This is a genomic window from Achromobacter sp. GbtcB20 (assembly GCF_019091095.1).
Classification (GTDB): Bacteria; Pseudomonadota; Gammaproteobacteria; order Burkholderiales; family Burkholderiaceae_B; genus Achromobacter; species Achromobacter mucicolens.
This window is the reverse complement of record NZ_JAGXJZ010000003.1, coordinates 434,052-488,229: the sequence shown is the minus strand read 5'-3', so window position 1 is coordinate 488,229 and position 54,178 is coordinate 434,052. Positions and strand designations below refer to the sequence as shown.

General features: G+C 66.1%; 46 protein-coding genes (1 of these 46 running past the window's edge). 22 read left to right on the top strand and 24 right to left on the bottom strand.

Features of this window, described 5'->3' with window-relative positions; translation table 11 throughout:
- The 6 genes from KVT32_RS07435 to flhD all read right to left on the bottom strand — a co-directional run.
- Positions 1-802: Hpt domain-containing protein (locus KVT32_RS07435; RefSeq protein WP_217617919.1), on the bottom strand; the 802-nt coding region annotated here is incomplete at its 3' end.
- A gap of 28 nt (positions 803-830) precedes the next feature.
- On the bottom strand, positions 831-1,211 hold the full coding sequence (locus KVT32_RS07430) for a response regulator (protein WP_056316568.1): 381 nt from the start codon (positions 1,209-1,211) through the stop codon (positions 831-833).
- Positions 1,208-2,203: a flagellar motor protein MotB gene (gene motB, locus KVT32_RS07425; protein WP_217617918.1), complete on the bottom strand. Its 996-nt coding sequence runs from the start codon at positions 2,201-2,203 to the stop codon at positions 1,208-1,210. Before motB ends, KVT32_RS07430 begins: the two co-directional genes overlap by 4 nt.
- 11 nt (positions 2,204-2,214) lie before the next feature.
- A complete protein-coding gene (gene motA, locus KVT32_RS07420) occupies positions 2,215-3,084 on the bottom strand; it encodes a flagellar motor stator protein MotA (protein WP_062840907.1) in 870 nt (289 codons plus the stop codon).
- Positions 3,085-3,200: 116 nt separating this feature from the next.
- Positions 3,201-3,779, bottom strand: a complete 579-nt coding sequence (flhC, locus tag KVT32_RS07415; RefSeq protein ID WP_056316560.1) for a flagellar transcriptional regulator FlhC — start codon at positions 3,777-3,779, stop codon at positions 3,201-3,203.
- A 32-nt stretch (positions 3,780-3,811) separates the two neighbouring features.
- Positions 3,812-4,135 carry a flagellar transcriptional regulator FlhD gene (flhD, locus tag KVT32_RS07410; protein ID WP_006219025.1) on the bottom strand — a complete coding sequence of 108 codons (324 nt, stop codon included), beginning with the start codon at positions 4,133-4,135 and terminating at the stop codon, positions 3,812-3,814.
- Between the two features lie 426 nt (positions 4,136-4,561).
- On the opposite strand from flhD, the gene KVT32_RS07405 reads away from it, so the two are divergent.
- The 13 genes from KVT32_RS07405 to KVT32_RS07345 all read left to right on the top strand — a co-directional run bounded on the left by KVT32_RS07405 (position 4,562) and on the right by KVT32_RS07345 (position 19,863).
- Positions 4,562-5,317, top strand: a complete 756-nt coding sequence (locus KVT32_RS07405; protein ID WP_056316558.1) for an RNA polymerase sigma factor FliA — start codon at positions 4,562-4,564, stop codon at positions 5,315-5,317.
- 180 nt (positions 5,318-5,497) lie between these two features.
- Positions 5,498-7,099, top strand: coding sequence for a methyltransferase regulatory domain-containing protein (locus KVT32_RS07400; protein ID WP_217617917.1), 1,602 nt, complete (start codon positions 5,498-5,500; stop codon positions 7,097-7,099).
- Between the two features lie 227 nt (positions 7,100-7,326).
- Entirely contained in the window at positions 7,327-9,015 is a 1,689-nt protein-coding gene (locus KVT32_RS07395; RefSeq protein ID WP_063953477.1) for a flagellin, read from the top strand.
- A 257-nt stretch (positions 9,016-9,272) separates the two neighbouring features.
- A complete protein-coding gene (locus KVT32_RS07390; protein WP_217617916.1) occupies positions 9,273-12,701 on the top strand; it encodes a methyltransferase domain-containing protein in 3,429 nt (1,142 codons plus the stop codon).
- On the top strand, positions 12,698-13,468 hold the full coding sequence (rfbF, locus tag KVT32_RS07385) for a glucose-1-phosphate cytidylyltransferase (protein ID WP_217617915.1): 771 nt from the start codon (positions 12,698-12,700) through the stop codon (positions 13,466-13,468). Before KVT32_RS07390 ends, rfbF begins: the two co-directional genes overlap by 4 nt.
- Positions 13,453-14,523: a CDP-glucose 4,6-dehydratase gene (gene rfbG, locus KVT32_RS07380; RefSeq protein WP_175157285.1), complete on the top strand. Its 1,071-nt coding sequence runs from the start codon at positions 13,453-13,455 to the stop codon at positions 14,521-14,523. The genes rfbF and rfbG overlap by 16 nt, the downstream gene beginning before the upstream one ends.
- Complete coding sequence (locus KVT32_RS07375) at positions 14,520-15,077, top strand: dTDP-4-dehydrorhamnose 3,5-epimerase family protein (RefSeq protein ID WP_152384164.1); 558 nt, start codon at positions 14,520-14,522, stop codon at positions 15,075-15,077. Before rfbG ends, KVT32_RS07375 begins: the two co-directional genes overlap by 4 nt.
- Positions 15,074-16,318: a class I SAM-dependent methyltransferase gene (locus tag KVT32_RS07370; RefSeq protein ID WP_217617914.1), complete on the top strand. Its 1,245-nt coding sequence runs from the start codon at positions 15,074-15,076 to the stop codon at positions 16,316-16,318. Before KVT32_RS07375 ends, KVT32_RS07370 begins: the two co-directional genes overlap by 4 nt.
- Positions 16,315-17,136 carry an NAD(P)-dependent oxidoreductase gene (locus KVT32_RS07365; RefSeq protein ID WP_152384162.1) on the top strand — a complete coding sequence of 274 codons (822 nt, stop codon included), beginning with the start codon at positions 16,315-16,317 and terminating at the stop codon, positions 17,134-17,136. Before KVT32_RS07370 ends, KVT32_RS07365 begins: the two co-directional genes overlap by 4 nt.
- Positions 17,137-17,892, top strand: coding sequence for a cephalosporin hydroxylase family protein (locus tag KVT32_RS07360; protein WP_152384161.1), 756 nt, complete (start codon positions 17,137-17,139; stop codon positions 17,890-17,892).
- Between the two features lie 20 nt (positions 17,893-17,912).
- A complete protein-coding gene (locus KVT32_RS07355; protein ID WP_062840896.1) occupies positions 17,913-18,413 on the top strand; it encodes a DapH/DapD/GlmU-related protein in 501 nt (166 codons plus the stop codon).
- Between the two features lie 127 nt (positions 18,414-18,540).
- Entirely contained in the window at positions 18,541-19,470 is a 930-nt protein-coding gene (locus tag KVT32_RS07350) for a hypothetical protein (protein ID WP_217617913.1), read from the top strand.
- 198 nt (positions 19,471-19,668) lie between these two features.
- Positions 19,669-19,863 carry a putative motility protein gene (locus KVT32_RS07345; RefSeq protein WP_056316520.1) on the top strand — a complete coding sequence of 65 codons (195 nt, stop codon included), beginning with the start codon at positions 19,669-19,671 and terminating at the stop codon, positions 19,861-19,863.
- A 163-nt stretch (positions 19,864-20,026) separates the two neighbouring features.
- Here the strand turns inward: KVT32_RS07345 and KVT32_RS07340 are convergent, their stop codons facing one another.
- Positions 20,027-20,530: a MarR family winged helix-turn-helix transcriptional regulator gene (locus KVT32_RS07340; protein ID WP_152384159.1), complete on the bottom strand. Its 504-nt coding sequence runs from the start codon at positions 20,528-20,530 to the stop codon at positions 20,027-20,029.
- A 109-nt stretch (positions 20,531-20,639) separates the two neighbouring features.
- On the opposite strand from KVT32_RS07340, the gene KVT32_RS07335 reads away from it, so the two are divergent.
- On the top strand, positions 20,640-21,830 hold the full coding sequence (locus KVT32_RS07335; protein WP_217617912.1) for an MFS transporter: 1,191 nt from the start codon (positions 20,640-20,642) through the stop codon (positions 21,828-21,830).
- Positions 21,831-21,941: 111 nt separating this feature from the next.
- Here KVT32_RS07335 and lpdA read toward each other — a convergent pair whose 3' ends face one another.
- The 3 genes from lpdA to aceE are packed head-to-tail and all read right to left on the bottom strand — an operon-like array spanning position 21,942 to position 28,163.
- Positions 21,942-23,747: a dihydrolipoyl dehydrogenase gene (lpdA, locus tag KVT32_RS07330; protein WP_217617911.1), complete on the bottom strand. Its 1,806-nt coding sequence runs from the start codon at positions 23,745-23,747 to the stop codon at positions 21,942-21,944.
- A gap of 12 nt (positions 23,748-23,759) precedes the next feature.
- Positions 23,760-25,442 (bottom strand): dihydrolipoyllysine-residue acetyltransferase, encoded by a 1,683-nt coding sequence (gene aceF / locus KVT32_RS07325; RefSeq protein ID WP_152384157.1) that lies wholly within the window; start codon positions 25,440-25,442, stop codon positions 23,760-23,762.
- Positions 25,443-25,454: 12 nt separating this feature from the next.
- Entirely contained in the window at positions 25,455-28,163 is a 2,709-nt protein-coding gene (gene aceE / locus KVT32_RS07320) for a pyruvate dehydrogenase (acetyl-transferring), homodimeric type (RefSeq protein ID WP_217617910.1), read from the bottom strand.
- Positions 28,164-28,515: 352 nt separating this feature from the next.
- Here aceE and KVT32_RS07315 point away from each other — a divergent pair, with 352 nt between their 5' ends.
- The 6 genes from KVT32_RS07315 (at position 28,516) to KVT32_RS07290 (ending at position 35,240) form a co-directional block, all read left to right on the top strand.
- Positions 28,516-30,270 carry a PAS domain S-box protein gene (locus tag KVT32_RS07315; RefSeq protein WP_056316505.1) on the top strand — a complete coding sequence of 585 codons (1,755 nt, stop codon included), beginning with the start codon at positions 28,516-28,518 and terminating at the stop codon, positions 30,268-30,270.
- A complete protein-coding gene (locus tag KVT32_RS07310; protein ID WP_006219003.1) occupies positions 30,267-30,893 on the top strand; it encodes a response regulator transcription factor in 627 nt (208 codons plus the stop codon). Before KVT32_RS07315 ends, KVT32_RS07310 begins: the two co-directional genes overlap by 4 nt.
- A complete protein-coding gene (gene folD / locus KVT32_RS07305; RefSeq protein ID WP_056316504.1) occupies positions 30,890-31,741 on the top strand; it encodes a bifunctional methylenetetrahydrofolate dehydrogenase/methenyltetrahydrofolate cyclohydrolase FolD in 852 nt (283 codons plus the stop codon). Before KVT32_RS07310 ends, folD begins: the two co-directional genes overlap by 4 nt.
- A gap of 219 nt (positions 31,742-31,960) precedes the next feature.
- Positions 31,961-34,027 carry a M3 family metallopeptidase gene (locus tag KVT32_RS07300; protein ID WP_217617909.1) on the top strand — a complete coding sequence of 689 codons (2,067 nt, stop codon included), beginning with the start codon at positions 31,961-31,963 and terminating at the stop codon, positions 34,025-34,027.
- 233 nt (positions 34,028-34,260) lie between these two features.
- The gene (locus KVT32_RS07295) at positions 34,261-34,875 is read left to right on the top strand and encodes an SCO family protein (RefSeq protein WP_056316499.1); all 615 of its coding nucleotides are present in this window, start codon (positions 34,261-34,263) and stop codon (positions 34,873-34,875) included.
- 113 nt (positions 34,876-34,988) lie between these two features.
- Entirely contained in the window at positions 34,989-35,240 is a 252-nt protein-coding gene (locus KVT32_RS07290) for a GlsB/YeaQ/YmgE family stress response membrane protein (RefSeq protein ID WP_056316497.1), read from the top strand.
- Between the two features lie 87 nt (positions 35,241-35,327).
- Here the strand turns inward: KVT32_RS07290 and adeC are convergent, their stop codons facing one another.
- From adeC to KVT32_RS07275, 3 genes are read right to left on the bottom strand one after another with little or no spacing between them, the layout of a single operon-like run.
- Positions 35,328-36,806: an AdeC/AdeK/OprM family multidrug efflux complex outer membrane factor gene (gene adeC, locus KVT32_RS07285; protein ID WP_056316494.1), complete on the bottom strand. Its 1,479-nt coding sequence runs from the start codon at positions 36,804-36,806 to the stop codon at positions 35,328-35,330.
- The gene (locus KVT32_RS07280; protein WP_217617908.1) at positions 36,806-39,985 is read right to left on the bottom strand and encodes an efflux RND transporter permease subunit; all 3,180 of its coding nucleotides are present in this window, start codon (positions 39,983-39,985) and stop codon (positions 36,806-36,808) included. Before KVT32_RS07280 ends, adeC begins: the two co-directional genes overlap by 1 nt.
- 14 nt (positions 39,986-39,999) lie before the next feature.
- Positions 40,000-41,202 (bottom strand): efflux RND transporter periplasmic adaptor subunit, encoded by a 1,203-nt coding sequence (locus KVT32_RS07275; protein ID WP_062840886.1) that lies wholly within the window; start codon positions 41,200-41,202, stop codon positions 40,000-40,002.
- Positions 41,203-41,534: 332 nt separating this feature from the next.
- On the opposite strand from KVT32_RS07275, the gene KVT32_RS07270 reads away from it, so the two are divergent.
- Positions 41,535-42,446, top strand: coding sequence for a LysR family transcriptional regulator (locus KVT32_RS07270; protein WP_152385477.1), 912 nt, complete (start codon positions 41,535-41,537; stop codon positions 42,444-42,446).
- A 75-nt stretch (positions 42,447-42,521) separates the two neighbouring features.
- Here KVT32_RS07270 and KVT32_RS07265 read toward each other — a convergent pair whose 3' ends face one another.
- Positions 42,522-43,253 (bottom strand): pseudouridine synthase, encoded by a 732-nt coding sequence (locus KVT32_RS07265; protein ID WP_217617907.1) that lies wholly within the window; start codon positions 43,251-43,253, stop codon positions 42,522-42,524.
- Positions 43,254-43,406: 153 nt separating this feature from the next.
- Here KVT32_RS07265 and KVT32_RS07260 point away from each other — a divergent pair, with 153 nt between their 5' ends.
- Positions 43,407-44,027 carry a chorismate lyase gene (locus KVT32_RS07260; RefSeq protein WP_152384153.1) on the top strand — a complete coding sequence of 207 codons (621 nt, stop codon included), beginning with the start codon at positions 43,407-43,409 and terminating at the stop codon, positions 44,025-44,027.
- Between the two features lie 69 nt (positions 44,028-44,096).
- Here KVT32_RS07260 and KVT32_RS07255 read toward each other — a convergent pair whose 3' ends face one another.
- The 10 genes in view from KVT32_RS07255 to KVT32_RS07210 are tightly spaced (at most 10 nt apart) and all read right to left on the bottom strand, a layout consistent with a single transcriptional unit that may run on beyond the window.
- A complete protein-coding gene (locus tag KVT32_RS07255; RefSeq protein WP_217617906.1) occupies positions 44,097-44,960 on the bottom strand; it encodes an oxaloacetate decarboxylase in 864 nt (287 codons plus the stop codon).
- 9 nt (positions 44,961-44,969) lie between these two features.
- A complete protein-coding gene (locus KVT32_RS07250) occupies positions 44,970-46,373 on the bottom strand; it encodes an FAD-dependent oxidoreductase (RefSeq protein WP_217617905.1) in 1,404 nt (467 codons plus the stop codon).
- Positions 46,370-46,978: a cysteine hydrolase family protein gene (locus tag KVT32_RS07245; protein ID WP_152384151.1), complete on the bottom strand. Its 609-nt coding sequence runs from the start codon at positions 46,976-46,978 to the stop codon at positions 46,370-46,372. Before KVT32_RS07245 ends, KVT32_RS07250 begins: the two co-directional genes overlap by 4 nt.
- Positions 46,979-46,987: 9 nt before the next feature.
- Positions 46,988-49,036, bottom strand: a complete 2,049-nt coding sequence (locus KVT32_RS07240) for a hydantoinase/oxoprolinase family protein (protein WP_217617904.1) — start codon at positions 49,034-49,036, stop codon at positions 46,988-46,990.
- The gene (locus tag KVT32_RS07235) at positions 49,033-50,703 is read right to left on the bottom strand and encodes a hydantoinase B/oxoprolinase family protein (RefSeq protein ID WP_217617903.1); all 1,671 of its coding nucleotides are present in this window, start codon (positions 50,701-50,703) and stop codon (positions 49,033-49,035) included. The genes KVT32_RS07240 and KVT32_RS07235 overlap by 4 nt, the downstream gene beginning before the upstream one ends.
- A 10-nt stretch (positions 50,704-50,713) precedes the next feature.
- On the bottom strand, positions 50,714-51,214 hold the full coding sequence (locus KVT32_RS07230; protein ID WP_152384148.1) for a 3-isopropylmalate dehydratase: 501 nt from the start codon (positions 51,212-51,214) through the stop codon (positions 50,714-50,716).
- Positions 51,211-52,479: a 3-isopropylmalate dehydratase large subunit gene (locus tag KVT32_RS07225; protein WP_062840876.1), complete on the bottom strand. Its 1,269-nt coding sequence runs from the start codon at positions 52,477-52,479 to the stop codon at positions 51,211-51,213. The genes KVT32_RS07230 and KVT32_RS07225 overlap by 4 nt, the downstream gene beginning before the upstream one ends.
- A 2-nt stretch (positions 52,480-52,481) precedes the next feature.
- On the bottom strand, positions 52,482-53,192 hold the full coding sequence (locus tag KVT32_RS07220) for an ABC transporter ATP-binding protein (RefSeq protein ID WP_152384147.1): 711 nt from the start codon (positions 53,190-53,192) through the stop codon (positions 52,482-52,484).
- Positions 53,189-53,944 carry an ABC transporter ATP-binding protein gene (locus KVT32_RS07215; protein WP_062840874.1) on the bottom strand — a complete coding sequence of 252 codons (756 nt, stop codon included), beginning with the start codon at positions 53,942-53,944 and terminating at the stop codon, positions 53,189-53,191. The genes KVT32_RS07220 and KVT32_RS07215 overlap by 4 nt, the downstream gene beginning before the upstream one ends.
- Positions 53,937-54,178, bottom strand: partial view of a branched-chain amino acid ABC transporter permease gene (locus tag KVT32_RS07210; RefSeq protein ID WP_056316460.1) — the end only. The gene runs 730 nt beyond the window's last position; the window shows 242 of its 972 coding nt (coding positions 731-972); the start codon falls outside the window, past its right edge; its stop codon occupies positions 53,937-53,939. Before KVT32_RS07210 ends, KVT32_RS07215 begins: the two co-directional genes overlap by 8 nt.

Here is a 54,178-nt window from a genome sequence, read left to right as displayed (position 1 = left end):
CGGCCGCCGGTGCGGCGTCGCCGCCTGCCGGCGCGGCTTCACGAGCGATGCTCAGCTGGTCGCCGTCGACGATGAAGCAGCACACGGCCTCGATGTCTTCCGGCGTGCAGGTGCTGTCCACCCACACCGTCAGCACGCCGTTGGCGCGTTCGCTTGCCTTGACGTTGCCCAGGTTGCCCATCTCTTCGAGCAGGGACGCGGCGTCCTTGTCCGACACCTTGGTGATGCGCACGCGCAGCGGCAGGCCGTCCTGCGAACCGGACGCCGCGGCCGGAGCCGCCGGCTCGGCGGGCGCGGCCGGCGCGGGCTGGGGCGCCTGCTGCACCGGGGCGGGCGCCGGCGCCGGCGCGGCGGCCGGCGCAGCGGGCGCGGGTGCAGCAGCGGCGGCCGCGGCGGGATCCTTATGCTCCAGCGCAAGCTGCCTCAATACGGCGCAAATACGCTCAAACACGGCGTCATCGGGCTCTTCGGAGGCCCGATAGGCGTCCAGTTGGCTTTTGAGCACGTCTTTCGTTTCCAAGAAAATATCAATCATGTCCGTGCGCAGCGCCATTTCGCCACGCCGGATCGCGTCCAGAAGGTTCTCAAGCAGATGGGTCGTGCCCGCCAGCTGGTTGAAACAGCCGAACGTCGCCGCACCACCCTTGATCGAATGCGCCGCGCGAAAGATGGCGTTGAGCTGCTCGATGTCGGGCGAGCCCACATCGAGCTCGAGCAACAGCTGCTCCATTTGCGCAAGCAGTTCGTCCGCCTCGTCGAAAAAGGTCTCGTAAAACTGACTGAGGTCCAAACCAGAACTCATGACCCGTACGCCTTTCTAAATGAACCTGCTACGCGCCGGCCTGCTCGTCGAGCAGCTCGGTCGCCAATTCCACCAGCACATCGGGATCCACCGGCTTGGAAAGCCAGCCGCAAACGCCCAGATCCCGGGCTGCCATCTTGCTGTCCACGTCGTCCTCGGTGGTCAGCACCAGCACCGGCACATCCATGTACCGGTCCTCTTCGCGCAACCCCTGGATCAACTCCAGACCGCCCTTCACAGGCATGTTCCAGTCGCTGACGACCAGGTCCACCGGGTTGGCCATCGCCACCTCGAGCGCTTCCTGGCCATTGCAGGCCGTCAACACCTTCCAGCCTGCGCCGGTCAGCGTCGCCTGAACGATCATCCGCATGGTCGTGGAATCGTCCGCCACGAGTATCGTCGCCGTCATTGCTGTCGAACCCCTTCAGCGGGCGGGGTGTTCACCGCCTCGCCCTGCTTGGTTGCCGTTGCGGCCTTGCCGGCGGCTTGCACCGCCTGCACGGCCGTTCCCACCTCGCGCGCATCCTTGGCGCTCAAATCCGCGGCTGCGGCGTTCTCGCTCTCGATGCGCTTCTGGGTGCTTTGGTTGAGCACCACCAGGCTGATGCGTCTATTAACGGCTGCATACGGATCATCTTTAACCAGACTCATGCTGGAAGACAGACCCTGGATGCGCATGACCTTGCTTTCGTTCATGCCGCCCGCCACCAGTTCCTGGCGCGAGGCGTTCGCCCGGTCGGCCGAAAGCTCCCAGTTGCTATAGGCTCGCTCGCCGCGCGCATACTGCGACGCGTCGGTATGACCCGAGATGCTGACCTTGTTGGGCAGTTCATTGAGCACCGGCCCCAGCTCGCGCAGGATGTCGCGCATATACGGCTGCACTTCGGCGCGGCCGGTCGCGAACATCGGACGGTTCTGGTTGTCGATGATCTGGATGCGCAGGCCTTCGGTCGTCAGGTCGATGAGCAGCTGCGGCCGGAAGGATTTCAGGACGGGGCTGGTCTCGATGACGTTCTCGAGGCGCTTCTTGAGGTTTTCCAGGCGATGCTGCTCGCGGCGCTCGGCGTCGCCCATGGGCTGGGATTCGACCCGGTTGCCCTGGCCGCGGCGGACGTCGCCTTCGCTGCGCAACGGATCCTGCCCGCCGCCCGGCACGGCGCTGGTTTCGGCCGAGCTGCTGGGCCCGCCCGTGATGGCGACGCGCAGCGGCATGCGGAAGTATTCCGCAATCCCCTTGAGTTCTTCCTTCGGCACGATGCTGACCAGCCACATCACCAGGAAGAACGCCATCATCGCCGTAATGAAGTCGGCGTACGCGATCTTCCAGCTGCCCCCGTGGTGCCCGCCGCCCTTGACCTTCTTGCGGCGGATCACCACACGGTGATTATTTACCGTGCTCATGGCCCGCTCCGTCAGGCCTTGCCGGTCGACTTGGTCTGGCGCACGTGCTCTTCCAGCTCACCGAAGGTGGGCCGGACCGCCGAGAACAGCACCTTGCGGCCAAATTCCACCGCAAGCTGAGGCGGATAGCCGTTCATGCTGGCCAGCAGCGTCGTCTTGATGCACTCAAGCACCTTCATGGCCTCGTCCGTGCGGCGCTCCACGCGGGAGGCCAGCGGACCGACGAAACCATAAGCCAGCAAAATACCCAGGAACGTGCCGACCATGGCCTTGGAGATCAGGTCGCCCAGGATGGCGGGCGGCTGGTCCACAGCCGCCAGCGCCTTGATCACGCCCAGCACTGCGGCCACGATACCGAACGCAGGCAAGCCGTCGGCCATCTGCTGCAGCGCATGAGCCGGCACTTCGCGCTCGTGGCGGTAGGTTTCGATTTCCTCGTCCATGAGCGTCTCGATTTCAAACGAGCTCATGTTGCCGCTGATCATGATGCGCAGGTAGTCCGTGATGAACTCCATGAGCTTCTCGTCTTTGGCGATACGGGGATATTCGCTGAAGATCGGGCTGGAGCCCGGATCCTCGATGTGCGATTCGATGGCCATCAAGCCTTCGCGGCGCGCCTTGTTCAGCAATACGTACAGGAGCGCCATCAGCTCCATGTAGACGTCCTTGCCGTAGCGCGAGCTCTTGAGCGCGTCGGGGAGCGCCTTCTTGACCAGCATCAGCGACTTCTTGCTGTTGCCCGCCAGGAAAGCCCCGAACGCCGCGCCGAAGATCAGCGTCAGCTCGAAGGGCTGGTAGAGCGCGCCCAAGTGTCCGCCCAGCGCCATGAAGCTGCCGACGACCGACACGATCACCACAAGAAAACCGATAACAATCAACACAACGGGCCCCTGCCAACGAAGTCTATAACTTGCGTCAATGATCCCCTGTCCCCCCTGCCCCAAAAAGGCGGGTTAGGGGGTGTTTTCCAGGGCTTTTGATGTATTTGGACGCCCGATCAGGTCGGAGCGGCGGTCGCAATGGGGGCTGCACGGGTGCCGGCACGTGCCTTGGCGGCCGCGCGCGTCTTGCCCGCGCGGGGTGGCGGACGGCAGATGGCACACACAAAATCCGATTGGGGATCATGGGCATGGGCAATGAAATGGCCGCCACACTGCCGGCACGCAGATAGCTGCAGCATGCCGCTGTCGAAGAATCGCACCAGCATCCACGCCCGGGTAAAGCTCAGGACGGGCTCGGCATCCGCGGCTTCCTGGCCCGCGTTTTCGAGATACAGGCGATACGCGTCGATGGTGGCGCGTATGCCTTTGCTGGTGGTGCGCGTATTCAGAAACGAATACACGTTATAGAAGAGAGAGGAATGGATATTCGGCAGCCAGGTCATGAACCAGTCGACCGAAAAAGGCAGCATGCCCTTGGGTGGCGAGCAGCCGCGGATCTCGCGATACAGGCGGGCGAGGCGATCGTGGCTGAGGCTGGTTTCAGCCTCAAGCACCTGAAGGCGCGCGCCCAGCGTAATCATGGAGCTGGCAAGCAGGATGTCGTCCGCTTCCTGGGAAACGCTCTTGGAGGCCATGACAGGTGTGTCCGAGTGGGATTCGCGGGCCGTCAGGCCAGTTCTTCGACAGGCTGCTTGGCGAGCAGGATGGTGGCGTGGGCTTGTTGCAGCGCACCACCCAACACATCATGGGTCAGCGCCGACAGCAGGCTGTAATCATCGAAACGGAAGCGGCAGAGCAGCGAGCTGGAGCTGGCCAGTTTTACCAGTTGCGCCGGCGAAAGGCGCATGAGAATGTCAGCGACTTCATTGCTGAACCCCAGGCGGAACATCGATGCGGCATAGTCATCACGCAACATCCGCTGAGCCAGTAACAAATATGACAGATTCACTTCGCGAATATCTGCCAGCAAAGAATTTTCTACTTGTTGCACGCCGTACTCCCTATCCCTATCCCACCCGAGGGGCTTGATTACTCATAGCGCAGGCAACGTGTGTTGCCTGTCCGCTCGCTGCATCCTGTTTTAATGCGAAATGTATCATTTGTTCGCAATTTAAGTAAAATTTACCACAGGTCATGTCATTTTCTATGACTTATATGACAAATCTTTGTTGATGTTGCGCAACGTGCCTTTCTAGACACACCTTGACATACAAGTTCGTGACAAATTTTGGTCAATTTGCCAAATAAGCATTCAAAACGTTGCGTACTTCCTGAAATGAACGGCCGCCCATTGCCGACAATGCCATCTTGACGATTCCCTAGATTCGCCCGCATCACCGTAGCCGCGCTTGTCGACAATGTCGCAAATTGACAACATCGACCGCGCTTCACGATCGACTCCGCCAGAATTCCCGCAATGCCCCACGCAGATGACAGCCTGGTCGAATATGCGCCGCTAGTTCGGAAGCTGGCCCTGCAATTGCTCGCCCGTTTACCCGCCAGCGTCGAACTCGATGACCTGATACAGGCCGGCATGATCGGCCTGCTCGACGCCGTCCGCCGTTACCAGGAAACCGCGGACGCCCAGTTCGAGACCTACGCCACGACGCGCATTCGCGGCGCGATGCTCGATGAGCTTCGCGGCCAGGATTGGCTGCCGCGCAGCGTGCGCACGAAAGCCCGCAAGATCGAACAGGCGATCCAGTTTCTGGAACAGCGTTTGATGCGCGCGCCGACCGAAGCCGAGATCGCCAAGCAGCTAGAGCTGCCGCTGGATGAATACCAGACGCTGCTGCACGACGCACAAGGCGTGCAGATCGTTCACTACGAAGACTTCACCACCGAGCCCGATTCGGCATCGGGTCAGGCGGACTGGTCCGCCACGCTGAATCACGGCGCGCCCAGCGGCAATCCGCTGGACTCGCTATTGGCCGGCGACTTCCGGCAGGCCTTGGTTCACGCCATCGACGCCCTGCCCGACCGCGAAAAGCTGTTGCTGTCGCTGTGTTACGAGCAGGGGCTGAACCTGAAGGAAATCGGCGCGATCATGAATGTGACCGAGGCGCGGGTGTGCCAATTGAGGTCGCAGGCGACGGCGCGAATCCGGGCAAGGTTGAAGGATCAGGCCTGGCAGGAATTGCCGCAGGAAGGGCAGATCGCGCAGATCATCTGATTTTCCCCCGCGGCGGAATCGGGCTATTTTCAGCCGGCACGGATTCAGGGGGAAAATCGGACCTTGTTCATGCCTTCCGGGTCGCAACGGGGCTGCTAGCCTTTCGGTCTAGCCCACAAACTTGTGCGCCGCGAACCGCGAGAGCCTCGCAGTGCACCACGACCCTCCCGGAATTTCGCCATGAGCGCACCCGACCGCTTGACGCAGGCCATTTCTGACGCCTACGACGAAACCCCCTATCTTTCCCTGCCGTTTTCCTACACGGCGCCCGGCAGCCTGCGCGCCGTGGCGCACCTGTATGGCATTTCCGCACCTGAATTGAATCGCGCGCGCGTGCTGGAACTGGGCTGCGCGGCGGGGGGCAATCTGCTGCCGTTCGCGATAGCGTATCCCGATGCCCGCGCGGTCGGCGTCGACCTGTCGCCCCAGCAGATCGAAGCGGGCCAGCGCGCGGCAGAGGCCGCCGGCGCACGCAATCTCGATCTGCACGCCATGAGCCTGACGGACATCACGCCCGAGTTCGGCACGTTCGACTTCATCATCTGCCACGGCGTCTTCAGCTGGGTGCCGCCGGAAGTGCGCGACGCGATCCTGCGCATCTGCAGGGAGAACCTCGCGCCCGAGGGCATCGCCTATATCAGTTACAACACCTACCCGGGCTGGAAGGCGTCGGATGTCCTTCGCGACGCCATGATGCTCAACAGTTTCGGGGCGCAATCGCCGCAAGAAAAGGTGGCGCGCGCCAAGGAGATGCTGAACCTGATTGAAAACGGCCTTTGGGAAAATAATCCCTTGCAGTCGGCGCTACGGCATTCCGCCCAGCAGTTGCGGGGGCAAAGCGATCACTACCTGCTTCACGAATACCTGGAAGCCGTCAACACGCCCTGCTATTTCCTGGAGTTTGCCGCCGCAGCCCAGCAGGCCGGCTTGGCCTACCTGACGGATGCCGAACCGCAATTATCCTTTCCCTCGACGTATGGCTCTCGGGTTGCGCTGGGCCTGAATGGGCTGGCAGTGAACGCCGGCCGCGAGATGCGCGAACAGTATCTGGACTTCGCCATCGGCCGCTCGTTCCGCAAGAGCCTGATGATTCACGCCGAGCGGGCCGACGCAATCCTTGAGCAGCCGGAGGGCAGCGCTTTCACAGGCATGCACCTGGCGGCCGACCTGCGCCTGCAGGCCGGCGCCGCGGCGCCTGCGCAGCAACGGCAGTACCTCACGGCGCGGGGCGCGACACTGACGTCGCACGACCCGATTGCGCATACGCTGATGGACCTGCTGGGCCAGTCCTGGCCGCAGTCGGTGTCGTTCGAAGCCATCCGCGAGGCCGCGAGCAAGCATGCACCCGCCGCCACGCAGGACGAGATGACAGCCGCGTTGCTGGCCCATGTCATCGCGCTGGTGCAATCGAATGCGCTGTACTACCGCCTTGAGCCCGCGCAATACCAGGCCCCGCAATCCAAGCCGGTGCTCATCGCGGGCGCCCTTGATCTGCTGCCCGAAGCCATCCGCCAGAACACACAGGTCAGCCTGCACAATCTCTGGCACCAGGGGGTCACGCCGCCGGCCGATCCGCTGAGCCGGCACATCATGACCTTGATGGACGGATCCCGAAGCGCGATCGAACTGCGCAGCGCCGTGCGTGATGCGCTGACGACCGGAAAGCATCCGCATCCGAATGGCCAATCGTATAAGGGCGCCCGCAATCTGGAGCCCGTCGCCCAGGAATTCTTGAATTCCCTGCTGGCTGAACTGCGCCGCAGCGGCCTGTTGCTGAACTGAGTGCCGTGCCCCCTGCCGGCTCGCCCAGAGGGCGCCGGCAGGAAAACCAGGCGTCCATCGGCCAAATTTACGATTGCCAAAAAAAAAACCTAAAGATTGATTTTGGACTGCCGTAATCCTGGCAACGGAGAAATTCGAAGACACAAGTCAAAGAATTCTTCCCGTTACAAAGATGGGCGGCCCCGCTGCCCGGTTTGAAGAAGCCTTTCTCTCTTGGGAGCCTAAACATGGCTGCAGTCATCAATACCAACTACTTGTCGCTCGTTGCTCAGAACAACCTGAACAAGTCGCAATCCGCCCTCGGTACCGCCATCGAACGCCTGTCGTCGGGCCTGCGCATCAACAGCGCCAAGGACGACGCCGCCGGTATGGCCATTGCCAACCGCTTCACCGCGAACGTCAAGGGCCTGACCCAAGCCGCTCGTAACGCCAACGACGGCATCTCGCTGGCTCAGACGACCGAAGGCGCCGCCTCGGAAGTCAACACCCACCTGCAACGCGTTCGCGAACTGTCCGTGCAAGCCGCCAACGGCAGCTACTCGCAAGAACAGCTGAACTCGATGCAAGACGAAATCAACCAGCGTCTGTCGGACATCGATCGCATCTCGCAACAAACCGACTTCAACGGCGTGAAGGTTCTGTCGGATTCGGCCAAGCCCCTGACGCTGCAAGTCGGCGCCAACGACGGCGAAACGATCACCCTGAACCTGACCGAAATCAGCGTCAAGACCCTGGGTCTGGACGGCTTCAACGTCAACGGCTCGGGCGTGACCCAGAACCGTTCGGCCACCGTGTCGGATCTGCAAGCTGCTGGCGGCACCGCCGTTGGTAACGACTGGACGGTCACGACGACGCACGCTGCCGCCACCGCCGACCAAACGTTCGCCAAGCTGGAAAACGGCAACACCGTCAGCGTGGGCACCGGCGCCACCGGCGTCACCTACACGTACGACGCTGCCAACAAGAACTTCACGTTCACCGACAAGTCGGCTTCCAACGCTGCTGCCGTTACCGCCCTGGCCACCTCGCTGCGCCCGGCCACCGGCACCGTTTCGGCCACCTACACGCACAGCAACGGCTCGGCTTCGACCTCGTTTGACGTCGACGCGACCGGCAAGGTCACCATCGGCGGCCAAGACGCCTACCTGGACGCCGCTGGCAACCTGACCACCAACAGCTCCAGCGCCACGGCAGCTACGCTCGACTCCGTCATGGCTGCAGCCTCGAACGGCAGCGGCGGCGCCGGCAACTCGTCGGTCTCGATCGGCGGCAAGACGTACCAGAACACCGGCACGGCCAACCAACTGACGTTCACCAACACCATCGCTTCCGATGCGCTGCTGGCCAACGTCAAGGCCGACGCAACCGCCGGCAACGTGATCATCAAGCTGGGCCAAGGCATCACCAGCGCCAACGTCACGTTCACCAGCGGCAAGTCGACCGACACGTACGTCGACGACAAGGGCACGTTCACCACGACCAAGACGTACGACACGACCTACACCGTTGACCCCAACACGGGCAAGGCCACGGTCAAGAGCGGCACGGGCACCGGCGACTACGAAGCTCAAGTCGGCAAGGAAGCCAAGGTCAACAGCTCCGGCAAGCTGACCACGGAAGACACCAGCAAGGGCACGAAGACGACCGATCCGATGAAGACGCTGGACGCCGCCTTCACGAAGCTGGACAAGCTGACCGGCGAACTGGGTGCTGTGCAGAACCGTCTGGAATCGACGATCGCCAACCTGAACAACGTGGTCAACAACCTCTCCAACGCTCGTTCGCGTATTCAAGACGCCGACTACGCCACGGAAGTGTCGAACATGTCCAAGGCTCAGATCCTGCAACAGGCTGGCACCTCGGTTCTGGCGCAAGCCAACCAAGTGCCGCAAACCGTGCTGTCGCTGCTGCGTTAATTCTCAGCAAGCAGTACGAACAGCCAGGAAAGCCACGGCTTTCCTGGCTGCAGACCGGGCAAGATCCTTCGCGCCTTGTCCGATCGCCCCAAAAACCCGCTCCTGGCGGGTTTTTTTTCGTCTGCCGCACGCGGGACGCTTTGGGGAAAGTGGCGCTGAATTCCGACGCTGATTCGCGGAATGAACGGAGGTGGCGGTTCGTAGAATTGCCAGATTCCTCGTACTCCGGGCCCCGCGCCTGTCCGTCACCCGCATCCATGTCGACTCCGGCCTACCATCACCGCCAGGCAACCGCCGAACCGGGACTTCTGGCGACCAGCCACTCCCCCTTGAACCTGCAGGCCACCGCCTATCTTTATGGCGTCGAAGCGCCGGCGCTGGACAAGGCGCGGGTGCTCGGCGTGGGCTGCGGCACGGGCAAGGGCCTGTTTCCCTTCGCCTTGGCCTACCCCGAGGCGCGCGTCACGGGCATCCACGCGTCCGAACCGGTCATCGCCCAAGGCAGGGAGATGGCCACCGCGCTGGGCCTGACGAATGTCCAGTTGCTGGCGCAGGACTATGCCGAACTGGATCCGGGGACCGCCCCGTTCGACTACATCATCGTCACCGGCCTCTACAGCTTTTTGCCGCCCGACGCGGCGCAAGCCTTGCTGCAACGCTGCGGCCAGCTTTTGTCGCCCAATGGCATCCTGTACGTGGACTACCACGTCTACCCGGGCGCCAAGGCCCAGGAAGTCGTACGCGACGCCATCCTGCTGCACGCCCATGCCGCGCAGACCGAAGATCAGTTCCGCGCCAGCGCGCTGGCCGCACTGACGCTCTTCAAGGAAGGAATTGCGGGATTCAACCCGATCGGCAATCCCCTGGCGGTGGCTGCCGCACAATTCCAGCGCGCCTTTGACGGCCGGACGCAGGACACGGTGGCCCCCGTTGCCAGCAACCCCTGCTACTTCGTCGAGTTCGCAGGCCGCGCGGCCGAGGCCGGACTGGGCTACGTGGGCGATGCCCAACCCCTGTCCGAAATCGCGCTGCACATGGGTCAGAACGTATCGCTGACCCATAGCCTGCTCACGATGGGCCAACCGGCCAGCGTCAGACAGCAATACCTGGACTTCGCGACCGGTCGGGGATTCCGCCAAAGCCTGTTCACCACCCAGGCCGCCGCCGAACAGCTGCAGCCGCGCGCGGACCTGAGCCGGTTCAAGGACCTGCGTTGGGCGTGCGGGGCGCAACGGCTCGCCGCCAACGGACAGGAAGTCGGCGCAACCTATGTGAACCACCTGGGCCGCGGCCTGGTGACCACGGACGCGCACATGGTCAAGCTGATGGACACGCTTGCCCATGCCTGGCCGGGTTCCCTGCCCTATACGACGTTGGTGGCCGTGCTCATGCACGCGGAAGGGCTGGACGACGGCGCCGCGCGCAAGCTGCTGGACAAATCCCTGACCACACTGATCGAGCACGATCTGGCGCATTTCTGCCTGGATGCGGGCCCCTACGACCGTGAAGACAATGCACAGGTCCGTCCGGTTGCCTGCGTGAACGTGGCGCTCTCCGAAACGTTTGCGGACGGGGTTCCGCTGCGCTTTAACCTGTGGCACGAACCGGTCAGGCTGATCCTGACGCCCGACTTCCAGACCATGGCGGACCGGCTGGCCCAAGGCCTGCCGCTGCTTGAGGTCAGCACCGCCCCCGAATCCGCGGATGAAGGCATTCCGCGCGACACCTCCGGCCTGCTGGAACTGCTGGGATTGCTCAAGCGCTACGGGCTGCTGCAGGGTTCGGCGACCGCGTGGGCCGCGCGCCTGAACGAGGCGCTGACGGCAAGCCAGGGCGACGCGCAGCTCTTTGGGCTGTACGCCGGCGCCCTCGCACGCGTCAGCCTCAATCAGCGCATTCTGGCCGCCGGCTCGATGGCGGGCGGCCTGCCGCCCGCGGCCGCGTCGCTTGCGATGCGCATCCAGGACCTGCTGACGGAACGCCAATTTGACAAGGCCGAAGGCTTGGCGAGGCAGCTCGCCAAGACCGTGCCGGGCGCTTCGGCCGCGTGGGAGCCCCTGGCCGTGACCCTGTGCAATTCCGGCCGGTTCCGCCAGGCGCTTGCACCTGCGCTGAAGATGCTTGAACTGGCGCCTGCGCGGGCACAGAGTTACATCGTCCTGTCGTCCTGCCTGACAGCGCTGACCCGGACGTCCGAAGCCATCGGCGTCGCACGCCGGGCCGTGGAACTTGCGCCTCGGGATGCGTCCACGCATGGTGTGCTGGGCGATGCGCTGTGCTCGGAACTTCGCTACAAGGAAGCGCAGGCTAGCTGCCTGACCGCGCTGTCGCTGGATCCCTATCAGGAAAAGGCCCGGACGAACCTGGGCAAGATCCTCCTGGACCGGGGCGATGCCGAAGGCGCCGTGGCGGCGGCGAAGGCCGCGGTGTCGCTGGCCCCCAAAGCACTCATCGCGCACAACAACCTGCTGTTCTCGCTGAATTATTCGCCCTCCGCGAGCGCGGAAGAAGTATTCGAGGCCTATCGCCAATTCAATCAGGTCCATTGCGAGGGCCTGCGCTCGACGTGGCGTCCGCATGCCAATCCCCGCGATGCGCGGCGCCGCATCCGCGTAGGCTACGTGTCTCCGGACTTCCGCCAGCATTCGGGCAACAATTTCATCGAGCCGCTGCTGTCCAATCACGACCGCGAGAACCTGGAATTGCACGCCTATGCGGAATTCGTCGCGGAAGATCCCGTCACGACCCGCTTCAAGACCTATTTCGACGCCTGGACGCCCACCGCGGGCATGAGCGATGCGGCGCTCGCCGACCGCATCCGAGCGGACGGCATCGACATCCTGATCGACGTCGCGGGCCACACGGGCGGCAACAGGCTGGGCGTCTTCGCCCGCAAGCCGGCTCCCATCTCGTTGACCTGGCTGGGCTTTGGCTACACCACGGGCCTCACCGCCATCGACTACATCATGAGCGATGAAGTGATGGCGCCCACAGGCAGCGAAGCCCTGTTCTCCGAAAAGCCATGGCGGCTGCCCGACAGCAATTTCGTCTATCGCGCAGGCGCGGGCATGGGCGATTGCAACGACCTGCCGGCAAAGAAGAACGGATTCATCACCTTCGGCAGCCTGACCCGCGCGATCCGCATGAACGACAAGGTGGTCGGCGTGTGGGCCGAGATCCTGCGCCGCGTGCCGCAGTCGCGCCTGATCGTCAATAGCAGAAGCTACAAGGACGGCCCGATGCGCGAAGAGCTGGCAAGCCGCTTTGGCGCGCACGGCATCGCGCGCGACCGTCTGCTGATCGGCTGGGACAGCCCTCCGTGGGACATCCTGCGCAGCATGGACATTGGCCTGGACTGCTTCCCCCACAACTCAGGCGTGACGCTGGTCGAGACCCTGTACATGGGGGTGCCTTACATCACGCTCGCCAGCCGCCCCAGCGTCGGACGGATCGGCAGTTCGATCCTGCATGGCATCCAACGGCCCGAATGGGTCGCGCAGTCCGAAGTGGAGTACGTGGAGAAAGTCGTCGCGCTGGCCAGCGACCTGCCCGCCCTGGCAAGCATCCGCGCCGGCCTGCGCGACGAAATGCATGCCAGCCCGCTGATGGACGAACCCGCCTTCGCGCGCAAGTTCGAAGGCGCGCTGCGCGAAATGTTCAAGAACTGGTGCGAAACCCAAGCATGAAAGCAATCATCCTGGCCGGCGGCCTTGGCACCCGGATTTCCGAAGAGACCCACACGCGTCCCAAGCCGATGATCGAAATCGGCGGGCGGCCCATCCTGTGGCACATCATGAAGACCTATTCCGCCCACGGCGTGAACGACTTCGTGATCTGCTGCGGATACAAGGGCTACATGATCAAGGAGTACTTCGCCAACTACTTCCTGCACATGTCCGACGTCACGTTCGACATGGCCGACAACCGCATGGAAGTGCATCAGCGCAAGGCCGAACCGTGGCGCGTGACCCTGGTGGACACCGGCGAGAGCACGATGACGGGCGGCCGCTTAAAGCGCGTGGCCGACTATGTGAAGGAAGACGAGGCGTTCTGCTTCACGTACGGCGACGGCGTGGCCGATATCGACATCACCGCCCTGCTCGCGTTTCACCGCAAGCATGGCAAGGCCGCGACGGTCACGGCCGTGCAGCCGCCGGGGCGCTATGGCGCGTTGCGCCGCGAAGGCGATCAGGTCACGGGCTTTGCGGAGAAACCGCGCGGCGACGGCGGTCTGATCAACGGCGGCTTCTTCGTGCTGTCGCCCAGCGTCCTCAAGCTGATCGTGGATGACGACTGCACGTGGGAACTGGGTCCGCTGGAAACGCTGAGCCGCGAAGGCCAGCTGCACGCCTACGAACACCTGGGCTTCTGGCAGCCCATGGACACGCTGCGCGAAAAGAACCTGCTGGAATCCCTCTGGAGCACGGGCAAGGCGCCATGGAAAGTCTGGTAACGCCCAGCGCAGGATTCTGGCGCGGCAAACGCGTGCTGGTGACCGGTCACACCGGCTTCAAAGGCGGCTGGTTGGCGATCTGGCTGCAGCGGCTGGGCGCGCAGGTGACAGGCATTGCCCTGCCGCCGTGCACGCAACCCAGCTTGTACGAGGCCGCCCGTGTCGGCGACCTGATCGACAGCCGCCATTGCGACATCCGCGACGCCGCCGCACTGCGCGAGCAGGTGCTCGCCGCCCGTCCGGAGATCGTGCTGCATCTGGCCGCGCAGGCGCTGGTGCGCCCAAGCTATGCGCAGCCTGTAGAGACGTTTTCCGCCAACATCATGGGCACCGCCCATCTGCTGGATGCCCTGCGCGCCACGCCCTCGGCCCGGGTCGCGGTCATGGTCACGACCGACAAGGTCTACCGCAACAACGAATGGCCCTACCCGTACCGCGAGAACGACGCATTGGGCGGACACGACCCTTACAGCGCCAGCAAGGCGGCCAGCGAGCTGGTCATTGCGTCCTATCGCGACGCCTTCCTGCGCGAGCAGGGCCTGGCCGTGGCCAGCGCGCGCGCGGGCAACGTGATCGGCGGCGGCGACTGGTCGGCTGACCGCCTGCTGCCCGATGCCGTGCGCGCCTGGCAAGGCGGCGGCGATCTTCATGTGCGGCGGCCCCAATCGGTGCGCCCGTGGCAGCACGTGCTGGAACCGCTTGCCGGCTACCTGACCCTGGCGGAATCCTTGTGGAACGCGCCTGACCTCGCGGATGCCTATAACTTCGGGCCCGATGCGGCCGAAGCGGCGTCCGTGCGCACCGTGGTGGATCTGGCCCAGGCCGCGTATGGCAAGGGCCGCGTGGTCTATGCCGAGCAGATCGAAGGCCCCCATGAAGCTGGGCTGCTGACGCTGGACACGTCCAGGGCGCGCGCCGTGCTGAAAGTGGCGCCCCGATGGCCGCTGGCGCAGGCGGTCTCGCGCACCATGGACTGGTACCGGCGCTTTGACGCGGGCGAGGACGCGCTGCCGCTCTGCCATGCCGATATCGACCAGTACGAGGCGCATCCATGAGCCTGGGCGTTCTCGACACCCCGATTTCGGGCCTGAAGGTCGTGCAGCGCCATCCGCGCGGCGATACCCGCGGATTTCTGGCGCGGCTCTTCGATGCATCCGATCTGGCCGCGTGCGGCTGGACGGGGCCGGTCGCCCAGGTCAACCACACCTACACCGCGCAGGCCGGCACCCTCCGTGGCATGCACTACCAGTTGCCGCCCTTTGCAGAGATGAAGCTCGTGAGCTGCATCCGGGGCGTGGTCTGGGACGTCGCCATCGATCTGCGGCAGGGTTCACCCACGTTCCTGCAGTGGCATGCGGAACGCCTGTCAGCGGACAACGGCCGCGCGCTGCTGATTCCCGAAGGCTTCGCTCACGGCTTTCAGACGCTGAGCGACGACGTGGAAATGCTGTACTGCCACTCTGCACCCTATGCCCCGCAGGCCGAGGCCGGCCTGCATTTCCAGGAGGCCCGCGTCGGCATCTCCTGGCCCGCCCCCCCTACCCTCGTGTCCGAGCGCGATCAGCAACACCCGCGCCTGGACGCTGCTTACTCTGGAGTCGCACTGTGAAGTGCCGCCATTGCCAGGCCGAACTGCGCCTGCCCTTTCTCGATCTGGGCCACGCCCCGCCGTCCAATGCCTACCTGAGCGAAGCGGCGCTGCGTGGTCCGGAGACCTGGTTTCCCCTGCGCATTCTCGTGTGCGAATCCTGCTGGCTGGTCCAGACGGAAGACCACGCGGGCCGCGAAGCCCTGTTCACCGACGACTACGCCTACTTCAGCTCGTTCTCGTCGTCGTGGCTGGCGCATTCGCGCCGCTACGTGGACGCGATGATCGGCCGCTTCGGCCTGGGCACGGACAGCATGGTCGCCGAGATCGCGGCCAACGACGGCTATCTGCTGCAGTACGTCAAGGACGCCGGCATTGCCTGCTACGGCGTGGAGCCCACGGCCAGCACCGCGCAAGCGGCACGCGACCGCGGCATCGACATCGTGCAGCGTTTCTTTGGCGTGGAGCTGGGCGACGAGCTCACCGAATCGGGACGCGCCGCGGACCTGATCGCCGCCAATAACGTATTGGCGCATGTCCCGGACATCAACGACTTCGTGTCGGGCTTTGCCGCGCTGCTCAAGCCGCAAGGCGTGGCGACGTTCGAATTTCCGCACTTGCTGCGCATGGTGCAGGAAGGCCAGTTCGATACGGTCTATCACGAACACTATTCCTACCTGTCGCTCACGGCGGTATCGCGCATCTTCACGGCCAACGGCCTGTCTGTGTTCGACGTGGAGCACCTGAGCACGCACGGCGGCAGCCTGCGTGTCTTTGCGCAGCGGCTGGACACGGGCAAACACGAGACTCGCGCCGAAGTCGCGCGCACCCTGGACGAAGAGCAGCGGGCTGGCGTCGCCACACCGGAGTTCTACGCGTGCTTCCAGCAGCAGGCCGAGCGGGTCAAGAACGACCTTCTGGCGTTCCTGGTCGAACTGCGCCGCGGCGGCAAGCGCATCGCCGCCTACGGCGCGGCGGCCAAGGGCAACACGCTGCTGAACTTTGCCGGCGTGCGCCCCGACCTCTTGCCGTACGTGGTGGACCTGAACCCCGCCAAGCAGGGCAAGCACCTGCCCGGCAGCCATATTCCCATCGTCGCCGAAGCCCGGCTGCGCGAGGACCGGCCCGAGTACATCCTCATCCTGCCCTGGAACCTGAAGACCGAGGTGTCGGAGCAGCTTGCCTACGCCCGCCATGATTGGAACGCCAAGCTGGTCACGGCGATCCCGTCGCTCTCCATCGACAGCGGTCCGCACGCATGAATCACCGGCCGGTCACCGTTCTGGGCGCCTCGGGCTTCATCGGCCGCCACCTGGTCGCGCGCCTGCGCGCCGATGGCGTCGCCTGCGACGCGCCGCCGCGCCAGGATGCGGGCCTTTTCAGCCGGCCGCTGGGACACGTGATCTACGCCATCGGCCTCACGTCGGACTTTCGCAGCCGTCCGCTGGATACCGTGGAGGCCCACGTCTGCCTGTTGCGCAGCCTGCTCGCGCACGGGGATTTCGACAGCCTGACCTACCTGTCCAGCACGCGCGTGTATTCGGGCGCCGTCAGCACGCGCGAAGACGCGGCGCTGCGCGTCAATCCGAACGACCCGAGCGACCTGTACAACCTGTCCAAGCTGATGGGCGAATCGCTTTGCCTGCATGGCGGACGGCCGGCCAAGGTGGCGCGCCTGTCCAACATCGTCGGCCTGCGCGATACGCCGGACAGCTTCATCGACCAACTGCTGGAGGAAGGGGCGCGCGACGGCCGCATCACGCTGCGCACCGCGCTGGAATCCCGCAAGGACTATCTGCACATCGACGACGCCGTGTCGCAGATCATGGCCATCGCCCTGTCCGACGCGGCCGGCATCTTCAACGTCGCGCACGGCGCCGGCGTGGAGAACCGCGAGGTCGCCGCCTGCGTGCGGGAGGTGCTGGGCTACCCGTTCTCGGTGGCTCCCGATGCGCCGGCGTGGGCGTTCGACGACATCGACGTGCAACGCACGCAAGCGCTTGTCCGCCGGCCCCCGCGTCCGTTTTCCGAATTTTTCTCGAATTTTCTAGCGCAGTACCGCCTGCACAAAGGAATCTGAATGTCCTACCTTGAAACCACGCCCGACGCGCACCCGGAATACCGCCAGGAGAAGGAAGCCCGTATCGCCGGCTTCGCCAAAGACCAGGAGTTCCGCGAGCTGTCCATCGCCTGGCGCCAGATGGCGCTGGAACGCAAGTACATGAACAACTTCTCGTGGGCTGGCCGGCCGCTCATCCAGCTGCCGATGGACGCCATGGCGATGCAGGAACTGATCTGGGCCGTGAAGCCGGACCTCATCATCGAGACGGGCATTGCCCACGGCGGTTCGCTGATGCTGTCGGCATCCATGCTGCAACTGCTGGGCGCCGGCGACGTGGTCGGCGTGGATATCGAAATCCGCGAGCACAACCGCAAGGCCATCGAGGCCCATCCGCTGGCCAAGCGCATTCATCTCATCGAGGGCTCCAGCATCGACCCGGCAACGATTGCGCAAGTGCGCGCGCATGCCGAAGGCAAGAAGAACATCATGGTGTGCCTGGACTCGAACCACACCCACGACCACGTGCTGGCTGAATTGAACGCGTACGCGGATCTCGTCAGCGTGGGAAGCTACTGCGTCGTGTTCGACACCTTCGTGGAAGACATGCCGGCCGACTACGAATGGCCGGGCCGCCACTGGGGCAAGGGCAACAACCCAAAGACCGCCGTTTGGGAATGGATCAAGCAGCACCCCGAGTTCGAGATCGACCGCTCGGTCGAAGACCGCCTGCTCGTCACGTCGGCGCCGGACGGCTTCCTGCGCCGCGTGGCCTGATCGCGCCACGGTCTGACAGCATGATCCACATCGATCCCACCGCGCGCGTGTCCAAGCTTGCGGATATCGAGGATTCGACCCGCGGCACCCGCATCGCGGTAGGACCGCGGGCGGTGATCGACGCCTTCGTGAAAATCAAGCCCGCTGGCGGCTCGGGCGATGTCGAGATCGGGCCGGAATGCGTCATCAATTCTGGCTGCGTGCTCTACACCGGCAACGGCATCCGCATGGGCGCGCGCGTGGCCGTGGCCGCCAACTGCACCTTTGCGCCAGCCAACCACGAGTTCCGCCGCCGGGACCTGCCCATTCGCGAACAAGGCTTCCGGCCCAGCAAGGGCGGCATCGTGATCGAGGACGACGTCTGGATCGGCGCCAACTGCGTGCTGCTCGATGGCGCAATCCTTCGCCAGGGGTGCGTCATCGCAGCCGGCAGCGTCGTGCGCGGCGAGGTCGAAGCCTATTCGATACAAGGCGGCAATCCGCTCAAGCTATTGGGACGACGCGAAGCAACGGGCGGCTGACGCCGGCGACCCGCCCCCCCGCGCATATTTTCTCGAAGCGCCCCATTTTCCGTCCTATTCCCCGGTTGCCCCCTGCGGACTTGCTTCATAATTGCCACCGCAGCTTTGTATCCATATTTTTCACCCGATGACCGCCACGCCTCCAGATCCACTCGCTACGCAGCACGACGGCACTCCGGATCCAGACGGCCAGGGGCCGGCGGACACGCGGACCCAGCGCCTGCAGGAAGAAAACCGCGCCTTGCGCGAACTGCTGGCCGCGCAGGTGCACGCGTCGCTGCCGCGGCAGGACCCGGGCTGGGTCCGGCGCCTGGGCTGGTGGCTGATCTCGGCGCCCGGCGCGGCGCTGGTCGGGTGGCGCAGCCTCTTCGGGCGCGACGATGGTGAACCCATCACGCGCCGCAGCGTGGGATGTGCGGCGGTGACCGTGATCTATACGCTGGCCATTTATGGCGCACTGGTGCTGCTCGTCGTCTCTTGGAATTCGCCCAACACGGCAACGTCGGGCTCGACGGCCGCCAGTCCGGTGCGCGTGCCCCTGACTCCCCAGCCGACCCAGCCGCCTGAATCGGATGCGGCCAACAAGCGCGCCGCGCCGGCGCCGGAGGGACGCCAAGAGGAAAAGGCGACTGATTCCGCGTCGGATCGGCCAGCGCCGGACGCCTCCTCTTCCGCGGCAGACCAGCCTGAGACGGACGCTGCTGCTTCCCCGTCGAATCAGGCCGCGCCGGCTTCTTCAGCGCCAGATCGTGCCGACGCGGCTCCTTCGGCGGCGGATCGTGCTGCCCCGGCGGCCGCTTCCGCCGAGCCGGCTCGCGCCGCGGCCTCCCCATCATCTTCGGAACGCACGCCCACCGGTCCGCAGCCGTCGCTGCGCATCACTGTGATCCCCGCGCCGGACCCGATGGCGTGGGTCGCCGCGCTGGATGGCGAACTGGAACGGTGCGCGGAACTGGGTTTCTTCGAGCGTCCCGAATGCGCATGGGCAGCGCGCAAGCAATTCTGCGAACCCAATCAAGGCTGGGGTAACGTGAAGGAATGTCCGGCGCAGCCTTAGTGCGCCAAGGCCGTTCATGGCACGGCGCGCCCATAACCCGCAGAGGCCGGCATGTCACATGCCCGCCACGTCCTCGCGCCACAATGCAACACGGCCCGCGATCATTGCGAAATGTTTTGCATCATTCGAACGGCGTGCCCCATAATGCGACTTGCTTCGGCCGTTGACCCGGCCTCACATCACCAGGACACCTAGACCATGGATGCTTCCGTCAACAACACCGTCAATTCCGCCCTGGCCCTGCGCGACGCGAATCTCATGATGGAAGTGCAGGCATCGGTCACGAAAAAAGCGATCAACGCGCAAGCCGACTCGGTCGCCACGCTGCTCCAATCGCTGCCGGTGCTGGCCATCGACGGCACGCTGGGTTCGCGCATCAACACCCACGCCTGAATCCCTGCCGCGCGGCAATCAGCCGCAACGCACTGAACGAAGATCAGCCGCCCACGGGCGGCTTTTTCGTGGCCCGACTGGACGGGCCGGAGATTCAGACATCTGCGCCAAAGCTCGTTTTTCGTAGCCGTGGACGCTACGTCGCTTACCCCACGGTGCCCCTTCAATCCCCCGGCTTGCGCCCCAACCCCACAAGCAGCTTCGCCAGCAACCCGTCCAGCTGCGCTTGCTCCTTCTGCGTCAACGATGCCAGTGCCTGCTGCTCATTCGCCACGTGCAGCGGCAGCAGCTTGTCGATGAGCGCCAGGCCGGCCGGGGTAAGCCGCACGAGCGTGCTGCGCCGGTCGTTGGGTGATGGCACGCGTTCGATGAGGCCCTTGCGCTCCAGGCGGTCCAGGCGGCTGGTCATGGCGCCTGACGACAGCATCAGGCCTTCATGCAGGTCGGTGGGCGTCATGGCGTAGGGGCTGCCCGACCGCCGCAGCGTGGCGATGACGTCGAATTCGCCTTGATGCAGTTCGAATTGCGCGGCCAGGGGCAGGAACCAGTTGCGCTCCAGCAGATGCGTGGCTTGCAGCAGACGCCCCACCAGCGCCATCACGTTGGCGTCGATGTCGGGCCGCTCGCGCTGCCATTCTTCCTGCGCGCGCCTTGCACGGTCGTTCATGGTTGTCTCGGCGTAAAGCTATTTGCGTTGGCAGCAATGATATCCCGTTGCCGGACGCACGATGTCGTCTATATACTTCGACATCAAATAACTTGATGTCGAGATATCTATGACGCGCGTGAGGTTACGCCCCTTGTTTGCCATCGTCGCCATCGTGGCCGTGGCGCTGAACCTGCGGCCCGCCCTGGCCGCCATCGGGCCGTTGCTGGACATGATCCAGACGGCCTCCGGCGCAACCAATGCGCAGGCCAGCCTGTTGACCACCTTGCCCGTGTTCGTCATGGGCGTCTGCGCGCTGGCGGGTGCACGCATTTCGGGGTGGTTGAATGAGCGGATCGGGATCGCGCTGGGCGTGGCGCTGGTGGCCGTTGCTTGCGCGGCGCGCTTCGTCGGGACGCAGACCTACGGGCTGCTGCTGACGGCGGTGCTGGCGGGGGTCGGCATTGCGCTGGTGCAGACCTTGCTGCCTGCCTTCATCAAGCGCAATTTCGCGCATGACATGGGACGCGTGTTTGGCTTGTACACCACCGGCATCATGGCGGGCGCGGCCGTGGCGGCGGCCAGCGCTGCGGGGCTTGCAGACAGCTTCGGGTGGCCCGCCGCATTGGCCTTCTGGAGCGTACCCGCCCTGCTCGCACTGCCGCTGTGGCTCAAGGCCGCGCAAGGTCGAGCCGAAGCGACATCGCCCCTTCACCGCACGGCTCGCGTGGCGCCGCGCGGCTTCTGGCGCAATCTGCGGGCGTGGGAGCTGATGCTGTTCTTTGGCATCGGCACCGGGGCCTACACGCTGGTGCTGGCGTGGCTGCCGCCGTTCTATACCAGTCTTGGCTGGGAGCCTTCCGCCGCGGGCTTTCTGCTGGGCGGCCTGACGCTGGCCGAAGTGATGGCGGGTCTGGCCGTGTCGGCATGGATCGGCAGGTTTGCGGATCGCCGCAAGCCGCTGGCCGCCGTGTTGACCCTTCTGATCTGCGGACTGATATGCCTGATCCTGGCCCCCCTCAAGCTGGCGCTGCTGGCGTGCCTGCTCCTGGGCATCGGCATCGGCGCGCTCTTTCCGTTGTCGCTGATCGTGGCGATGGACCACCTGGACGATCCCGCGCAAGCGGGAATGCTGGCGGCTTTCGTGCAAGGCGGAGGCTACTTGATTGCGAGCTTCATGCCATTGCTGGCGGGCATCCTGCGCGATCGGTTTGCGAGTTTGACCGAGGCATGGATCGTGATGCTGGCCGGCGCGGTCGTGCTGCTGGCGCTGGCTATGCGGTTTTCGCCCGCCTCGTATCGGCGGATCGACGCCGGATAAACAACGCACGTATCCACAGCGCACGCATCCACAACGAACATACGAAAAAAAGCGCCGTCCCCTCAAAAAGGGGCGGCGCTTTTTGTTGCGATCGCGGCAAGCCGCGGCGCGTTACTTCTTTTTCATCGGCGGCAGGTCGGTGCAGACGCCTTCGGCGACTTCCGCGGCCATGCCCACCGATTCGCCCAGGGTCGGGTGCGGGTGGATGGTCTTGGCGATGTCGACGACGTCAGCGCCCATTTCCACGGCCAGGGCCAGTTCGCTGATCAGGTCACCCGCGTGGGTGCCCACGATGCTGCCGCCCAGGATGCGATGCGTCTCGGCGTCGAAGATGAGCTTGGTGAAGCCCTCGTCGCGGCCGTTGGCGATGGCGCGGCCGGAGGCGGCCCACGGGAACACGCCCTTCTCGATCTTGATGCCCTGCTTCTTGGCTTCGTCTTCGGTCAGGCCGACCCACGCCACTTCCGGATCGGTGTAGGCCACCGACGGAATGACGCGCGCGTCGAAGAAGGACTTCTGGCCGGCGGCGGCTTCGGCGGCGACGTGGCCTTCATGCACGGCCTTGTGGGCGAGCATGGGTTGGCCGACGATGTCGCCGATGGCGAAGATGTGCGGCACGTTGGTGCGCATCTGGCGATCGACCTCGATGAAACCGCGGTCGGTCACGGCGATGCCCGCCTTGTCGGCGCCGATCTTCTTGCCGTTGGGGCTGCGGCCCACGGCCTGGAGCACCAGGTCGTAGCGCTGCGGCTCCTTGGGCGCGCCCTCGCCTTCGAAGGTGACGTAGATGCCGTCCTTCTTGGCCTCGGCGCCCACCGTCTTGGTCTTCAACATGATGTTGTCGAAGCGGTAGGCGTTCTTCTTCTGCCACACCTTGACCAGGTCGCGGTCGGCGCCCTGCATCAGGCCGTCCAGCATTTCCACGACATCCAGGCGCGCGCCCAGCGTGGAGTACACCGTGCCCATTTCCAGGCCGATGATGCCGCCGCCGATGATGAGCATCTTCTTGGGCACTTCACGCAGCAGCAAGGCGCCGGTGGAGTCCACGATGCGCTCGTCCTGCGGCAGGAACGGCAGCTTCACCGACTGGCTGCCGGCGGCGATGATGGCCTGCTTGAAGCGCAGCGTCTGGGTCTTGCCGTTGGCGCCCTTGACCGTCAGGTGGTTGGCGTCGGCGAACTCGCCCACGCCCGTCACCACGGTGACCTTGCGGGCCTTGGCCATGCCGGCCAGGCCGCCGGTCAGCTTGGCGACCACGCTGTCCTTGTAGCCACGCAGCTTGTCCAGGTCGATCTTGGGCTCGCCGAAGCTGATGCCGTGGGCAGCCAGTTCGCGGGCTTCGTCGATGATGGCGGCGTTGTGCAGCAGCGCCTTGGACGGAATGCAGCCCACGTTCAGGCAGACGCCGCCCAGCGTGCTGTAGCGTTCGACCAGGACCACGGACAGGCCCAGATCGGCGGCGCGGAAGGCGGCGGAATAGCCGCCGGGGCCCGCGCCCAGCACCAGCATGTCGTATTCGCCGTCAGCCGAACCGCTGTAGGTGGCGGCGGCGGGCGCTGCAGCCTTGGCGGCAGGCGCGTCGGCCTCGGGGGCTTCCGGCTTGGAAGCGTCCTTGGCGGCCGGCTTGGATTCAGCCTTGGGAGCCTCTTCCTTGGCGGCGCCGGCGTCAGCACCCGAGGCCGCTTCCACTTCCAGCACGACCGCGCCTTCGGCGACCTTGTCGCCGACCTTGACGGCGATGGACTTGACCACGCCGCCTTGCGACGCCGGGATTTCCATCGAGGCCTTGTCGGACTCAACCGTGATCAGGCTCTGTTCCGCCTTGATCGTGTCGCCCACGGCCACCAGCACCTCGATGACTTCAACTTCCTTGAAGTCGCCGATGTCCGGCACTTTGATTTGAACGGTATTGCTCATAGGGCTCCCCGTTTACAGCGCGATGCGGCGGAAGTCGGCCAGCAACGCACCCAGATAGGCGTTGAAGCGCGCGGCCGAGGCGCCGTCGATGACGCGGTGGTCGTAGGACAGCGACAGCGGCACCATCAGGCGCGGCACGAACTGCTTGCCGTCCCAGACGGGCTTGTGCGAAGAACGCGACACGCCCAGGATCGCCACTTCCGGCGCGTTGATGATGGGCGTGAACGAGGTGCCGCCGATGCCGCCCAGCGACGAGATCGAGAAGCAGCCGCCCTGCATTTCGGCGGGCGAGATCTTGCCGTCACGCGCCTTCTTGGACAGGTCGGTCATTTCCTGGGCGATCTGCAGGATGCCCTTCTTGTCGGCATCGCGGATCACCGGCACCACCAGCCCGTTGGGCGTGTCGGCCGCAAAACCGATGTGGTAGTACTGCTTGAGCACCAGGTTGTCGCCGTCCAGCGAGGCGTTGAACTCGGGGAATTTCTTCAGGGCCGCAACCACGGCCTTGATCAGGAAGGCCAGCATCGTGACCTTGATGCCGGACTTCTCGTTTTCCTTGTTCAGCGTGACGCGCAGCGCTTCCAGGTCGGTGATGTCCGCTTCGTCGTTGTTGGTGACGTGCGGGATCATGACCCAGTTGCGGTGCAGGTTTGCGCCCGAGATCTTCTTGATGCGCGACAGCGGCTTGGCTTCGATCGGGCCGAACTTGGTGAAGTCGACCTTCGGCCACGGCAAGAGGCCCAGCGCGGCGCCATCGGCGGAACCGCCGGCAGCGGCGGCCGCCGGCGCAGCCGACAGGGCCTGCTTGACGAAACCGCGCACGTCGTCGGCGGTGATGCGTTCCTTGGGACCGGTGCCCTTGACCTTGGAGAGGTTCACGCCCAGTTCGCGCGCGAACTTGCGCACGGACGGCGAGGCGTGCGGCAGCTGGCCGGGCTTGAGGTTGGCGTCTTCCAGGGCGGCAGCCGGGGCCGGGCGCGCGGCCGGGGCGGACGACGCGGCGGCCTCGGGCTTGGCCTCGGCCTTCGCTTCCGACTTGGCGGCCGGAGCCGCGGCTTCGGACTTGGCGGCCGGCGCGGCAGCGGCTTGCGCACCGCCTTCCACCACCACCACGACCGAACCCTTGGCGACCTTGTCGCCAACCTTGACCTTCACTTCCTTGACCACGCCGCCTTGCGAGGCCGGGATCTCCATCGAGGCCTTGTCGGACTCGACGGTGATCAGGCTTTGCTCGGCCTTGATGGTGTCGCCGACCGCGACCATGACTTCGATGACTTCAACTTCCTTGAAGTCGCCGATGTCCGGCACTTCGATCTCGACCGGGCCGCTGGCGGCAGCCGGGGCCGAGGCCTCGGCCTTGGACGCGGCAGCGGCGGCCTGCTTGGGTTCTTCCTTGGCAGCCGGCTTGGACTCGGCCTTGGGGGCCTCTTCCTTGGCGGCGCCAGCGTCCGCCTCGGCCGCTTCCACTTCCAGCACGACCGCGCCTTCGGCGACCTTGTCGCCGACCTTCACGGAAATGGACTTCACCACGCCGCCCTGCGACGCGGGGATCTCCATCGAGGCCTTGTCGGATTCGACCGTGATCAGGCTTTGTTCCGCCTTGATCGTGTCGCCCACGGCAACCAGCACTTCAATGACTTCCACTTCCTTGAAGTCGCCGATGTCGGGAACCTTGATTTGCACGATGTTGCTCATGTCTCTTTACCCTCAGGCGTATTGCGGGTTGGCTTTGTTCGGATTGATGCCGTACTTCTTGATGGCTTCGGCCACCTTGGCGACCGGCACCTTGCCTTCGTCGGCCAGCGCGCGCAGGGCGGCCACGACGACGAAGTGGCGATCCACCTCGAAGTGTTCGCGCAGCTTGGCGCGGAAATCCGAGCGGCCGAAACCATCGGTGCCCAGCACCTTGTATTCGCGGCCCTTGGGCACGAACGGACGGATCTGGTCCGCAAAGAGCTTCATGTAGTCGGTCGACGCGATGATCGGGCCTTCCGTCTTGGCCAGCTGTTCCGTGACGTAAGCGACCTGCGGCTTCTTCTCGTCGGGGTGCAGCATGTTGTGGCGTTCGGCGTCCAGACCATTGCGGCGCAGCTCGGTGAAGCTGGTGACGCTCCAGAGGTCCGAGGCGACGTCCCAATCGGCGGCCAGGAGTTCCTGCGCGGCCATGACTTCGCGCAGGATCGTGCCCGAACCCATGAGCTGCACGCGGTTCTTGCCCTTGCCGTGCGACTTGAGCTTGTACATGCCCTTGATGATGCCTTCCTCGTCGCCCTTGGTCAGACCGGGCTGCGGGTAGTTTTCGTTCATCACCGTCAGGTAGTAGTAGACGTTTTCCTGGTCTTCCACCATGCGCTTCAAGCCATGCTGGATGATCACGGCCAGCTCGTGGCCGAACGTCGGGTCGTACGAGACGCAGTTCGGGATGGTCGAGGCCAGGATGTGGCTGTGGCCGTCTTCGTGCTGCAGGCCTTCGCCGTTCAGCGTCGTGCGGCCGGCGGTGCCGCCCAGGAGGAAGCCGCGCGCCTGCATGTCGCCAGCGGCCCAGGCCAGGTCGCCGATGCGCTGGAACCCGAACATCGAGTAGTAGATGAAGAACGGGATCATGATGCGGTTGTTCGAGGAGTACGACGTGGCCGCCGCAATCCACGAGCTCATCGCGCCCGCTTCGTTGATGCCTTCCTGCAGGAGCTGGCCGTCGGCCGATTCCTTGTAGTACATGACCTGGTCCTTGTCGACCGGGGTGTACTTCTGGCCTTCCGGCGCGTAGATGCCGATCTGGCGGAACAGGCCTTCCATGCCGAAGGTGCGCGATTCGTCGGCCAGGATCGGCACGACGCGCGGACCCAGTTCCTTGTCGCGCAGCACCTGGTTCAGGATGCGCACGAAGGCCTGGGTGGTCGAGATTTCACGGCCTTCCGCGGTGGGCTCCAGCACGGCCTTGAACGCGTCCAGCGCGGGGGCCTTGAGCTGCTCGTCGGCCTTGGCGCGGCGGCGCGGCAGGTAGCCCCCCAGCGCGGCGCGGCGCTCGTGCAGGTACTTCATTTCGGGCGAGTCTTCGGCCGGCTTGAAGTACGGCAGGTCCGCCAGCTTGTCGTCCGGGATGGGGATGCCGAAGCGGTCGCGGAATTCGCGGATGGAGTCGAGTTCCAGCTTCTTTTGCTGGTGGGTCGGGTTCTTGGCCTGGCCGACGTGGCCCATGCCGTAGCCCTTGATGGTCTTGGCCAGGATGGCGGTGGGCTGGCCGGTGTGGTCGCTGGCCGACTTGAAGGCCGCATACACCTTGTGGGGATCGTGGCCGCCACGGTTCAGGCGCCAGATGTCCTCATCGCTCATGCGCGACACGGCTTCCAGCAGCTTGGGGTGCTTGCCAAAGAAGTGTTCGCGCACGAACTTGCCGTCGTTGGCCTTGTACGCCTGGTACTCGCCGTCAACGGTTTCTTCCATGATCTGGCGCAGGATGCCTTCCTTGTCGTGCGCAAGCAGCGGATCCCAGTAGCCGCCCCAGATCAGCTTGATGACGTTCCAGCCCGAACCGCGGAAGTCGCCTTCCAGTTCCTGGATGATCTTGCCGTTGCCGCGCACCGGGCCGTCCAGGCGCTGCAGGTTGCAGTTGATGACGAAGATCAGGTTGTCCAGCTTTTCGCGGGCCGCCAGGGCGATGGCGCCCAGCGATTCGGGTTCGTCCATTTCGCCGTCGCCGCAGAACACCCAGACCTTGCGGTTGCTGGTGTCGGCAATGCCGCGGGCGTGCAGGTACTTCAGGAAACGGGCCTGGTAGATGGCCATCAGCGGGCCCAGGCCCATCGACACCGTCGGGAACTGCCAGAAGTCCGGCATCAGCTTCGGATGCGGGTACGAGGACAGGCCCTTGCCGTCCACTTCCTGGCGGAAATGGTTCAGCTGGTCTTCGGTCAGGCGGCCTTCGAGGTAGGCGCGGCCATACATGCCGGGCGAGGTGTGGCCCTGGAAGTAGACCAGGTCGCCGCCGTGGCCTTCGTCTTCAGCGTGCCAGAAGTGGTTCTGACCGCAGCCGATCATGGTAGCCAGCGAGGCGAACGACGCGATGTGGCCGCCCAGGTCGCCGCCATCGGGCGGGTTGTGCTTGTTGGCCTTGACCACCATGGCCATGGCGTTCCAGCGCACGTACGAACGGATGCGCGATTCCAGTTCCAGGTTGCCCGGGTGCGCCGGCTCCAGGCCGGGGGGAATCGTGTTGACGTAAGCGGTATTGGGGGAGAACGGAATGTGAGCGCCGGAGCGACGGGCTTCGTCGATCAGGCGTTCCAGCAGGTAATGGGCGCGCTGCGGTCCTTCGCGATCAAGGACGGCTGCCAGGGCTTCGAGCCACTCCTGGGTTTCAAGGGTGTCTTCGTCGTTGGCGGCCTGCACGGCGCCAGCCTGGGCGTTAGAGGACATCGTGTGTCTCCTGTTGGGGTTCGTTCGTGACCACAAACCGCTTATTGATCTGCTCGCGGACATTGCATGGTAGCCGGGATCATCCGGGCTACCATGTGATGAATGGGGTCGGGGCGTTCTAAGGACCTGCCAGGGGCGGTTTCCCTGTCAGGCGGCATTCTAAGAAAGAAGATTAACCGGTCGCAAGGAAAATTTCATGTTGCGGTACGGCATTTCATAATGCGGAAACTTGAACAGAACCTGAATTGCTGAACACCCTCGTTTTTATGGGCTAGGACGCATGGTGGACTTGATTCCCGGCAATTCCGTTCCAACACGCACTAAAATGCGCGGTCTACCGGCCCCGAATTCCATGTCCAGCGCGCCCAAGTCAAACATACCTACGCCTTTCCACGATCACGCCCGCACCCGGCGGCGCGGGGTGTACTGGGTCACGCCCGCCATGGTGCTGATCCTCTATATCTGTGTGATGGGGGTGTTCTTCTGGTTGCAGCGCATCCATGACGACAGCGTCATGTTTGTCACCATTGACCAGGAACTACGCCAGCAACGCCTGATCTGGGTCGTGCTTGCCCTGTCCTGCGTCATCGTCATCAGCCTGCTGATGCTGTGGCGCTATACGCGCTTCCGGTCCACCGCCGAAGCCGCGCTCATTGCCGAGACCGGGTTCCGGCGCGCCATGGAAAACTCCATGTCCACGGGCATGCGCGTGCTCGACATGGAGGGCCGCATCGCCTATGTGAACCCGGCCTTCTGCCGGATGATCGGCTGGAACGAGGCCGACCTGATCGGCCGCAGCCCGCCCTTCCCCTATTGGGTGCCGGGCCGCCACGAACAGCACCAGCACACGCTGGACGTGCTGATGTCGGGCAAGACGCCCAGCAGCGGCCTGGAGGTCGAGGCCCAGCGGCGCGACGGATCGCGCTTCACGGCGCGCATGTACGTGTCGCCCTTGCTGGACCCCAACGGCAACCAGATCGGCTGGATGACGTCCATGACGGACATCACCGAGCCCAAGCGCATCCGCGAGGCCCTGACGGCCGCCCACGAACGATTCATGACCGTGCTGGAAGGCCTGGACGACGCCATCTCGGTCACTGCCGACACGCATGACGGGCTGGAGCTGCTGTTTGCCAACCGCACCTATCGCCGCGTGTTCGGCGCGCAGACGGGCGGACACGACGAACTGCTGGCCGGCCGCCGCGGCCGCTTCACCGACGAATCGGTCGAAGTCTTCGCGCCGTCCGTGCAGCGCTGGTTTGAAGTGCACCACCGCATGCTGGCCTGGACCGACGGGCGCCGCGTGCGCATGCAGGTGGCGCGCGACATCACCGAGCGCCGCGGGCACGAGGAAGCGTCGCGCGTGCAGCAGGAAAAGATCCAGCTCACCAGCCGCCTGACCACCATGGGCGAAATGGCTTCGTCGCTGGCGCACGAACTGAACCAGCCGCTGACGGCCATTGCCAACTACAGCATGGGTGCGGTGGCTTTGGTCAAGGCCGGCCACACCAGCCCCAACATGCTGCTGCCCGCGCTGGAAAAAGCCGCTTCGCAGGCCGAGCGCGCGGGCAAGATCATCAGCCGCATCCGCGAATTCGTGAAGCGCAGCGAGCCGCGCCGCCAGCGCGTGGCGATCGGCCGCATTGTCGACAACGCCATCGGTTTTGCCGAGATCGACGCCCGCAAGCGCCGCATCCGCATCGACAGCTTCGTGCCGTCCAACGCGCCCGACGTCCTGGCCGACCCCATCCTTATTGAGCAGGTACTGCTGAACCTGCTCAAGAACGGGCTGGAAGCCATGGAAAAGAGCGAGTCAGACGAGCTTAAGGTTGCCGTAATTCTTCACGATCAGCATATCGAGGTGGCCGTGGTGGACCGCGGCCACGGCTTGGCCGAACCCGAGCGCCTGTTCGAACCGTTCTTCAGCACCAAGTCCCAGGGCCTGGGCATGGGGCTGAATATCTGCCGTACCATTATCGAATCGCATCACGGCCGCCTGTGGGCTGACCCCAACCCGGCCGGCGGTACTATCTTCCGCTTCACCCTGCCCTGCGCTGCGACCCAGACGCAGGCCCAGAACGATCAGTCCGAGGAGTTGCACGCATGAACACGCCCCACCTGTCGAGCACGGTATTCATTGTCGACGACGACGAAGCGGTCCGCGATTCGCTGCGTTGGCTGCTTGAAGCCAATGGATACCGCGTTCGCGCCTACGCCAGCGGCGAATCGTTCCTGGAAGACTACGACGCCAGCCAGATCGGCGTGCTGATCGCCGACGTGCGGATGCCCGGCATGAGCGGCCTGGAACTTCAGGAACAGCTGATCGCGCGCAATGCCCCGCTGCCCATCGTGTTCATCACCGGCCACGGCGACGTGCCCATGGCGGTGTCCACCATGAAGAAAGGCGCCGTCGACTTCCTGGAAAAACCGTTCAACGAATCCGACCTGCGCGAGATCGTGGCGCGCATGCTGGAGCAGGCCACGCAGCGCGTGAGCAAGCACCAGGCTCAGAAGGACCACGAAGCCATGCTGGCGCGCCTGACCGCGCGCGAGCAACAGGTGCTGGAGCGCATCGTTGCGGGCCGCTTGAACAAGCAGATCGCCGACGACCTGGGCATCAGCATCAAGACCGTCGAGGCGCACCGCGCCAACATCATGGAAAAACTTGAAGTGACCACCGTTGCAGATTTGATGAAAGTGGCTCTGGCCAAACCCGAGGCACACGCATGACCGCAAGGATTATTGACGGCGCCGCGCTCTCGCAGCGCATTCGCGAAGAAGTCGCCGAGCGTGTCTCGGCCCTGGCCGCCAAGGGCACCCGCCCCGGCCTGGCCGTTGTGCTTGTCGGCGCGGATCCCGCGTCGCAGGTGTATGTGCGCAACAAGGTCGCGGCCTGCGAAAAGGCCGGACTGCATTCCGTGAAAGAGCAATACCCGGCCGAGATGACCGAGGCCGAACTGCTGGCCCGCATCCAGGTCCTGAACCAGGATCCCAGCATCCACGGCATCCTGGTGCAGCTGCCCCTGCCCAAGCACATGGACGCCCACAAGGTCATCGAGGCCATCGCGGCCGAAAAGGACGTGGACGGCTTCCATATCAGCAACGCGGGCCTGCTCATGACCGGCCAGCCGCTGTTCCGTCCCTGCACGCCGTATGGCGTGATGAAGATGCTGGAATCGGAAGGCGTGAACCTGCGCGGTGCCGAGGCCGTCATCGTGGGCGCCAGCAACATCGTGGGCAAGCCGATGGCCATGCTGCTGCTGCAGGCCGGCGCCACCATCACGATCTGCAACTCCAAAACGCGCGACCTGGCGGCCCAGACCCGCCGCGCCGACGTGCTGGTCGTGGCCACCGGCAAGCCGGGCATGATCGACGGCTCGATGATCAAGCCGGGCGCCGTCGTCATCGACGTGGGCATCAATCGCGGCGCCGACGGCAAGCTGTGCGGCGACGTGGATTTCGCGTCCGCCAAGGAAGTGGCCGGCGCCATCACGCCGGTCCCCGGCGGCGTCGGCCCCATGACCATCGCCATGCTGCTGGTCAACACGGTCGAAGCGGCGGAACGCGCTGCAGGCTGACTGCGTAGACCTCGGTGTCTGACACCCGTGTGAGAGGCGCTTCAGCTTGAGCAGGCGTCTCTGGGGTGTCAGACATCTGCCGCACACCAGCCGCAACTTGGGGGGCAGACACCCTCCCCGTCCGCCGGCGGGCCTTGCGTTCGGGACGATCGCCCTTACCTGATCCTTATCGCCGGCGCGCCGCGCGCGTCGTCCGCCACTCAATAAGCCGGTAACACCATGACTCAGAACCCCCTGCTTGCTCCCGTGTCCGAACTGGTCGATTACGCGGCCGTCAAACCCGCGCATATCGTGCCTGCCGTCGAGGAGCTGCTGGGCATCGCCCGCAAGGCCGTCGACCAGGCTGCCGATCCCGCGCTCGCGCCCACCTGGGAGGCCGTGGTCGAGCCCTTGGACACTGCGTCCGAGCGCCTGTGGCGCGCCTGGTCGGTGGCCGGCCATCTGAATGCAGTCGTCAATACGCCGGAGCTGCGCGAGGCCTATAACGCCGCGCTGCCGCTGGTCACCGAGTTTTCGACCTGGGTGGGCCTGCACGAAGGCCTGTACAAGCAATATCAGCGGCTGGCCGCCGCGCCCGACTTCGCGTCCTGGACGCCGGTGCGCCGCCGCATCGTGGAAATGGCCCTGCGCGATTTCCGCCTGAGCGGGGTCGAACTGCAAGGCGCGGACCGTGAACGCTATGCCCAGATCTCCGATCGCGAGGCGCAGGCCTCGCAGAAGTTCTCGGAAAACGTGCTCGATTCCATCGACGCGTGGTCGCTGATCGTGGAAGACGAAAGCCGCCTGGCCGGCATTCCGGCGGACGTGATCGCCGCCGCGCGCGCCGCCGCCCACGAAGACGGCAAGGCCGGCTGGAAGCTCACGCTGAAGATGCCCTGCTACCTGCCCGTCATGCAGTACGCCAAGGATCGCTCGCTGCGCGAGGCGCTGTACCGCGGCTACGGCACGGTGGCGTCCGAGCAGGGCGACGCCAAGTTCGACAACTCGCCGCTGATCGAAGAACTGCTGGCGCTGCGCGCCGAAGAATCGGGCCTGCTGGGCCTGGGCACGTTTGCCGCGCTGCGCTTGCAGACGCGCATGGCCCGCGACGCCAAGGAAGTGACCGCGTTCCTGCGCGACCTGGCCGCGCGCGCCAAGCCTTTCGCGCAGCGTGACCTGGCCGAACTCACGGCCTATGCCACCGGCGAACTGGGCCTGGACAGCCTGCAACCGTGGGACGTGCCCTACGCCTCGGAACGCCTGCGCGAATCGCGCTATGCGTACTCCGAAGACGAGGTCAAACAGTACTTCACCGAACCGCGCGTGCTGGCTGGCCTGTTCGACGTGATCCAGACCCTGTTCGGCGTGCGCCTGACCGAAACGCCCGTGTCGTCGTGGCACGGCGACGTGCGCGGCGTGCGCGTCGAAAGCCCCGAAGGCGCGCTGATCGGCCATCTGTATCTGGACCTGTACGCCCGCGCCGGCAAGCAGAATGGCGCCTGGGTCGACAGCGAGCGCACGCGCCGCGTCGTGGCCGGCACGGTGCAGACGCCCATTGCCTACCTGACGTGCAATTTCTCGCGCCCCAACGGCGATCGTCCCGCCGTGCTGACGCACGACGACGTCATCACCCTCTTCCATGAAACCGGCCACGCGCTGCACGCGCTGTTGTCCGAAGTCGACGAGCCCGGCGCCGCGGCGTTCGCCAGCGTCGAATGGGACGCCATCGAGCTGCCTTCGCAGTTCATGGAGAACTTCTGCTGGGAATGGGCCGTGGTGCAGAAGCTGTCGGCGCATGTGGACACGGGCGAGCCCCTGCCGCGCGCGCTCTACGACCGCCTGGTCGCCGCCCGCAACTACCAGAGCGGCATGCAGACGGTGCGCCAGATCGAATTTGCGCTCTTCGACATGCTGATGCACGACCGCAGCAAGGGCGCGTCGATTTCCGAGGTGCTGGCGTTGCTGCAGGAAGTGCGCCAGGAAGTGGCGGTGCTGTTCCCGCCGCAATGGCATCGCCTGCCGCACGCCTTCTCGCACCTGTTCGCGGGCGGTTACGGCGCGGGCTATTACAGCTACAAGTGGGCCGAAGTGCTGTCGGCGGACGCGTACGAAGCCTTCGAGGAAGCGGCTGCCAAACAGGCGGGCAATGCGCTGGGCACGCTGGATCCGGAAACCGGCGCGCGCTTTCGCCGCGAAGTGCTGGCCGTGGGCGGCTCGCGCCCGGCGGCCGATTCTTTTGCCGCGTTCCGCGGCCGCGCGCCGCGTATCGATGCGCTGCTGCGCCATAGCGGTATGACGGTCAGTTGATGACGGTGTCTGACACCCCTGATGCACCGCCGCACCTTGCGGCGGCCTTCATCGGGTGTCTGACACCTTGAGCGCCTGCAGCACATTTCGCCTCTCCGGAAGATGGCCGCCATCGAGCGGGCCATTTTTTTGATTTCAGCCTGCGCCGGCACAAGGCATTGCGGCCGCGCAAACTCTTCACGGATCCAGCAGGTAGAATCCGAAAGGTTTACCCCCTTCCGGCTACTGGACCCATGCGACACTCGATTACCGGCCGCTTCTTTGGCGGACTGCTGATGGCTTTGTGTGTGTTTCTTGCCGCCTGCGGCGACAGGAACGTGGACTGGACGCTTTACAACGTCAAGGGGCACCTGCCGGACCTGAAGTTCTCGCTACCGGGCGCGGGCGGCAAGACGGTCAGCAGCGACGACCTGAAGGGCAAGACGGTGCTGCTGTTTTTCGGGTACGCCAGCTGCCCGGACATCTGCCCCACCACCATGGCGCAGTTGACCGCGGTGTTGCAGAACCTGGGCGACAAGGCCAAGGACGTGCGGATTCTCTTTGTCAGCGTGGACCCGCACCGCGACACGCCAGACATCCTGCAGGCCTACGTCAACGCCTTCAACAACAACGCCATCGGCGTGACGGGCGACGAAAAGCAGATCGCGGACCTGGCCCGCCGCTACCGCGTGGCCTACCAGATCGAAAAGCCCCGTCCTGGCGACGACGCCGACATGTACGAAGTGACGCACAGCCGCGGCGTCTACATTTTCGACAAGGACGGAAAGGCGCGCCTGCTGGCATCTGACACCGACAGCATCGAGGCGCTGACCAAGGATGTGCGCCAGCTCATCGACTTGACCTCCTGACCCGACGGGCGGGGTCCGCACACCAGTTGTTACAACGGTGGCGCGCGGGGCGCGGGTATCCGTGGGTATCATCAGTCCACATTGCCCCCTTTTCCCTAGTAAGGAGTACGCGCATGAGCATCATCATCATGATCATCGTCGGGTTCATCGTGGGCCTGATCGCCCGCGCCATCATGCCCGGGGACCAGAACATGGGGATCATCATGACCACCATTCTGGGCATCATCGGCGCCGTCGTGGCCGGCTTCCTGGGCCAATCGCTGGGCTGGTACGCCCCCGGCGAACCCGCGGGATGGATCGGATCCGTCGTCGGCGCGATCATCGTGCTGTTCGTGGTGGGCCTGATCGCCAGAAAGCGCACCTGACGTCCGCGCGTTCGACAGGCAAAAAAAACGGGCCGATCGCAAGATCGGCCCGTTTTGCATGGCAAACCGCAAACGCGCGCCAGGCAATCAGCCCGCAGTCGCGGCCGGAGCGGCAGGCGCGGCCACCGTGCGTTCCGTCCAGCCGCCGCCCAGCACCTTGTACAGCGTGACCAGATTGGTCAGCCGCGCCAGGCGCGTGTCGACCAGCGCCTGCTGCGAGGTGTACAGCGAGCGCTGCGAATCGAGCACGCTCAGGTAATCGTCGATCCCCTGCCGGAAACGTTGCTCGGACGCGTCATACGCCCGCTGGTTGGCGTCCACCAGTAACCGTTGCGCCTGGATCTGCTCGTCCAGCGTGCCGCGGCCGGCCAACGCGTCGGCCACTTCGCGAAATCCCGTCTGGATGGATTTCTCGTACTGCGCCACCTGGATGTTCTTCTGCACCTTCGCCAGATCCAGCCCCGCCAGCAGCGAGCCGCCCGCGAAGATCGGCACGGTGATCTGGGGCACGAAGCTCCAGGCCCCGGAACCGCCGTCGAACAGGCCGCCCAGGCTGGCGCTGGCGGTGCCGGCCGAACCCGTCAGGCTGATGGTCGGGAAGAACGCGGCGCGCGCCGCGCCGATATTGGCGTTGGCGCCCTTCAACTGATGCTCGGCGGCACGGATGTCCGGGCGCCGGGCCAGCAGATCGGACGGCAGGCCGGCGGGCAGCGTGGTCGGCAGCATGCTGTCGTCCAGCTTGACCGCGTTGTCCAGCGCCGCCGCCATCTCGGGCGACAACGGCTGGCCCACCAGCAGCACCAGCGCATTGCGGTCCTGCGCGGCCTGGCGCGTGTATTGCGACAGGTTGCGCTCCGCCGTGCGCAGCGACACTTCGGCCTGACTCAGGTCCAGCGCGGTGGACAGGCCCTGGTCGTAGCTCTGCTTGGTCAGGTTGTAGGAGTCTTGCTGGCTCTTGAGCGTGTCGCGCGTCAGGCTGAGCAGTTCCTGGTCCGCGCGCAGCGTAAGGTAAGCGTTCGCAACTTCGGCGATCAGCGTGAGCTGCGTGGCGGTGCGGGTTTCATCCAGCGCCAGATACGACTCCAGCGCCTTGTCGCTCAGGCTGCGAATGCGGCCAAAGAGGTCCAGCTCCCAGGCGGACATGGCGGCGCCGACCTGGTAGCTGTGGCTGGTGGTGGCCCGGCCGCTGGGCGACAGGTCGGCCGGCGTGCGCTGGGCCGAGCCCTGGCCCGCCACGCCGATGCTGGGCGCCAAATCGGCGCGCTGGATGCGGTACTGCGCGCGCGCCGCCTCGACGTTCAGCGCGGCCACGCGCAGGTCGCGGTTGTTGGTCAGCGACTGTTCGATCAGCTGTTGCAACAGCGGATCGCCGAAGAAGTCGCGCCAGCCGATGTCGGCCACGGCCATGCCGGCCGGTGCGGCCGTCTGCGCGGCGTTGTACGCAGGCCCCGTGGGGTAAGCCGCGTCGACGGGCGCATCGGGACGCTCGTAGGTGGGGGCCAGCGAGCAGCCCGCCAGGGCCGCCGCCAGGGATACAGACAGCAAGGTTCTCATCGGGAATGTCATTACGGTTGACCCTCCGCCGGCACGTCCTGCGGCCCCTTGGCGCTGGTGTCGTGCTTGTCGACGTTTTCGCTCATGCGCTTGACCTTGAACACGCGCAGCATGATGACGAAGAAAGCCGGTACGAAGAAGATGGCCAGGAACGTGCCGGTCAGCATGCCGCCGATCACGCCCGTGCCGATGGCGTTCTGGCTGCCCGAGCCCGCGCCGCTGGAAATCGCCAGCGGGGTCACGCCCAGGATGAACGCCAGGGACGTCATCAGGATGGGACGCAGACGCTGGCGGGCGGCGTGGATGGCCGATTCCGTCAGGCTGGCGCCCGATTCATAGTGCTCCTTGGCGAACTCCACGATCAGGATGGCGTTTTTGGCCGCCAGCCCGATGGTCGTAAGCAGACCCACCTGGAAGTACACGTCGTTGGACAGGCCGCGCATCAGCGTGGCCAGCAGCGCGCCGATGATCCCCAGCGGCACCACCAGCATGACCGCGGACGGAATGGTCCAGCTTTCATAGAGCGCCGCCAAACACAGGAACACCACGATGAGCGAGATCGCGTACAGCGCGGGCGCCTGGGCGCCGGACAGGCGTTCTTCGAACGACAGGCCGGTCCATTCAAAGCCGACACCCACCGGCAGCTTGGCCGCCAGGCGCTCCATTTCTTCCATGGCTGCGCCCGAGCTGTAGCCCGGCGCCGCCTGGCCCTGGATGTTGTACGACGGCACGCCGTTGTAGCGGTTCAGCTTCTGCGGGCCGAAGCTCCACGTCGCGCTGGAGAACGCCGAGAACGGCACCATGTCGCCATCCTTGTTGCGCACGTACCACTTGTTCAGGTCTTCCGGCAGCATGCGCGAGGACGCCTCGCCCTGCGCGAACACCTTCTTCACGCGGCCGCGGTCGATGAAGTCGTTGACGTACGACGAGCCCCACGCGGTGGCCAGCGTGCTGTTGATGTCCGACACGGCCACGCCCAGGGCGCGGGCCTTTTCGCGGTCGATATCCAGCTGGTACTGCGGCGCGTCCTCGATGCCATTGGGACGCACGCCCACCAGCACCGGGCTCTGAGCGGCCTCGCCCAGCAGCTGGTTGCGCGCGGCAAGCAGCTTCTCGTGGCCCACGCCGGCGCGGTCCATGAGCTGGAAGTCAAAGCCGGTGACGTTGCCCAGTTCCATCACGGACGGCGGCGGCACGACGAACAATTTCGCACGGCGTTCCGTCTGGGCGAAATGCGCGTTGGCGCGCCCGGCCACGGCGGCGGCCTTCAGGCTGGCGTCGCCGCGCTCTTCCCAGTCGCGCAGCTTGATGAACAGGATGGACGCGTTCTGGCCGCGGCCGCCGAAGTTAAAGCCGTCGACCGCGAACACCGAGGTGACGGCGTCCTTTTCTTCGGTCAGCAGGTACTTGGTGGCGTCGTCGATGACGGCCTTGGTGGCCTCGGCGGTGGCGCCGGCGGGCGTCTGGATCTGGGCGAACAGGATGCCCTGATCCTCGGCCGGCAGGAACGCGGTCGGGATGCGGGTGAACAGCCAGCCCATCGCGATGACCAGCGCCAGATACACGACCATCAGGCGCTTGGTGCGGTTCAGGCCGCGCGCGACGGTGTTGGCGTAGCCGTTGCTGCTGCGTTCGAACGTGCGGTTGAACCACCCGAAAAAGCCCCTCTTGGCGCCATGATGGCCCTTGGGAATGGGCTTGAGCAGCGTCGCGCACAAGGCCGGGGTGAAGACGATGGCCACGATCACGGACAGCACCATCGAGGACACGATCGTGATCGAGAACTGCCGGTAGATGACGCCCGTGGAGCCACCGAAGAACGCCATCGGGATGAACACGGCGGCCAGCACCATCGCAATGCCGATCAGCGCGCCGGTGATCTGGCTCATGGACTTGCGCGTGGCCTGCTTGGGCGTGAGGCCCTCTTCGGCCATCACCCGCTCGACGTTTTCCACGACCACGATGGCGTCGTCGACCAGCAGGCCAATGGCCAGCACCATGCCGAACATGGTCAAGGTGTTGATGGAATAACCGAAGGCGGCCAGCACGCCGAACGTGCCCAGCAGCACCACCGGCACGGCAAGCGTGGGAATGATGGTGGCGCGGAAGTTCTGCAGGAAGAGATACATCACCAGGAACACCAGGATGATGGCCTCGACCAGCGTCTTGAACACTTCATGGATCGACAGGCTGACGAACGGCGTCGTGTCGTACGGATAGACGACGTCCATGCCCGGCGGGAAATACGGCTTGAGGTTGTTGATGGTGTCGCGCACCGCCTGCGCCGTGTCCAGCGCGTTGGCGCCCGGCGCCAGCTTGATGGCCAGGCCCGAAGCCGGATTGCCGTTGTAGAAGCTGTCGATGGCGTACGTCTGGCCGCCCAGTTCGATGCGCGAGACATCGCGCAGGCGCACCTGCGAACCGTCGGCATTGACCTTGAGCAGGATCTCGCCGAAGTCCTCGGGCGTCTGCAGGCGCGACGGGCCGATGATGGTGGCGTTCAGTTGCTGGCCGCGCACGGACGGCAGGCCGCCCAGCTGGCCGGACGACACCTGGACGTTCTGTTCCTTGATCGCGGTGGTGATGTCGACCGTGGTCAGTCCGTAATTGACGAGCTTGGCCGGGTCCAGCCATATCCGCATCGCATACTGCGAGCCGAAGAGCTGGAAGTCGCCCACGCCCTGCGTGCGGCTGATGGGATCCTGCACGTACGAGGCGACGTAGTCGGCCAGGTCGTCCTTGGTCATCGAGCCATCGGTGGACACGAAGCCCGCCACGATCAGGAAGTTCTTGGTGGCCTTGGTGACGCGGATGCCCTGCTGCTGCACTTCCTGCGGCAGAAGCGGCTGCGCCAGCGCAAGCTTGTTCTGGACCTGCACCTGCGCGGTGTCGGGGTTGGTGCCCTGCTTGAAGGTCAGCGTGATGGACATGCTGCCGTCGGAGTTGCTTTCTGAGGAGATGTACTGCAGGCCGTCAAGACCGTTCATCTGCTGTTCGATCACCTGCACGACGGTGTCCTGCACGGTCTGCGCGGACGCGCCCGGGTAGGTCACCGCGATGCCGATGGCGGGCGGCGCGATGTTGGGATACTGGGCAACCGGCAATTGCAGGATGGACAGCGCGCCGGCCATCATCAGCACGATCGCGATCACCCAGGCAAATACCGGCCTGTCGATAAAAAACTTTGCCATGCGTGGCTCCCTGATTACTGCTTGGCCGGCGCGGCGCCGGCAGCTTGCGGCTGCTGCGGCTGCGGCGCCTTGGCGCTGGCCTCGGTGGCGACGACTTCAACGCCGGGGCGCACCATCTGCAGGCCTTCCACGATCACGCGGTCGCCGGCCGACAGGCCGTCCGTCACGAGCCACTTGTCGCCGATGGCGCGGTCGGTCTTCAGGTCACGCAATTCGACCTGGTTCTTGGCGTTGACGACCAGCGCGGTCGGCTGGCCGCGCTGGTTGCGCGTCACGCCGCGCTGCGGCACCAGCAGGCCGTCGGCCGCGACGCCGTCAGCCAGGCGCGCGCGCACGAACATGCCGGGCAACAGGCGCCGGTCGGGATTGGGGAACACCGCGCGCAGCGTGATCGAGCCCGTGCCCGGGTCCACGGTCACTTCCGAAAACTGGAGCTTGCCGGTCTCTTTGTATTGCGAGCCGTCTTCCAGCGTCAGCGTGACCAGCGCGGCCTGCTCGCCGTCGGCCTTTTGCAGCTGGCCGCTGGCCAGGGCGTCCTGCAGGCGCAGCAATTGCACGCTGGACTGCGTGAGGTCGACGTAGATGGGGTCGATTTGCTGCACTGCGGCGAGCGCGCTGGTCTGGTTGGCCGTCACGAGCGCGCCTTCGGTGACCGCGGAGCGGCCGATGATGCCGTCGATGGGCGACAGCACCTTGGTGTATACGAGGTTGATGCGGGCCGTGTCCAGCGCCGCCTTGGCCGACAGCACGTCGGCGGCGGCCTGATCGCGCGAGGCGACGGCGTTGTCGTAGGTCTGCTGGCTGACCGCGCGGGTGGCGACCAGCGGCTTGTAGCGTTCGGCCAGCAGCGCGGCCGTCTTCTGCTGCGCCTGGGCGCGGGCCAGCGCAGCCTTCTGGCTGTCGACGTTGGCCTGGTAGAGGGCGGGATCGATCTGATAGAGCTGTTCGCCGGCCTTGACCTCGCCGCCCTCGGTGAAGAGGCGCTTCTGGACGATGCCGTTGACCTGCGGGCGGACTTCGGCCACGCGGAACGGGGACGTGCGGCCAGGCAGTTCGGTGGTAAGGGAAACGGGCTGCGTCGCCAAGGTGACGACCGTGACCTGCGGCTTGCCCGCCTGGGGCGCCTCTTGCTTCTTGCCGCAAGCGGCCAGGGTGAGAGCCGATGCCGTCAGCGCGAAAACCGCCGCGCCGCGCCACATAGCGCTTTTCTTATTCATAGATTGCATTCCCGATTTCAATAAAGGTAGCCCCGCGCCGCGCAAACGCCGCGTGCCGGTTGGCCCTGAAGGAGCCGGTTTGCCTGGGGCGATTCTGCGAAGAACATCAGCCCGTCAGACCGTCTTGGCGCGGTCCGCGGCGTTCGACCTGGGTGGATTCGCGTGGAACACGCAAGGCTGGACGTTTATCGCATTGCTGCATTGCAGAACTCGCATTCTGAGTTATCCCGCTTTAGAAACAAAGGGGCATGAAGAGAAAACATCATTCCATTTATGGGACAATTGTCCGATCCGCACTGTGACAAAATTCGGTCATGAAACGCCTACAGGGAATGGAACTCTTCGTCGAGGTCGCCAAGACAAACAGTTTTAGCCGCGCCGCGGCTTCGCTGGGCGTGCCAAAGTCGACCTTGTCTCGCCAGGTGGCCGAATTGGAGCGGTCCGTGGGGCTGCGGCTGCTGAGCCGCACCACGCGCAAGGTGGAACTGACCGACGCCGGGCGGTTGTATTTCGAACGCTGCCAGCGCATCGTGGCCGAGGCGCAGATCGCCCATGAAGAACTGCAGAAGCTGGTGGACACGCCGGCCGGGCCGCTGCGGGTGAACATGCCCGCGGACTTCGGCACGGACTTCCTGGCTGAATCGTTCATGGAGTTTTCCCGGCGCTATCCCGATGTGACGTTTTTCCTGGACCTCGCGAACCCGGACCACGCATCGCGCGTGTTCCAGACCTGCGACGTGTCGATCGAAATCGGCGACCTGCCCGACTCGACCCAGATTGCAAGATTGCTGGGCATGCTGCCTGCCTACCTGTATGCCTCGCGCGAATACCTGGAGAAGCACGGCGAACCGAAGCATCCCAGCGACTTGACCCGGCACGAGTGCATTGAGTTCCGCGCGGAAGGCGCCGGCCGCGTGACGCGCTGGCCGCTCACCAACGGCGAACAGCACATCGAGTTCACGCCGGGCAACCGGTTTTCCGTCAACGGCGTCGCCATGGCCCGCCGCCTGGCCATGCTGGGCGCGGGCATTGCGGTGCTGGTGGGAGGTCAGTTGGCGGAACAGCAGTCCGGCCAGTTGCAGCGCGTGCTGCCCGACTGGCAGCTTGGCCCGTTTCCGGTCCACGCCGTCACCGAGACGCGCCTGCTGCCCGCCAAGACCCGGATCTTCATCGAGTTCCTGATGGAGCGGCTGGGCAGCCACTGGCAAGCGAAGGATACGCCTGCTTTCATGAAACGCGGCTAAGGCCGAAACAGACTGAAAAATCCTTAGTACGCCGACAGCAGATGTCGGGACGGGTGACTAATCAGGGAGCGAGTGTCAGAAGGACTCGTCGTCGCGCAAATAGCGCCATTGGCCCAGCGGCAGGTCGCCCAGCGCAACACGGCCGATGCGCACGCGTTTGAGGCCGATCACTTTCAAGCCCACCATTTCGCACATGCGGCGGATCTGGCGTTTCTTGCCTTCCCGCAGCACGAAACGCAGTTGGTCGTGGTTCTGCCAGCGCACCTGGGCGCGCTTGAGCGGCTTGCCGTCCAGCGACTGGCCGTGGTTCAGCAAGGCCAACCCGTTGTCGGAGAGCTCGCCCTGCACACGCACCAGATATTCCTTGTCGATGGTGGAGTCTTCGCCAATCAGTTGCTTGGCGACGCGGCCGTCCTGCGTCAGGACGAGCAGCCCTTGCGAATCGATGTCCAGGCGGCCAGCGACGGCCAGGCCGTCGAGGTGGGCGCGTTCGAAGCGCTGCGGGGCGCGGTCGCCGGCAAAGCGCGAGCGTGAATCGATCAGCGCCACGGCGGGCGTGTAGCCTTTTTCGGCCTGGCCGGACACATAGCCCACGGGCTTGTTGATCAGGATGGTGACGCGGGAGGTCTGGCGCGCGTGCGCGGCGCGTTCCAGCGTGATGACCTGGTCGGGATAGGCGCGCGCGCCCAATTCGGACACGACGACGCCGTCGACGCGGACCCAGCCGCGCTCGATATAGCTGTCCGCCTCGCGGCGGGAACAGAGTCCGCGCTCGGACATGAGCTTGGAGATACGTACTTTTTCCATGGGCGGTATTGTATGCGGGCCGGCTACCCTGCCCTTGCCCTTGCCCTTGGGCTGGCTACGCTGCCCTTGCCCTTGCCCCTGCCCTGCGGCATTGCGACGCAGACGGCCTTGCCGCGGGGCTTGGCGTCGCGAGGCTTGGCATAATACGCAGCCATGACGAAACCCGCAGCCCATTGCCCCCCTCTCGCCGCTGGCTGGCTGGCGCAAGCCCCGGCCATTCTGTCCCCCGCCCAACGCCACTGGCTGTTCCGGCCGGGCGCACTTACCGCCGGCTTGCGCCAGGTCGGGCAGGTGCGTCTGCGGGTGTTGGCCGAGTATGCCGATGGCGCGCCGGCCGACGAGGCGCGTGCGATGCGCATTGCGCCGGGCGCACCGGTGTGGATCCGCGAGGTATTGATGTCCGTGAACGGTGTGGACAGCGTCCCGGCGCGCAGCCTGACGCCGCTGACGGCCTCGCACGGGGCCTGGCAAGGCATGCGGCGCCTGTTGACCCGGCCGCTCGCCGACATGCTGTATCACGACAGCACGGTGATCCGGTCACCCTTTGCGTGCCGCCGCCTGGCGTCGCCCGTGCCGTTCCATGCCACCGCCTCGAACGTGCTGCCGCCCGAAGCCCGCGCGCTGCAGGCCGGCCGGATCTGGGCGCGCCGCTCGGTGTTCTGGCGCCAGGGCCAGCCGCTGCTGGTGGCCGAGTGCTTTCTGCCGGACTTCTGGGAATTGATCGCCGGCCAGCCCGTGCCGCCGCTCGTGCCGCACCAGCGCACGCCGCGCTGAAGCCAGGCCGCTGACCGGCGGCCCCCGCGCAAGCGTTCAGCCTTCGTACCGCCGCCCCTGCGCAAGCGTTCAGCCTTCGTACCGCCGCCCCTGCGCCAGCAATTCCGGCGTGCCGATGACGTCGTTCAGCCCATCGAAGTCCAGCATGCTGTCCTTCCACGGCCCCGTGGTGCCGTGCTGGCGCAGGCTGCCGTAGTAACCCTGCAGCGTATGCGCGACGGCGCGCGCGGTGCCGCCCGGGAAGATCACGATGCGAAACCCGACGGCGGCGAGCGCGCCGGCGTCCTGCACCGGCGTCTTGCCGCCCTCCACCATGTTGGCCAAGAGCGGCACGCGCGCCGCAAAGCGGTCGCAGGCCGCGCGCATCTGCTCCGGCGTGCGCAGCGCTTCGATGAAGAGCGCGTCCGCACCGGCTTGCAGATAGGATTCTGCGCGGTCCAGCGCCGCCTCCAGGCCCTCGGACGCCAGCGCGTCGGTGCGCGCCAGGATCAGCGTCGACGCATTGACGCGTGCGTCCACGGCGGCGCGCAGCTTGCCGCACATCTCGGCAGCGGGAATCACGCTCTTGCCGTCCAGGTGGCCGCAGCGCTTGGGAAAGGTCTGGTCTTCGAGCTGGATCATGGCCGCGCCCGCGCGCTCGAAGCCGCGCACGGTGCGCTGGGTGTTCAGCGCGTTGCCGAATCCCGTGTCGGCATCCACGATCACGGCCGCCGACACGCGCTCGGCGATGCGGGCCAGCGTGTCCTCGACCTCGGTGTACGTGGTCAGGCCAATGTCCGAACGGCCCAGCCGCGAGTAAGCGATCGACGCGCCCGACAGGTACAGCGCGGAAAAGCCCGCCTGCTCGGCGATCAGCGCCGACAAGGCGTCGTAGACGCCGGGAGCCAGCACGGTGCCGGCCGCCAATTGCGCTTTCAGATTCTGTGTTTGCATCTTGGGTTCCTAATCCAGGCGGCGCCCGAGCAGCGCCGCCGCCGTGGCCGCGGCGATATGGCCGCCCGCAACCGCGCTGAGCAAGCCGTTGCCGGACAGATAGCCCGACACGTCGTTGCCCGAAACGCCTCGGGCGGCGCCGCCCGCGGCCAAGAGGTTGGGCAGCGCCTGGCCGGCGTTGTCCAGAACGCGGCATTGCGCGTCGATGTCCAATCCGCCTTGTGTGTGAAAGAGTGCGCCGGTCACCTTGACCGCGTGGTACGGCTCCTGCAGGGTCCGTTCAAAGCGGCGTCCCAGCGGATCCGGCGCGCCGGGGCGGACCGCATCCAGCGTCTGGTCCAGCACGAGCGGATCGCAGCCGATCAGCGCGGCCAACTCGGGCACGCCGGCGCACGTCTTGAGCGCCTGGCCTTGCTCGGCCTGCACAAAGTCCGGAAACCCGCGCGCCAGCGCAAGCGTGCGGTCGTCGAAGACGTTCCAGGCGACCGAGTCCGGCTGCGCCAGCACGTGGACCGCGGCCTCGGAATAGCCGTGCGTCTCGTCGTGAAAGCGCCGGCCCTCGCGGTTGATCTGCACGCCGCCGTCCATCATCACCGCCCAGGAAATCAGCGCGCCTTGTGGCGTGGCCCAGGAGCCATGGCCCTGGTAGCCGCCCAGGTCCGCCAGACGCGCGCCCAGCTGCGTGCCCCACTGGATGGCGCTGCCGTCGTTGCCCGCATGGCCGCCGTAGACGGCCTCGCGCATGGCGGGCAGGTACTCGCCCACCATCGCGGCGTTGCCGCCAAAACCGTTGCAGGCCAGGATCAGGACATCGCAGCCGATCACGTCGACCGAGCCGTCCGGGCGTTCGCAGCCCACCGCCGACACGCGGCCTTGGCCTTCGTCGTCCGTCCAGATTTCGCGGGCCAGCGCGCGCGTCAGCAGGTAGGCGCCTGCCCCAGTGGCGGCGCGTTCCAGGGCGGCGACCAGCGCCGCGCCGGTGCGCTCGGGCAGCGTGTGCATGCGCCGCGCCGTGTGTCCCGGATACAGGAAGCCGTCCAGCACCTCGAAGCGCAGCCCGTGCGCGCCCAATGCGTCCATGGCGGCGGCGGCCGCGCCGGTGTAGGCAGCCACCAGGGCTGGCGAGGCCGTGCCGTTGGCCTTGGCCTGGATGTCGGCGGCAAAGCGCTGCGCGTCGTCCTCGATGCCTGCGGCGCGCTGCACGGCAGAGCCTGCCGCGGGAATGAAACCGGAAGACAGCGCCGTGGATCCGGTGGGCACGGCATCGCGTTCGATCAGCACCGTCTCGATGCCGGCGCTGGCCAGACGCAGCGCGGCGGTCAGGCCGCAGGCGCCCGCGCCGATGATGGCCACCGGCACGTGCATCGCGTCGGCGCCCGGCGCCACGCCCCTCCTGACGACGGGTGCGCTCACGATGCCAGCCTGTCCAGCAGGTCCTGGCACGACACCACCTCGGCCACCGTGCGCAGGTCCGCCAGCGCGGCCTCGTGCATGGCAGGCGTGGGCGCGGCGCAGCCATCGGCCAGCACCGTCACGTGATAGTCGCGCATGTGGGCATCGCGCACCGTGCTGGCGACCCCGCCATTGGTGACGATGCCGGCCACCACCACGCTGGAGATGCCCGCGCGCCGCAGCACCCAGTCGAGCTGCGTGTTGAAGAAGGCGGAGTACGCGACCTTCCAGACCGATACGTCGACCAGCCCGTCCAGCTCGGCCACGTTTGCCTGCCCGGGTGAGCCGGCCACGAAATCGCCACGGCGCAGGAACGGGCGCAGTTGCTTGAGATGCGGCGAGATCATGGGTTCGCCGTGCGCATCGGGCCACAGCGTGAACTGGCTGGCGGCCACGAAACCGCCCTGCCCCTTGAGCGCGCGGGCCACGGGCGCGACCCGCGCGGGCAAGGCCCTGGCCTGCGGGCTGACCGCGCCGCCGCGGTCGTAGGCACCGCCCGGCGCCAGGAAGTCGTTCTGCAGGTCGATGATGACCAGCGCGGTCGTGCGGGGATCGAAGGCGTGCATGGCGGGCTCCTACGATGCAGTCCGGGCGATCAGCAGATTGCCCAGAGAATCGACCCGGCCCGCAAAGCCGGGCTCGATCCAGATGGTGGTGTCGGGCTGTTCCAGGATGGCCGGGCCCGCCACCTCGGCGCCGACCGGCAGGTCCAGGCGCGCGTAGCGCACCGCATCGTGCCATTGCCCGGCATGAAAGACTGCCTGCGTGCCCAGCGCCGCAGGCATGGCTGTGCTGGTGGGCGCCAGGAGGGCCAGATCGAACTTGGGACGCTGGCCGATCCGCGCGTAGCGCAGGTTCAGAATGCGCACCGCAATGCCGGTGAGGCTGCGGCCAAAGGCGGCCTGGTAGGCGCGATCGAATGCGGCGGCGATGCCTTCGCGGCTGATGTCCGCGCGGCCCACCTCGACGCGCACGGTGTGGCTCTGGCCCACGTACAGCATGTCCAGTTCGATGCTTTCGCGGATGCCCTCGAACGACACGCCCGCCGAATCCAGGCGCTGCTGGCAGGCGTCTGCCAGCTCGTCGATGCGGGCCAGCAGGTCGGCCGCGTCCAGCGCGTCCAGCGCCACGTTCAGGGTCTGCACGCCGTCATGGCGCATGTCGGCCATGACGCAGCCCAGCGCCGACGTCACGCCCGGATAGCGCGGCACGATGCCGTGGGCGGCGTCCACCTCGTTCATCATGGCGCACACGTGCAGCGCGCCGCCGCCGCCGAACGGCATGTAGGCAAACTTGCGCGGATCGTGGCCGCGCTCGATGGACACGACGCGGATCGCGCCGGCCATCTTGGCGTTGGCGACCGTCAGGATGGCTTCCGCGGCCGCATGGACGTCCAGTCCCAGCGGACGCGCCACGTGTTCCTCGATGGCGGCGCGCGACAGGTCGACGTCCATCTTGGCCAGAAGACCGCCGCCCAGCGGGCGGTCCGCGGCAATGCGGCCCAGCAGCACGTTGGCGTCCGTGACGGTGGGCCGGGTGTTGCCGCGGCCATAGCAGGCCGGGCCGGGAATGCTGCCCGCGGATTCAGGGCCGACCTGCAGCAGCCCGCCGGCGTCGACGCTGGCGATCGAGCCGCCGCCCGCGCCAATGGTTTCGATCTGGATCATCGGCGCGCGCACGACCATGCCGAAGTCGATGGCGGTCTGCGCCGACAGCGAGGCCTCGCCCTCGGCCACCAGCGACACGTCGAACGAGGTGCCGCCCATGTCGCCCGTGACCACATTGGGAAAGCCTGCGGCGCGGGCAATGGCCGCGCACGCGATGACGCCGGCCGCCGGCCCCGACAAGGCCGTGCGCACGGGCACGTCGCACGCCGTCTGGCGCGACATCACGCCGCCATTGCTCTGCACCACCAGCAGTTCGCCCTGGAAGCCGTGCTGCTGGAGATCGGATTCCAGGCGCGTCAGGTAGCTGCCCACCACGGGCTGCAGCGCGGCGTTCAGCACCGCCGTCGAGCACCGCTCGAACTCGCGAATCTCGGGCAGCACCTCAGTGGCGGCGGTGACGTTGCCGTTGGGCCAGATGGACCGCACGCGGGCGGCAGCCTGGGCCTCGTTGACGGGATTGGCGTAGGCGTTCACGAAGAACACGCAGACCGCCTCGCAGCCTTGCGCCAGCAGCGTGCGCGCTGCAGCCTCGACCTGGTCCAGGTCCACGGGCGTGTGCAGCGCGCCATCGGCCAGCACGCGCTCGCGCACTTCCAGGCGCAGATCGCGCGGCACGACGGGTTCATAGTTGCCGCGCAGGCCCCAGGTCTGCGGCCGGTCGCGGCGGCGCATTTCCAGCACGTCGCGAAAGCCCTCGGTCGTGATGATGCCGGTGCGCGCGACCTTGCGCTCCAGCAGTGCGTTGGTGCCCACGGTGGTGCCGTGCACGATCGTCGCGATGTCGCCCGCGCCGTCAGCCACGCGGGCGATGCCGTTCATGAAACCGCGCGCTTCCTCGCCGCGGGTCGACGGCACCTTGACCACGCGGGCGCTGCCGCCCGCCTCGTCCAGCACGAACAGATCCGTGAACGTGCCGCCCACGTCCACGCCCACCACCAAACCTTGCGCCGCGCTCATGCCGACTGCTCCTTCTGAATGTCGCTCACATAGCCCATCTTGCGGTCGTGCTCGCGCGCCGCGGGGTCACGCCGCGCGGGATCGCCATAGCCGCCTCCGCCCGGGGTTTCCAGGCGCACGCGGTCGCCGCGCTGCAGCCGGATGCCCAGCATCTTCGAACTCATGGGCGGGGACAGCCACTGGCCGTCCTGCTGATAGCGAAAGACGTTGAGCGCGGCCTGGCCGCCGCCCGCGATGCCCTTGGGCGCGCTGCGGCCGCGCTCGCCGAAGATGAAGGCCTCGGCGCTGTCTTCCAGTAATTCAATTTCATAGATGGCGCCCAGGCCACCGCGATGCGCGCCATCGCCCGCCGAATCCGGACGCAGCGCCCATTGCGTGAAGCGCACCGGATACGCCGCTTCCAGGATTTCCAGCGGCGGAATGGTGGCGGTGGAGATCGGCGCGTTGCCGTGGCTCAGGCCGTCGCCGTCCGAATGCCCGCCGTGGCCGCCGCCAAAGAAGCTGAACATCACCCAGCGCTGGCCCTTGCGGGCGGCGTCGCTGCGGTAGCCGGCGATCGACAGCGCGTTGATGGTGCCGTAGGCCTGCGCCATGGCGCGGTCCGGCGCGGCCTGGGCCATCGCGCAGAAGATCACGTCGATCATGCGCAGGATGGTCTCGGTGTAGCCGCCCACCGGACGCGGACGGTCGGCCGAGATCACCAGGCCGTCCGGCAGCGTCACCTCCACCGCGTCCAGCACGCCCGCGTTGGCTGGGACATCCGGGAACAGGTGCTTGAGCGCCACATAGCAGGCCGCGATGGCGGTGGCGCGCGAGATGTTGACCGGACCCGCGCAGGCCGGCGACGTGCCGGTGAAGTCCAGCCCCAGGCGGTCACCGGCGATGGTGAGCTTGAGCGCGATGCGCAGCGGCGCGTCGCGCACACCGTCGTTGTCCAGCATGTCTTCAAAGGCGTACTCGCCATCCGGCAGGCGGGCGATGTGATCGCGCATCAGGCGGCGCGCCCGTTCGCGCAGGGTGTCCAGGGACTCCAGCACCGTGGCGTCGCCGTATTCGTCCAGCAGACCGTCCAGCCGGCGCGCGCCCAGTTCCAGCGCCGCGAGCTGGCCGTTCAGATCGCCCCACAGGCTGTCGGGCAGACGGGTGTTGGCCTTCAGGATGGCCAGCACGTCCTGGTCCAGCACGCCCGCGCGCACGATGCGCACGGGCGGGATCTGCACCGCTTCCTGCCAGCATTCGGTGGCGGCCGGGTTGTAGTTGCCGGGCACCGCGCCGCCCACGTCATGCCAGTGGGCCGCCGACGCCAGAAAGCAGAACAGCTTGCCGCCGCGGAACACCGGCTTGACCAGCTTGAAGTCGTTGGCGTGCGTGCCGCCTTCGTACGGATCGTTGAACAGCCACACGTCGCCATCCACCATGCCGCCACGGTCGGCCGCCGCCTTGGCGGCCGCCTTCACCGCGAACGCCATCGCGCCCACGAAGACGGGCAGGCCCGACTTGCCCTGGATCAGCGTGGCGCCGGTGGCGGCGTCGTACATGCCGTGGCAGGCGTCATGGGCCTCGGCGATGATGGGATTGAACGCGCTGCGGTACAGCGTCGCGTCCATTTCGTCGGCGATCTGTTCCAGGTGGCCCTTCAGGACCGCCAGGGTAACGGGGTCAAGCATGATGTTGTTCCTAAGAGGTTTGACGCTGTTTCAGCAGATTCAGCAGTCCGCCGGCCTGCACCATGTCAAGCAGGAAGCCGGGCACGGGCTCGCAGTGCAATTCGGCGGGCGTACCGCCGGGACGGCCGATGCGGCCGGCGGCCGGGTCGAACGTGATGCCTTCGCCCTCGGCAAGGGTGTCGGCCTGGCTGCACGTCAGGAGCAGCAGCCCCACGTTGAACGCGTTGCGGAAATACAGGCCGTTGAAGGACGGCGCGATCACGGCGGCCACGCCCAGGCGCACGAGCGCCGCGGCCGCCTGCTCGCGCGACGAGCCGATGCCGAAGTTGGGGCCGGCCACCAGCACGTCGCCGGGCTGGACCTGGCCGGCGAATTCGGGACGGACCCGCTGCAGGCAGTGGCGAGCGATCTCGTCGATGCCGAATTTCATGTAGGCGCCCGGCGCCAGCGCATCGGTGTCGATGTCCGCGCCCACGCGCCAGACGCGGTGCGTCGTGGTGTCTGCGTTCATGCCAGGAACTCCCGGGGATCGGCCACGCGGCCCGCCACGGCCGACGCCGCGACGGTGTAGGGCGACGCCAGGTAGACCTGCGCGGTCTCCGAGCCCATGCGCCCCTTGAAATTGCGCGCGGTGGTGGAAATGACGCTGGCGCCGTCCGGAATGGACCCGCCATAGCCCGCACAGGCGCCGCAAGACGTGGCCAGCACCTGGGCCCCGGCGTCGCGCAGCACCTGCATGACGCCTTCGCGGTCGGCCTGTTCCTGATCCACGCGGCTGGCCGGCGCCACCATCAGTTGCATGCCGTCCGCCAGCCGGCGGCCGCGCAGCACGCTGGCCGCGGCGCGCAGGTCGTCCAGCTTGGCGCCGGTGCAGGCGCCGATGTAGGCCACCTGCACCGGTACGTCGTTGTATTGGTCCACGCCGCGCGCGTTGGCCGGGCTGTGCGGCGCGGCGACCTGCGGGGCCAGCGCCGCGGCATCGAACTCGTGCCATTCGGCGTCGGCCTGCGGGTCGCTCTGCCAACGCGCCAGGTCCAGGTCCGCCGTCACGCCCGCCTCGCGCAGATAGGCCGCGGTGGTCTCGTCCGGGGCGATCAGGCCCACCTGCGAGCCCAGCTCGGCGCTCATGTTCGACAGCGTCATGCGCTCTTGCATGGACAGCGCGCGCACGGCCTCGCCGCAGAATTCCACCGCCTGGTAGCGCCCGCCGTTCATGCCGTAGCGGCCGATCATGTGCAGCATCATGTCCTTGGCGGTGACGCCGGCCGCCAGCTGGCCGCGCCAGTGCATCATCAGCGTCTTGGGCACCTTGACCCAGATCTGGCCGGTGACCGCCACGCCCAGCATTTCGGTGCTGCCGATGCCGAACATATACGCGCCAAACGCGCCGCCGGTCGGCGAATGCGAATCGCCACCCACACAGAACATGCCGGGGCGGATGTGGCCGTGCTGCGGCACCACCACGTGACAGATGCCGACCGAGTCATACACGTTGGGCAGTTGCTGCTCCGCGGCCCAATCGCGCGCGATGCGCACGATGCGGCGCGATTCGTCGTCCGATTCCGGCACGTAGTGGTCGATGACCAGCACGATGCGGGACGGGTCCCACAACGTGGCGCCCAGCTCTTGCAACATGGGCTGCAGGCGCCGGGGGCCGCTGGAATCGTGGAACATCGCCAGGTCGACCGCACAGGTCACGATTTCGCCTTCGGCCACCGTCTCCCGCCCGCAGGCGGCGGCGATCAGCTTCTGGGCCAGGGTTTGAGGCTGGGCCATGATTACATCCCCAGATAGGCGCGGCGCACGTCGTCGCTGGCCAAAAGGTCGGGACAGCTGCCGCTGTAGCGCACGGCGCCGTTTTCCAGCACATAGGCCCGCTGCCCGGTTTCGAGAGACTGGCCCACGTTCTGCTCGACCAGCAAGATCGCCAGTCCGTCGCCATGCAACCGCTTGATGAGGCCGAACAGTTCCTCGACCATCAGCGGCGACAGGCCAAGCGAGGGTTCGTCCAGGATCAGGAGGCGCGGCTCGGCCATGAGGCCGCGGCCGATGGCCAGCATCTGCTGCTCCCCGCCCGACATCGTGCCGGCCAGCTGATCCAGGCGTTCGCGCAGCCGCGGAAAAATGTCCAGCACCTTGTCCAGGTTCTGCGCGCGGCGCGCGCGCGCCCGGGTGAACGAGCCCAGTTCCAGGTTCTCGCGCACGCTCAGGTTCGGGAACACGCGGCGCCCCTCGGGCACCTGGATCAGGCCCGCCTGCACCACCTGACGGTAGTGGCGGCCAGTCAGGTCCTGGCCTTCGAAGCGCACCGTGCCGCCCCACGGCCGGCACAGGCCGCACACCGTGTTGTTCAGGGTGGATTTGCCCGCGCCGTTGCTGCCCAGCAGCACCACGATCTCGCCCGCGCCCACGTCCAGGTCCACGCCGCGCAGCACTTCCATGCGCCCGTAGCCCGCCCGCAAGCCTTTGACCTCCAGCAACGCGCTCATGCCGGCGCTCCCTGCGCGGCAAGCCGCGCCGCCGCGCCGTGGCCCAGATAGGCCTCCACGACCTTCGGGTCGCGCGTGACCTCGCCGGGCGTGCCCGAGGCGATCAGGCGGCCCTGCGCCAGCACCCACACATGCTCGGCCAGGCTCATCACCGCCCGCATCACGTGTTCGATCATCAGCACGGTGACGCCATCGTCCACCAGCTTTTTCACCACCGGAATCATCTCGTCGATCTCACTGGGGTTCAGGCCCGCCAGCACCTCGTCCAGCAGCAGGAGGCGCGGCCGTGTGGCCAGCGCGCGCGCCAGCTCCAGGCGCTTGCGTCCGGCCACCGTCAGATCCGCGGCGGGCTTATCCAGCGAGGCCTGCAGGTTGACGCGCGCGGCCACGGCCTCGGCCGCGGCAAGCGCCTCGTCGCGGTCCGCCAGGCGCAGATGCGCCCCCACGGCGATGTTCTGGCGCACGGTCTGCGCGCCGAATGGCTGCACGATCTGGAAAGTGCGGGTCAGACCGAGCCGCGCGGATTCGTGCGGCGCCTGCCCGGTGATGTCCTGGCCGGCGAAGTGCACCGAACCCGACCCGGGCTTCAGAAAACCCGACAGCAGGCCGAACAGCGTGGTCTTGCCCGCGCCGTTGGGGCCGACCAGCGCGGTCAGCGAGCCTTCCCGCACATCCAGGCTCACGTCCTGCACGGCCTTCAGGCCGCCGAACGTGATGGACAAATTGCGCGCTTGAAGCAGGATGTCAGACACGGGCGCGCTCCTTCATTCCAAACAGGCGGCCAAGCGACTGCCCGCCGCCGGTGATGCCGCGCGGCATGAACATCACGATCAGGATCAGCACCACGCCGTAGATCACCATGCTGATGCCCGGCAGCTCGCCGAAGAGGTTGCGGGTCAGGTCGGCCAGCGCATGCAGCGTCACCGCGCCCAGCAGCGGTCCCCACAGGGTCCCCATGCCGCCCACGATGGCGCCCACCAGCGCCT

Excerpts from the sequence above, each read along its gene's own strand:
- KVT32_RS07430 (WP_056316568.1), bottom strand. The coding sequence starts at position 1,211 with ATGACGGCGACGATACTCGTGGCGGACGATTCCACGACCATGCGGATG.
- motB (WP_217617918.1), bottom strand. The coding sequence starts at position 2,203 with ATGAGCACGGTAAATAATCACCGTGTGGTGATCCGCCGCAAGAAGGTC.
- flhC (WP_056316560.1), bottom strand. The coding sequence starts at position 3,779 with ATGGCCTCCAAGAGCGTTTCCCAGGAAGCGGACGACATCCTGCTTGCC.
- KVT32_RS07405 (WP_056316558.1), top strand. The coding sequence starts at position 4,562 with ATGCCCCACGCAGATGACAGCCTGGTCGAATATGCGCCGCTAGTTCGG.
- KVT32_RS07400 (WP_217617917.1), top strand. The coding sequence starts at position 5,498 with ATGAGCGCACCCGACCGCTTGACGCAGGCCATTTCTGACGCCTACGAC.
- KVT32_RS07395 (WP_063953477.1), top strand. The coding sequence starts at position 7,327 with ATGGCTGCAGTCATCAATACCAACTACTTGTCGCTCGTTGCTCAGAAC.
- KVT32_RS07390 (WP_217617916.1), top strand. The coding sequence starts at position 9,273 with ATGTCGACTCCGGCCTACCATCACCGCCAGGCAACCGCCGAACCGGGA.
- rfbF (WP_217617915.1), top strand. The coding sequence starts at position 12,698 with ATGAAAGCAATCATCCTGGCCGGCGGCCTTGGCACCCGGATTTCCGAA.
- rfbG (WP_175157285.1), top strand. The coding sequence starts at position 13,453 with ATGGAAAGTCTGGTAACGCCCAGCGCAGGATTCTGGCGCGGCAAACGC.
- KVT32_RS07375 (WP_152384164.1), top strand. The coding sequence starts at position 14,520 with ATGAGCCTGGGCGTTCTCGACACCCCGATTTCGGGCCTGAAGGTCGTG.
- KVT32_RS07365 (WP_152384162.1), top strand. The coding sequence starts at position 16,315 with ATGAATCACCGGCCGGTCACCGTTCTGGGCGCCTCGGGCTTCATCGGC.
- KVT32_RS07360 (WP_152384161.1), top strand. The coding sequence starts at position 17,137 with ATGTCCTACCTTGAAACCACGCCCGACGCGCACCCGGAATACCGCCAG.
- KVT32_RS07355 (WP_062840896.1), top strand. The coding sequence starts at position 17,913 with ATGATCCACATCGATCCCACCGCGCGCGTGTCCAAGCTTGCGGATATC.
- KVT32_RS07350 (WP_217617913.1), top strand. The coding sequence starts at position 18,541 with ATGACCGCCACGCCTCCAGATCCACTCGCTACGCAGCACGACGGCACT.
- KVT32_RS07345 (WP_056316520.1), top strand. The coding sequence starts at position 19,669 with ATGGATGCTTCCGTCAACAACACCGTCAATTCCGCCCTGGCCCTGCGC.
- KVT32_RS07340 (WP_152384159.1), bottom strand. The coding sequence starts at position 20,530 with ATGAACGACCGTGCAAGGCGCGCGCAGGAAGAATGGCAGCGCGAGCGG.
- KVT32_RS07335 (WP_217617912.1), top strand. The coding sequence starts at position 20,640 with ATGACGCGCGTGAGGTTACGCCCCTTGTTTGCCATCGTCGCCATCGTG.
- lpdA (WP_217617911.1), bottom strand. The coding sequence starts at position 23,747 with ATGAGCAATACCGTTCAAATCAAAGTGCCGGACATCGGCGACTTCAAG.
- aceF (WP_152384157.1), bottom strand. The coding sequence starts at position 25,442 with ATGAGCAACATCGTGCAAATCAAGGTTCCCGACATCGGCGACTTCAAG.
- aceE (WP_217617910.1), bottom strand. The coding sequence starts at position 28,163 with ATGTCCTCTAACGCCCAGGCTGGCGCCGTGCAGGCCGCCAACGACGAA.
- KVT32_RS07315 (WP_056316505.1), top strand. The coding sequence starts at position 28,516 with ATGTCCAGCGCGCCCAAGTCAAACATACCTACGCCTTTCCACGATCAC.
- KVT32_RS07310 (WP_006219003.1), top strand. The coding sequence starts at position 30,267 with ATGAACACGCCCCACCTGTCGAGCACGGTATTCATTGTCGACGACGAC.
- folD (WP_056316504.1), top strand. The coding sequence starts at position 30,890 with ATGACCGCAAGGATTATTGACGGCGCCGCGCTCTCGCAGCGCATTCGC.
- KVT32_RS07300 (WP_217617909.1), top strand. The coding sequence starts at position 31,961 with ATGACTCAGAACCCCCTGCTTGCTCCCGTGTCCGAACTGGTCGATTAC.
- KVT32_RS07295 (WP_056316499.1), top strand. The coding sequence starts at position 34,261 with ATGCGACACTCGATTACCGGCCGCTTCTTTGGCGGACTGCTGATGGCT.
- KVT32_RS07290 (WP_056316497.1), top strand. The coding sequence starts at position 34,989 with ATGAGCATCATCATCATGATCATCGTCGGGTTCATCGTGGGCCTGATC.
- adeC (WP_056316494.1), bottom strand. The coding sequence starts at position 36,806 with ATGACATTCCCGATGAGAACCTTGCTGTCTGTATCCCTGGCGGCGGCC.
- KVT32_RS07280 (WP_217617908.1), bottom strand. The coding sequence starts at position 39,985 with ATGGCAAAGTTTTTTATCGACAGGCCGGTATTTGCCTGGGTGATCGCG.
- KVT32_RS07275 (WP_062840886.1), bottom strand. The coding sequence starts at position 41,202 with ATGAATAAGAAAAGCGCTATGTGGCGCGGCGCGGCGGTTTTCGCGCTG.
- KVT32_RS07270 (WP_152385477.1), top strand. The coding sequence starts at position 41,535 with ATGGAACTCTTCGTCGAGGTCGCCAAGACAAACAGTTTTAGCCGCGCC.
- KVT32_RS07265 (WP_217617907.1), bottom strand. The coding sequence starts at position 43,253 with ATGGAAAAAGTACGTATCTCCAAGCTCATGTCCGAGCGCGGACTCTGT.
- KVT32_RS07260 (WP_152384153.1), top strand. The coding sequence starts at position 43,407 with ATGACGAAACCCGCAGCCCATTGCCCCCCTCTCGCCGCTGGCTGGCTG.
- KVT32_RS07255 (WP_217617906.1), bottom strand. The coding sequence starts at position 44,960 with ATGCAAACACAGAATCTGAAAGCGCAATTGGCGGCCGGCACCGTGCTG.
- KVT32_RS07245 (WP_152384151.1), bottom strand. The coding sequence starts at position 46,978 with ATGCACGCCTTCGATCCCCGCACGACCGCGCTGGTCATCATCGACCTG.
- KVT32_RS07240 (WP_217617904.1), bottom strand. The coding sequence starts at position 49,036 with ATGAGCGCGGCGCAAGGTTTGGTGGTGGGCGTGGACGTGGGCGGCACG.
- KVT32_RS07235 (WP_217617903.1), bottom strand. The coding sequence starts at position 50,703 with ATGCTTGACCCCGTTACCCTGGCGGTCCTGAAGGGCCACCTGGAACAG.
- KVT32_RS07230 (WP_152384148.1), bottom strand. The coding sequence starts at position 51,214 with ATGAACGCAGACACCACGACGCACCGCGTCTGGCGCGTGGGCGCGGAC.
- KVT32_RS07225 (WP_062840876.1), bottom strand. The coding sequence starts at position 52,479 with ATGGCCCAGCCTCAAACCCTGGCCCAGAAGCTGATCGCCGCCGCCTGC.
- KVT32_RS07220 (WP_152384147.1), bottom strand. The coding sequence starts at position 53,192 with ATGAGCGCGTTGCTGGAGGTCAAAGGCTTGCGGGCGGGCTACGGGCGC.